This is a genomic window from Arsenicicoccus sp. UBA6765 (assembly GCF_002453335.1).
In the GTDB taxonomy this organism is placed as follows: domain Bacteria; phylum Actinomycetota; class Actinomycetes; order Actinomycetales; family Dermatophilaceae; genus Arsenicicoccus; species Arsenicicoccus bolidensis.
Genome location: NZ_DKGR01000057.1, coordinates 1 through 55,524, shown reverse-complemented (window position 1 = coordinate 55,524; position 55,524 = coordinate 1). Strand labels below are relative to the sequence as shown.

General features: G+C 72.4%; 51 protein-coding genes, 1 tRNA gene and 1 pseudogene (1 of these 53 only partly in view). 16 read left to right on the top strand and 37 right to left on the bottom strand.

Annotated elements, in window-relative coordinates; all coding sequences use genetic code 11:
- Both B4K29_RS15255 and gltX read right to left on the bottom strand, forming a co-directional pair.
- A protein-coding gene (locus tag B4K29_RS15255; protein WP_286968032.1) for an HAD family hydrolase crosses the window boundary here: on the bottom strand, positions 1–446 show its 5' portion. It extends 241 nt beyond the left edge of the window; 446 of the gene's 687 nt are visible here — the first part of the coding sequence; its start codon is at positions 444–446; its stop codon lies off the left edge, out of view.
- 32 nt (positions 447–478) lie between these two features.
- On the bottom strand, positions 479–1,954 hold the full coding sequence (gltX, locus tag B4K29_RS15250; protein ID WP_286968030.1) for a glutamate--tRNA ligase: 1,476 nt from the start codon (positions 1,952–1,954) through the stop codon (positions 479–481).
- Between the two features lie 49 nt (positions 1,955–2,003).
- Between gltX and B4K29_RS15245 the strand changes: the two genes are divergently transcribed.
- Entirely contained in the window at positions 2,004–2,450 is a 447-nt protein-coding gene (locus tag B4K29_RS15245) for a fluoride efflux transporter FluC (protein WP_239264996.1), read from the top strand.
- Positions 2,447–2,821: a fluoride efflux transporter CrcB gene (crcB, locus tag B4K29_RS15240; protein WP_239264998.1), complete on the top strand. Its 375-nt coding sequence runs from the start codon at positions 2,447–2,449 to the stop codon at positions 2,819–2,821. The genes B4K29_RS15245 and crcB overlap by 4 nt, the downstream gene beginning before the upstream one ends.
- Positions 2,822–3,028: 207 nt before the next feature.
- Here the strand turns inward: crcB and B4K29_RS15235 are convergent, their stop codons facing one another.
- Positions 3,029–3,808, bottom strand: a complete 780-nt coding sequence (locus tag B4K29_RS15235; protein ID WP_286968027.1) for a fumarylacetoacetate hydrolase family protein — start codon at positions 3,806–3,808, stop codon at positions 3,029–3,031.
- Between the two features lie 59 nt (positions 3,809–3,867).
- Positions 3,868–4,383: a DUF1992 domain-containing protein gene (locus B4K29_RS15230; protein WP_286968025.1), complete on the bottom strand. Its 516-nt coding sequence runs from the start codon at positions 4,381–4,383 to the stop codon at positions 3,868–3,870.
- Between the two features lie 44 nt (positions 4,384–4,427).
- On the opposite strand from B4K29_RS15230, the gene B4K29_RS15225 reads away from it, so the two are divergent.
- Entirely contained in the window at positions 4,428–5,309 is an 882-nt protein-coding gene (locus B4K29_RS15225; protein WP_313666725.1) for a 3-methyladenine DNA glycosylase, read from the top strand.
- Between the two features lie 9 nt (positions 5,310–5,318).
- Here the strand turns inward: B4K29_RS15225 and B4K29_RS15220 are convergent, their stop codons facing one another.
- From B4K29_RS15220 to selA, 13 genes are all read right to left on the bottom strand, one after another.
- Positions 5,319–5,711: a TA system VapC family ribonuclease toxin gene (locus tag B4K29_RS15220; protein ID WP_286968023.1), complete on the bottom strand. Its 393-nt coding sequence runs from the start codon at positions 5,709–5,711 to the stop codon at positions 5,319–5,321.
- A complete protein-coding gene (locus B4K29_RS15215) occupies positions 5,708–5,938 on the bottom strand; it encodes a hypothetical protein (RefSeq protein WP_239265007.1) in 231 nt (76 codons plus the stop codon). The genes B4K29_RS15220 and B4K29_RS15215 overlap by 4 nt, the downstream gene beginning before the upstream one ends.
- Before the next feature lie 38 nt (positions 5,939–5,976).
- Positions 5,977–7,563 (bottom strand): citramalate synthase, encoded by a 1,587-nt coding sequence (cimA, locus tag B4K29_RS15210; RefSeq protein WP_019287815.1) that lies wholly within the window; start codon positions 7,561–7,563, stop codon positions 5,977–5,979.
- Positions 7,564–7,636: 73 nt separating this feature from the next.
- Positions 7,637–8,326 carry a gamma-glutamyl-gamma-aminobutyrate hydrolase family protein gene (locus B4K29_RS15205; protein WP_239265009.1) on the bottom strand — a complete coding sequence of 230 codons (690 nt, stop codon included), beginning with the start codon at positions 8,324–8,326 and terminating at the stop codon, positions 7,637–7,639.
- A 10-nt stretch (positions 8,327–8,336) separates the two neighbouring features.
- Positions 8,337–9,104, bottom strand: a complete 768-nt coding sequence (locus tag B4K29_RS15200; RefSeq protein ID WP_019287817.1) for a 3-oxoacyl-ACP reductase — start codon at positions 9,102–9,104, stop codon at positions 8,337–8,339.
- A gap of 85 nt (positions 9,105–9,189) precedes the next feature.
- Positions 9,190–10,554, bottom strand: coding sequence for an aldehyde dehydrogenase family protein (locus tag B4K29_RS15195; RefSeq protein WP_239265013.1), 1,365 nt, complete (start codon positions 10,552–10,554; stop codon positions 9,190–9,192).
- 1 nt (position 10,555) lies between these two features.
- Entirely contained in the window at positions 10,556–11,920 is a 1,365-nt protein-coding gene (locus B4K29_RS15190) for a glutamine synthetase family protein (protein ID WP_239265015.1), read from the bottom strand.
- Entirely contained in the window at positions 11,917–12,738 is an 822-nt protein-coding gene (locus B4K29_RS15185) for a FadR/GntR family transcriptional regulator (protein WP_286968018.1), read from the bottom strand. The genes B4K29_RS15190 and B4K29_RS15185 overlap by 4 nt, the downstream gene beginning before the upstream one ends.
- Positions 12,735–14,267 carry an amino acid permease gene (locus tag B4K29_RS15180; RefSeq protein WP_239265019.1) on the bottom strand — a complete coding sequence of 511 codons (1,533 nt, stop codon included), beginning with the start codon at positions 14,265–14,267 and terminating at the stop codon, positions 12,735–12,737. The genes B4K29_RS15185 and B4K29_RS15180 overlap by 4 nt, the downstream gene beginning before the upstream one ends.
- Positions 14,268–14,524: 257 nt before the next feature.
- Positions 14,525–15,628: a branched-chain amino acid aminotransferase gene (locus B4K29_RS15175; RefSeq protein ID WP_286956414.1), complete on the bottom strand. Its 1,104-nt coding sequence runs from the start codon at positions 15,626–15,628 to the stop codon at positions 14,525–14,527.
- 126 nt (positions 15,629–15,754) lie between these two features.
- Positions 15,755–16,837, bottom strand: coding sequence for a 3-isopropylmalate dehydrogenase (locus B4K29_RS15170; protein ID WP_286968016.1), 1,083 nt, complete (start codon positions 16,835–16,837; stop codon positions 15,755–15,757).
- A gap of 88 nt (positions 16,838–16,925) precedes the next feature.
- The gene (gene selB, locus B4K29_RS15165) at positions 16,926–18,830 is read right to left on the bottom strand and encodes a selenocysteine-specific translation elongation factor (RefSeq protein ID WP_286968014.1); all 1,905 of its coding nucleotides are present in this window, start codon (positions 18,828–18,830) and stop codon (positions 16,926–16,928) included.
- Positions 18,827–20,152, bottom strand: a complete 1,326-nt coding sequence (gene selA, locus B4K29_RS15160; protein ID WP_286968012.1) for an L-seryl-tRNA(Sec) selenium transferase — start codon at positions 20,150–20,152, stop codon at positions 18,827–18,829. The genes selB and selA overlap by 4 nt, the downstream gene beginning before the upstream one ends.
- A 225-nt stretch (positions 20,153–20,377) precedes the next feature.
- Here selA and B4K29_RS15155 point away from each other — a divergent pair, with 225 nt between their 5' ends.
- Both B4K29_RS15155 and B4K29_RS15150 read left to right on the top strand, forming a co-directional pair.
- On the top strand, positions 20,378–21,310 hold the full coding sequence (locus B4K29_RS15155) for a hypothetical protein (protein WP_286968010.1): 933 nt from the start codon (positions 20,378–20,380) through the stop codon (positions 21,308–21,310).
- A 78-nt stretch (positions 21,311–21,388) separates the two neighbouring features.
- Entirely contained in the window at positions 21,389–22,111 is a 723-nt protein-coding gene (locus B4K29_RS15150) for a hypothetical protein (protein ID WP_286968008.1), read from the top strand.
- A 22-nt stretch (positions 22,112–22,133) separates the two neighbouring features.
- Here the strand turns inward: B4K29_RS15150 and B4K29_RS15145 are convergent.
- A tRNA-Sec gene (locus tag B4K29_RS15145) sits at positions 22,134–22,229 on the bottom strand.
- A gap of 61 nt (positions 22,230–22,290) precedes the next feature.
- Here B4K29_RS15145 and B4K29_RS15140 point away from each other — a divergent pair.
- Genes B4K29_RS15140 through B4K29_RS15130 form a run of 3 tightly spaced genes read left to right on the top strand, consistent with a single transcriptional unit; the run spans position 22,291 to position 24,006 of the window.
- On the top strand, positions 22,291–22,578 hold the full coding sequence (locus B4K29_RS15140; RefSeq protein ID WP_019287829.1) for a DUF7218 family protein: 288 nt from the start codon (positions 22,291–22,293) through the stop codon (positions 22,576–22,578).
- 34 nt (positions 22,579–22,612) lie between these two features.
- Positions 22,613–23,602 (top strand): selenide, water dikinase SelD, encoded by a 990-nt coding sequence (gene selD, locus B4K29_RS15135; protein ID WP_286968006.1) that lies wholly within the window; start codon positions 22,613–22,615, stop codon positions 23,600–23,602.
- Positions 23,599–24,006 carry a rhodanese-like domain-containing protein gene (locus B4K29_RS15130; protein ID WP_286968005.1) on the top strand — a complete coding sequence of 136 codons (408 nt, stop codon included), beginning with the start codon at positions 23,599–23,601 and terminating at the stop codon, positions 24,004–24,006. Before selD ends, B4K29_RS15130 begins: the two co-directional genes overlap by 4 nt.
- A gap of 78 nt (positions 24,007–24,084) precedes the next feature.
- Here B4K29_RS15130 and B4K29_RS15125 read toward each other — a convergent pair whose 3' ends face one another.
- The 4 genes from B4K29_RS15125 to fdh are packed head-to-tail and all read right to left on the bottom strand — an operon-like array spanning position 24,085 to position 30,845.
- Positions 24,085–25,359: an L-lactate MFS transporter gene (locus B4K29_RS15125; protein ID WP_286959663.1), complete on the bottom strand. Its 1,275-nt coding sequence runs from the start codon at positions 25,357–25,359 to the stop codon at positions 24,085–24,087.
- Between the two features lie 46 nt (positions 25,360–25,405).
- A complete protein-coding gene (gene nrfD / locus B4K29_RS15120; protein WP_029212211.1) occupies positions 25,406–26,494 on the bottom strand; it encodes an NrfD/PsrC family molybdoenzyme membrane anchor subunit in 1,089 nt (362 codons plus the stop codon).
- Complete coding sequence (locus tag B4K29_RS15115) at positions 26,491–27,444, bottom strand: 4Fe-4S dicluster domain-containing protein (protein WP_019287835.1); 954 nt, start codon at positions 27,442–27,444, stop codon at positions 26,491–26,493. The genes nrfD and B4K29_RS15115 overlap by 4 nt, the downstream gene beginning before the upstream one ends.
- Complete coding sequence (fdh, locus tag B4K29_RS15110; RefSeq protein WP_286968002.1) at positions 27,444–30,845, bottom strand: formate dehydrogenase; 3,402 nt, start codon at positions 30,843–30,845, stop codon at positions 27,444–27,446. Before fdh ends, B4K29_RS15115 begins: the two co-directional genes overlap by 1 nt.
- A gap of 87 nt (positions 30,846–30,932) precedes the next feature.
- Here fdh and thpR point away from each other — a divergent pair, with 87 nt between their 5' ends.
- Together thpR and B4K29_RS15100 are read left to right on the top strand one after the other, a co-directional pair.
- Positions 30,933–31,502 carry an RNA 2',3'-cyclic phosphodiesterase gene (gene thpR / locus B4K29_RS15105; protein WP_286968000.1) on the top strand — a complete coding sequence of 190 codons (570 nt, stop codon included), beginning with the start codon at positions 30,933–30,935 and terminating at the stop codon, positions 31,500–31,502.
- A 107-nt stretch (positions 31,503–31,609) separates the two neighbouring features.
- Positions 31,610–32,359, top strand: a complete 750-nt coding sequence (locus B4K29_RS15100; protein ID WP_286967998.1) for an aminoglycoside adenylyltransferase domain-containing protein — start codon at positions 31,610–31,612, stop codon at positions 32,357–32,359.
- 378 nt (positions 32,360–32,737) lie between these two features.
- Here B4K29_RS15100 and ilvC read toward each other — a convergent pair whose 3' ends face one another.
- From ilvC to B4K29_RS15085, 3 genes are read right to left on the bottom strand one after another with little or no spacing between them, the layout of a single operon-like run.
- Complete coding sequence (gene ilvC / locus B4K29_RS15095; RefSeq protein WP_286967996.1) at positions 32,738–33,847, bottom strand: ketol-acid reductoisomerase; 1,110 nt, start codon at positions 33,845–33,847, stop codon at positions 32,738–32,740.
- Positions 33,848–33,862: 15 nt separating this feature from the next.
- The gene (gene ilvN, locus B4K29_RS15090) at positions 33,863–34,372 is read right to left on the bottom strand and encodes an acetolactate synthase small subunit (protein WP_019287842.1); all 510 of its coding nucleotides are present in this window, start codon (positions 34,370–34,372) and stop codon (positions 33,863–33,865) included.
- On the bottom strand, positions 34,369–36,216 hold the full coding sequence (locus B4K29_RS15085; RefSeq protein WP_376786847.1) for an acetolactate synthase large subunit: 1,848 nt from the start codon (positions 36,214–36,216) through the stop codon (positions 34,369–34,371). Before B4K29_RS15085 ends, ilvN begins: the two co-directional genes overlap by 4 nt.
- 326 nt (positions 36,217–36,542) lie before the next feature.
- On the opposite strand from B4K29_RS15085, the gene B4K29_RS15080 reads away from it, so the two are divergent.
- Complete coding sequence (locus tag B4K29_RS15080; RefSeq protein ID WP_286967994.1) at positions 36,543–37,781, top strand: PQQ-dependent sugar dehydrogenase; 1,239 nt, start codon at positions 36,543–36,545, stop codon at positions 37,779–37,781.
- A gap of 86 nt (positions 37,782–37,867) precedes the next feature.
- Here B4K29_RS15080 and B4K29_RS15075 read toward each other — a convergent pair whose 3' ends face one another.
- From B4K29_RS15075 to B4K29_RS15055, 5 genes are all read right to left on the bottom strand, one after another.
- Positions 37,868–38,701 carry a sugar nucleotide-binding protein gene (locus B4K29_RS15075; protein ID WP_029212220.1) on the bottom strand — a complete coding sequence of 278 codons (834 nt, stop codon included), beginning with the start codon at positions 38,699–38,701 and terminating at the stop codon, positions 37,868–37,870.
- A gap of 5 nt (positions 38,702–38,706) precedes the next feature.
- Positions 38,707–39,222: a SixA phosphatase family protein gene (locus B4K29_RS15070; RefSeq protein WP_029212221.1), complete on the bottom strand. Its 516-nt coding sequence runs from the start codon at positions 39,220–39,222 to the stop codon at positions 38,707–38,709.
- A gap of 10 nt (positions 39,223–39,232) precedes the next feature.
- Positions 39,233–41,599, bottom strand: coding sequence for a glycoside hydrolase family 65 protein (locus B4K29_RS15065; RefSeq protein WP_029212222.1), 2,367 nt, complete (start codon positions 41,597–41,599; stop codon positions 39,233–39,235).
- Positions 41,600–41,751: 152 nt separating this feature from the next.
- Positions 41,752–44,172, bottom strand: a complete 2,421-nt coding sequence (locus B4K29_RS15060; protein WP_286967990.1) for a YhgE/Pip domain-containing protein — start codon at positions 44,170–44,172, stop codon at positions 41,752–41,754.
- A gap of 17 nt (positions 44,173–44,189) precedes the next feature.
- Positions 44,190–44,810 carry an ABC transporter ATP-binding protein gene (locus tag B4K29_RS15055; RefSeq protein ID WP_286958911.1) on the bottom strand — a complete coding sequence of 207 codons (621 nt, stop codon included), beginning with the start codon at positions 44,808–44,810 and terminating at the stop codon, positions 44,190–44,192.
- A gap of 132 nt (positions 44,811–44,942) precedes the next feature.
- On the opposite strand from B4K29_RS15055, the gene B4K29_RS15050 reads away from it, so the two are divergent.
- A complete protein-coding gene (locus B4K29_RS15050) occupies positions 44,943–45,596 on the top strand; it encodes a TetR/AcrR family transcriptional regulator (RefSeq protein ID WP_154593469.1) in 654 nt (217 codons plus the stop codon).
- Between the two features lie 22 nt (positions 45,597–45,618).
- On the opposite strand, the gene B4K29_RS15045 is transcribed toward B4K29_RS15050, so the two are convergent.
- The 4 genes from B4K29_RS15045 to B4K29_RS15030 are packed head-to-tail and all read right to left on the bottom strand — an operon-like array spanning position 45,619 to position 48,289.
- Complete coding sequence (locus tag B4K29_RS15045; protein WP_286967988.1) at positions 45,619–45,921, bottom strand: GNAT family N-acetyltransferase; 303 nt, start codon at positions 45,919–45,921, stop codon at positions 45,619–45,621.
- A 12-nt stretch (positions 45,922–45,933) separates the two neighbouring features.
- Positions 45,934–46,863 (bottom strand): 2-hydroxyacid dehydrogenase, encoded by a 930-nt coding sequence (locus B4K29_RS15040; RefSeq protein ID WP_286967986.1) that lies wholly within the window; start codon positions 46,861–46,863, stop codon positions 45,934–45,936.
- Positions 46,864–46,897: 34 nt separating this feature from the next.
- Positions 46,898–47,191 carry a MoaD/ThiS family protein gene (locus B4K29_RS15035; protein WP_019287854.1) on the bottom strand — a complete coding sequence of 98 codons (294 nt, stop codon included), beginning with the start codon at positions 47,189–47,191 and terminating at the stop codon, positions 46,898–46,900.
- Positions 47,192–47,194: 3 nt separating this feature from the next.
- Complete coding sequence (locus B4K29_RS15030) at positions 47,195–48,289, bottom strand: WD40/YVTN/BNR-like repeat-containing protein (protein ID WP_286967985.1); 1,095 nt, start codon at positions 48,287–48,289, stop codon at positions 47,195–47,197.
- 129 nt (positions 48,290–48,418) lie between these two features.
- Between B4K29_RS15030 and B4K29_RS15025 the strand changes: the two genes are divergently transcribed.
- The 4 genes and pseudogenes from B4K29_RS15025 (at position 48,419) to B4K29_RS15010 (ending at position 51,812) form a co-directional block, all read left to right on the top strand.
- The gene (locus B4K29_RS15025; RefSeq protein ID WP_019287856.1) at positions 48,419–49,030 is read left to right on the top strand and encodes a DUF937 domain-containing protein; all 612 of its coding nucleotides are present in this window, start codon (positions 48,419–48,421) and stop codon (positions 49,028–49,030) included.
- Positions 49,031–49,043: 13 nt separating this feature from the next.
- Complete coding sequence (locus B4K29_RS15020) at positions 49,044–50,276, top strand: amidohydrolase (RefSeq protein WP_376786848.1); 1,233 nt, start codon at positions 49,044–49,046, stop codon at positions 50,274–50,276.
- Between the two features lie 5 nt (positions 50,277–50,281).
- Positions 50,282–51,049, top strand: a pseudogene (locus tag B4K29_RS15015) (MFS transporter); the annotation flags it as partial.
- A 208-nt stretch (positions 51,050–51,257) separates the two neighbouring features.
- Positions 51,258–51,812: an MFS transporter gene (locus tag B4K29_RS15010; RefSeq protein WP_286967983.1), complete on the top strand. Its 555-nt coding sequence runs from the start codon at positions 51,258–51,260 to the stop codon at positions 51,810–51,812.
- Between the two features lie 153 nt (positions 51,813–51,965).
- On the opposite strand, the gene gatB is transcribed toward B4K29_RS15010, so the two are convergent.
- From gatB to gatC, 3 genes are read right to left on the bottom strand one after another with little or no spacing between them, the layout of a single operon-like run.
- The gene (gene gatB, locus B4K29_RS15005; protein WP_286967981.1) at positions 51,966–53,474 is read right to left on the bottom strand and encodes an Asp-tRNA(Asn)/Glu-tRNA(Gln) amidotransferase subunit GatB; all 1,509 of its coding nucleotides are present in this window, start codon (positions 53,472–53,474) and stop codon (positions 51,966–51,968) included.
- 3 nt (positions 53,475–53,477) lie between these two features.
- Positions 53,478–55,019: an Asp-tRNA(Asn)/Glu-tRNA(Gln) amidotransferase subunit GatA gene (gene gatA, locus B4K29_RS15000; RefSeq protein ID WP_286967980.1), complete on the bottom strand. Its 1,542-nt coding sequence runs from the start codon at positions 55,017–55,019 to the stop codon at positions 53,478–53,480.
- A 5-nt stretch (positions 55,020–55,024) separates the two neighbouring features.
- The gene (gene gatC / locus B4K29_RS14995) at positions 55,025–55,321 is read right to left on the bottom strand and encodes an Asp-tRNA(Asn)/Glu-tRNA(Gln) amidotransferase subunit GatC (RefSeq protein ID WP_029212234.1); all 297 of its coding nucleotides are present in this window, start codon (positions 55,319–55,321) and stop codon (positions 55,025–55,027) included.
- Positions 55,322–55,524 lie beyond the last annotated feature (203 nt).

Below are 55,524 nucleotides of genomic sequence, written 5' to 3'. Positions count from 1 at the left end.
TCCGTCGTCGCGATGGCGGTGAAGGCGTCGCTCAGCCCGACGACGTCGAGCTTGAGGGTGGTGAACTCGGTCGAGGAGTTGGTCAGCGCGCCGACCAGCAGCCCGTCGGCACGCGCCCGCTCCAGCAGGCGCGCCACGTCGTCGAACGCCCGGGTCCCGGTGCGGAAGGCGTCCGGCCACCCCTGCTCGAACCCCGCGAAGGACCCTGCCTCCCAGGCAAGTCCACCGTGCGTCGCCACCTCCTGGAGCCGCGACTCCCGCATCGCGGCAAAGGTCAGCTCGCCGCGCGTGTAGCCGCCGAAGAAGCCGCCCGGGTCGGCGTGGTAGCGGACGCCGAGCTCGTCGGCCCGCTCCCCCGCCTCGGGCCACACCTGCGTGATGCAGCGGGCGGCGGCCCGGCGCATGGCCGAGCGGGTGTCGAGCAGGGTGTCGTCGATGTCGAGCATCAGCGCGGTGATCCGCGTCGGCGCACCGGCGGTCACAGCGTGGCGCGCAGCCGGCGCAGGCGCGTCAGCGTCGACTCACGACCGAGGATCTCCATCGACTCGAACAACGGCGGCGAGACCCGTCGACCGGTCACCGCGACCCGGGCGGGCGCGAACGCGAACTTGGGCTTGATGCCGAGCCCGTCGACGATCGCGGCGCGCAGGGCCGCCTGGATCGGCTCGGCGGTGAAGTCCTCCAGCCCCTCCAGCGCGGCGATCGAGGCGTCGAGCACCTGCGGGGCGTCGTCCTTGAGCGCGGCCACCGAGTCGGGGTCGAAGGTCAGCTCCTCGTCGGTGACGAAGAGGAAGCCGAGCATGGGGCCGGCCTCCTTGAGCAGCTGCATGCGCTCCTGCACCAGCGGGGTGGCCTGGGTGACCAGGTCCATCTGCGCAGGGGTCGGCTCGCCCGGCAGCTCGCCCGTCCGCACGAGGTGCGCGACGATCCGGCCGGCGAGGTCCTCCGGGGACAGCGCACGGATGTAGTGGCCGTTGAGCCAGTTGAGCTTGTCCATGTCGAAGATCGGGCCGACCGTGTTGACCTTGGTCCACTCGAAGCGCTCCACGAACTCGTCGAACGAGCTGACCTCCTGGCCGTCCGCCACCGGCGGGTAGCCCACGAGCTGCAGGAAGTTCAGCAGCGCCTCGGGGAGGTAGCCCTCCTCGCGGAACCAGGTCAGGCGGGCGGCGGGGTTCTTGCGCTTGGAGATCTTGGACTTGTCGGGGTTGCGCAGCAGCGGCATGTGCGCGAACTGCGGCACCTCCCACCCGAGCCAGCGATGGAGCAGGACGTGCTTGGGGGTCGAGGAGATCCACTCCTCGCCGCGCACGACCGTGGTGATGCCCATGAGGTGGTCGTCGACCACGACGGCCAGGTGATAGGTCGGGAAGCCGTCGGCCTTGAGGATGACCTGGTCGTCCGGGGTGGGCGCGTTGACCCAGCCGCGGATGACGTCCTCGAAGCGGGTCTCGACGTCCTCGGGGATCAGCATGCGCACGACGGGCCGGTCGGTGAATCCCGGCAGCGCCGCGCGCTCCTCGCGGGTCTTGCCGTGGCACAGCCGGTCGTAGCCGGTGGGCAGCTTGGCCTTCTGCTGCAGCTCGCGCATCTCGGCCAGGCGCTCGGTCGAGCACCAGCAGTAGTACGCGTGGCCGTCCGCGACGAGCTGCTCGACATACGGCCTGTAGGTGTCCAGCCGCTCGCTCTGCCGGTAGGGCGCGTAGGGGCCGCCGACATCGGGGCCCTCGTCGTAGGTCAGCCCCAGCCAGGTCAGCGTGTCGAAGATCTGCTGCTCGCTGCCCTCGACGTAGCGGGCCTGGTCGGTGTCCTCGATGCGCAGGACGAACCGGCCGCCGGTCTTGCGGGCCCAGGCCAGGTCGAACAGCGCCATGTAGGCGGTCCCGACGTGCGGGTCGCCGGTGGGCGACGGGGCGACACGGGTGCGAGCGGGGGTGAGAGCAGCGTCAGTCATGGTGGGGTCAGCCTATCGGGAGCCGCCGGGTGCGCGATGATGGGCGGCGATGACCCCCTCGCCCTCCCGCCCCGTCCCTCAGCCGCGCCTGCGACCCCATGACGTCGCGCTCGTGGCCGTCGGCGGAGCGGTGGGGACGGCGTTGCGGGCGGGGCTGGTGCTGGCCGCCCCACCGCAGGGGGTGGACGACGTGGACGTGGCGGTGCTCGCGATCAACGTGGCCGGGGCGTTCGCCCTGGGCCTCCTCCTCGAGCGGCTGGCCCTGCGCGGTCCGGACCGTGGCCGGCAGCGGGCCGGTCGCCTGCTCGTCGGGACCGGCGTGCTCGGGGGCTTCACGACCTACTCGACGCTCGCCCTGGACACCGCCCACCTGCTGCAGGAGGGACGAGCCGGTATGGCGCTCGCCTACGCCCTCGGCACGGTGCTGCTGGGCGCGGGTGCGGCTCTCGCGGGGATCCGTTGCGGGGCAAGGGCGCACGGGCGGCGAGGGGCATGACGGCGCTGGTCCTCGTTGCGGTGGCGATCGCGGGCGGTGTCGGCGCCGCGCTGCGGTTCGTGGTCGACGGGGTGGTCCGCGAGCGGGTGGGTGCGGCATACCCGCTCGGCACCCTGCTGATCAACGTCACGGGCTCGCTGCTGCTCGGCCTGGTCAGCGGGCTCGTCGCTCGGCACGCGCTAGGGGCCGAGTGGGGTCTGGTGCTGGGGACAGGCCTGTGCGGCGGCTACACGACCTTCTCGACGGCGAGCGTGGAGACGGTGCGGCTGGTGTCCGACGGACGGCTCGGCGCGGGGGCCGGCCACGCGCTCGGGATGCTGGTGGGCTCGGTCCTCGCGGCGTTCGCCGGCCTCTGGCTCGCCACCCTCTGACCACCCCACCCCATCCCACACCGCAACGTCCCCTCGCGCTCGCGCGCCCTCGGTATCCGCGCCATTGGTCACCAATGGCGCTGTGGATCGTTCAAAAGGGCCGCCCTCACGTCATTGGTGACCGATGACGTGCGGGCGGGGCGGGGCCGGCGGGGCGGGGCCTGCAGGGCGGGGCGGGGCCGGGTGCTGCGGAGTGGCGCGTCGGGGTCAGCGGGCGCGGACGAAGGGGTTGGACAGGGTGCCGATGCCCTCCACCTCGACCTCGACGCGCTGGCCCTCCTGCACCTGCCCGACACCGGCGGGCGTGCCGGTGAGGATCACGTCGCCCGGCAGGAGCGTGAACGACTGGGAGACGTAGGAGATCAGCGTGGCGACGTCGAAGATCAGGTCCTTGGTGGAGCCGTCCTGCACCGTCTCGCCGTCCAGGCGGGTCTGCACGCGCAGGTTGCTCGGGTCGAGGTCCGTCTCGATCCACGGGCCGAGCGGCTTGGAGCCGTCGAAACCCTTGGCGCGCGACCACTGCCCGTCGGACCTCTGGAGGTCGCGGGCGGTGACGTCGTTGGCGCAGGTGTAGCCGAACACGGTCGCCAGGGCGAGCTCCGGCTCGACGGCGCGGACCATCTTGCCGATGACCACCGCGAGCTCGCCCTCGTAGTGGATGTTGCTGCTGGTGGCGAGCATCGGCACGGGGTCGCCGGGGCCGGACACCGCGGTGTTGGGCACCATGAACATCAGTGGCTCCGTGGGGAGCTCGTTGCCCATCTCCTTGGCGTGGTCGGCGTAGTTGCGGCCGATCCCGATCACCTTGCTGCGGGGGATGACGGGCGAGAGCAGGCGCACGTCGTCCAGCGGGTAGCGCTGGCCCGTGAAGGCGATCTGCTGGTAGATGGGGTCGCCGCCGATCTGGGCGACGACCAGGTCGTCACCCTCCTGCTCGACGACGCCGTAGGCCGGGTCTTCTCCAAGGGTGAATCTCGCGATACGCACCCGCCAAACCTACCCCCGGCGAAGGCATCGACCGGCCTTCGTCCCCCAGGCTGATACACCTACCGCCGGCAGGTACGCAGGAGGCGGCGCCACCAGACGCCGGCCCGACGCTCCGCCTCGGCCTGCTCCCGCTCCCGCCGCTCGGCCTCGGACCGCAGCCGTGCCTGGGCCTCCACGTAGCGGCGGTGCTCCCGCCATACGGCCACGACCTCCTCGACGTCCAGGACCTTGGCGATGGGCGGCATCTGGTTGCCGATCGCCGGTCGCAGCCGGTCGAGCTTGACCCGCCGGTTGTAGTCCTCCACGATCGCCCGCACCGACTCCTCCCGCGCGACGTCGCGCACGGTCTCGTCCATCTCGTGAGCCTCCTTGCGCAGCGCCATGGTCGGGTTCATGGCACCCGTCATGTCGAGCTGCTCGCGCTCGATCAGTCCGTTGATCCACCAGTCCTCGCGATAGGGGCGGTCGAGGCTGGGCAGGGGCTTGCCCGCGCCGGGGAGGTTGTCGAACTCCCCACGCTCCTGGGCCTCCCGGATGCGCTTCTCGGCCATGGTCTCGACGTGCTGCGGGTCCATCCCCTCATTGTCCCACCGACGCGTCCGGCGCCTAGGATCTGCGGGTGATCCTGCTGACCCGGGCCCAGTGGGAGCCGCTCGCGGCCGCCCACCGGGAGCGGGCCGAGGCGGCCACCGCGGCACACCTCGCCCGCCGCGCCCGGGGCGAGAAGCACCCCGTCGAGGACTTCCTGTTCGAGTACTACGGTTTCCGGCCAGGCCATCTCGCGCGCTGGCACCCGGGTCCCGGTGTGGCGCTGCAGGACTCGCCCGAGCACGCCGGCTGGTCGGGATACCTCACCACCGAGGGACTCACCCGGCTCGACGTGCGCTCGTATGTCGAGAAGCGCGGCGCCACCGTGAGATTCGTCCGCGACCTGCTGGCGCGGACGCACGGGCGAGAGGCGAGGTTCGGCTGCTTCGGCCTGCACGAGTGGGCCATGGTCTATCGCCTGCCGGAGGACGAGGTGCGGCACCGGTCGCTGCCCCTGCGGCTCGGGCGCGACGGCACCGACGCGGTCGTCGAGAGCCACGAGATCCGGTGCTCGCACTTCGACGCCTACCGCTTCTTCACCCCAGAGGCGGTGGGGCGCAACGAGATCTGTCCCACGCGCGAGACGATCCAGGACCACGAGCAGCCCGGCTGCCTGCACGGCGGGGCGATGGACCTCTATCGCTGGGCGTTCAAGCTCGCGCCCGGCATCCCCGGCGGCCTGGTGCTGGACTGCTTCGAGATCGCCCGCGAGGCAAGGCTGCTCGACATGATGAGCTCGCCCTACGACACCGAGCCCCTGGGGCTCCCCAACATCGCGATCGAGACCGCCGAGGGCAAGGCCGAGCACGTGCGACGGCAGCGCGCCGTCAGCGAGGCCGCAGCGCCCGTCCGCGAGCGGCTCATGGCCGCGTGCGACGCCCTCCTGCCCAGGAGTGATCGGGTGATCGGGTGAGCGGGGCGGTCACGGGATCAGGACGACCTGCTGGGGCCGCAGGGCGCTGAGCGGCTGGTCGAGCGTGGCCAGCAGGCCGCCGTGCCGGGCAGCCAGCCCGGCGAGATAGACGTCGGTCACCTGTCGATGGCCCCGCACCCCAGCCAGATCCACCTCTGCGTAGGAGAGGTCGTCCGGCCACCATGCGCAGGAGGGATGGGCCTGGACGCCGCCCAGGATGGACCTCGCCGTGCCGGCGGTCTCCCCCAGCCGCAGGAGGAAGCGGACCAGTGACCCCTGGACCACCGGGCAGAGCGCGAACGCCTCCACGTCCGAGATCCAGCGAGCCGCTCGGTCGTGGTGCTCGTGCTCGGCGAGGACGAGGGCGATGAGGACGTTCGCGTCCAACAGGTAGGTGCTCACGCCTCGTCCAGCGCCTCGTCCACCTCACGAGACGTGACGGGACGACCGACCGAGAGCACCGGCAGTCCCGTCCGCTCGTCGGTCGCGATGGCGACCGGGCGGTCGAGCTGGGCCAGCCCTCGGGCGGCGAGGTCGGCGATGACGCTCGACAGGGACGCGCCGCGCTGAGCCGCCAGCTCGCGGGCCTGGCGGTGGACCGCAGGAGGCAGGTCGACGGTGGTACGCATACCTGCATCATAGAGCGCATCACCCCTGATGCACACCGTCAGCGGACGGGGATCCCCGCGCTGTGCAGGCCATAGGTCAGCCCGTCGAGCAGTGCCATCCAGGACGCCTCGACGATGTTGGCGGCCACGCCCACGGTCGTCCACGACTGGTTGTCGTCGGCCATCTCGATGAGCACGCGCGTCACGGCGTCGGACCCGTGCGCCGAGTCGAGGATGCGGACCTTGTAGTCCACGAGCTCCACGCCGTCGATCTCGGGATAGACACCCGCGAGGGCGGTGCGCAGGCCCTCGTCGAGGGCGTTGACCGGACCGTTGCCCTCGCCGGTGGCGACGAGGCGGCGCCCGCCGGCACGCAGCTTGACCGTGGCCTCCGACACGGCTCCCCCGTCTCCGCGGGCCTCGGCGATGACCCGCCAGGACTCCACGTCGCAGTAGGAGATCGGCTCGCCGGTGACCTCGCGGCGCAGCAGCAGCTCGAAGGACGCGTCGGCGGCGTCGAAGGTCCAGCCGCGCAGCTCGAGGTCCTTGACCAGGGCCACGATCCGCGACTGCACCTCCCCCTGCCCGGACAGGTCCAGGCCGAGCTCGCGGGCGCGCAGCTCGATGGACGCGCGACCGGCCATGTCGGACACCAGGGTCCGCATCCGGTTGCCCACCGAGGAGGGGTCGGCGTGCTGGTAGAGGTCGGGGTCGACCTTGAGGGCCGAGGCGTGCAGCCCGGCCTTGTGCGCGAACGCCGAGGACCCGACGTAGGGCTGACGACCGTAGGGCGTGATGTTGGTGATCTCGCTGATGGAGTGGGAGATCCGCGAGGCCGCGGCCAGCTGGGCGTCGGCCACCACCGGCCGGTCGAGCTTGAGCTGCAGGTTGCTGATGATCGTCAGCAGGTCGGCGTTGCCGGTGCGCTCGCCGTACCCGTTGACGGTGCCCTGCACCTGCACCACGCCCGCGTCGACCGCGGCGAGGGAGTTGGCCACGGCGCACCCGGTGTCGTTGTGGCAGTGGATGCCGAGGGGGGCGCCGGTGGACCGCGTGACGTCGTCGACGACGTCCGCGATCCGCGCGGGGAGCATGCCGCCGTTGGTGTCGCACAGGGCGACGACCTCGGCCCCCGACTCGACCGCCGCCCGGACGGCCTCGAGTGCGTAGTCACGGTCGAGCTCGTAGCCGTCGAAGAAGTGCTCGGCGTCCAGGAACACCCGCCGGCCCTCCCCCACCAGGAAGGTCACCGTGTCGCGGATCATCGCGAGGTTCTCCGGCAGCGTGGTGCGCAGCGCCTGCTCGACGTGCCGGGTGTGCGCCTTGGCGACCAGGGTGATGGCCGGCGCCCCGGAGTCCAGCAGCGCCCGGACCTGGGGGTCGCTGTGGGCTTGCCCACCCGCCTTGCGCGTCGCGCCGAAGGCCGTGAGCACGGCGTTGGACAGCCGCAGGTCCCGTGCCCCGGCGAAGAACTCGGTGTCGCGGGGGTTGGCGCCCGGCCAGCCGCCCTCGATGAACCCCACCCCCAGCTCGTCCAGGTGACGCGCGATCGCGATCTTGTCCTGGACGGTCAGGTGCAGACCCTCCTGCTGCGCGCCGTCGCGCAGGGTGGTGTCGTAGACCTGCAGTGCGGGCCGGTCTCCCATGGCTCGTCCTCTCGGGCGGGGGCGGTCGTCCGCCCCATGATGACGGCGTATGCCGCTGCGCCGTCTCGTCGTCTCACCGGGTCGCGGCCACGAGGGCCTCGAACAGCGACGGGTCGGTGCCGGCCTCCGGGTGCCACTGCACGGCGAGGCAGAAGTCGGCGTCCGGGTCCTCCATCGCCTCGAGCGTGCCGTCCGCGGTCCAGGCGCTCGCGTCGTAGCCGGGATGGGTCAGCACGGCCTGGTGGTGATAGGTCGGCACGTCCACCTGCTCCCCCACGATCGCCGCCACCCGTGACCCGGACCGCACCGACACCGCGTGGGTCCCGAACACCCCTGGTGCTGGGGAGTGCTCGTCGTGGCCGACCCGGTCGGGCAGGTGCTGCTCCAGCGTCCCGCCGGTCTCGACGGCCATGACCTGCATGCCCCGGCAGATGCCGAGCAGCGGCATCCCCCGACGCCGTGCCTCGGCCACGAGGAGCAGCTCGGTCTCGTCCCGGTCCGGCCTGGCCTGCTGCACCGAGGGGTGCGGTGGAGCGCCATACCGGCTGGACTCGACGTCGACCCCGCCGCTGATGATCAGGGCGTCCACGCGGTCCAGCCAGCCCGAGACCACGGCGGGCGTCACGTCGAGCCGCGGCACGAGCAGGACGGGCAGGGCGCCCGCCCGCTCGACGGCCAGGGTGTAGTCGCGCGGCAGCACCGCCGAGGGCTGGTCGACCCACGGCGTCCGCGACACCTCCTCGACGTAGGTCGTGAGGGCCACGACCGGGGGGTCAGAGCGGCGTGACATAGGCGCCCGAGATGCCGCCGTCGACGAGGAACTGCGCCGCCGTGATGAACGACGACTCGTCGCTGGCCAGGAACACGACGGCGTTCGCGAGCTCCTCCGGCTCGGCGAACCGCCCCATCGGCACGTGGACGAGGCGGCGGGCGGCCCGCTCGGGGTCCGCGGCGAACAGCTCCTGCAGCAGCGGGGTGTTGACCGGGCCGGGGCACAGGGCGTTGACGCGCACCCCCTCGCGGGCGAACTGCACGCCGAGCTCGCGCGACATCGACAGCACCCCGCCCTTGCTGGCGGTGTAGGAGATCTGCGAGGTGGCGGCGCCCATGACGGCCACGAAAGACGCTGTGTTGATGATGGATCCGCGCTTCTGCTCGAGCATGTAGGGCAGGGCCGCCTTGCAGCACAGGTAGACGCTGGTGAGGTTGACCTCCTGCACCTTGCGCCAGGCCTCGAGGTCGGTCGTGAGGATCGAGTCGTCCTCCGGCGGGGAGATCCCGGCGTTGTTGAAGGCCACGTCCACCGAGCCGTAGGTGTCGAACGCGGCCTTGAACAGCGCGTCCACCTGCGCGGCGTCGGTCACGTCGCACGGGGCGAAGAGCCCCTCGACCTCCTCGGCCACGCGCGGGCCGTTGGTCCGGTCGAGGTCGCCGATCACGACCCGGGCCCCCTCCTCGGCGAACCGTCGCACGGTCGCCAGGCCGATGCCGCTGCAGCCACCGGTGACCACGGCGACCTTTCCTTCGAGTCGAGCACCCATGGTGGGCAGTTCCTTTCGTCGTTCCGCAGGATGGCGGGTGGGAGCGAGCAGAGCAGAGCAGGCCGTATGCCGTGGCGGGCCGGCCTCACGCGTCGGCGATGAAGACGTTCTTGACGTCGGTGAACGAGTCCAGCGCGTCCGGGCCGAGCTCGCGGCCGAGACCGGAGCGCTTGAAGCCGCCGAACGGCGTCGAGTAGCGCACGCTGGCATGGGAGTTGACCGACAGGTTGCCGGCCTGGACGGCGCGGGACACGCGCAGCGCCCGGCCCACGTCCCTGGTCCAGATCGAGCCGGACAGGCCGTAGTGCGTGTCGTTGGCCATCCGGATCGCGTCGGCCTCGTCGTCGAAGGGCAGCACCGCCACGACGGGTCCGAAGATCTCGTCCTGCCAGACGGCGTCCTCGGTCGACCGGGGCAGCACCACGGTGGGGGCGTACCAGTGGCCACCGCCGTCGGGCCTCGATCCGCGGAACGCCACGTCGACGTCCGCGCCCTCGACGTAGGCCGCGACGCGGTCGCGGTGCTCGGCGCTGACGAGCGGTCCCATCTGGGTGGCCTCGTCGCCCGGGTCGGCCACGACGACGTCCTTGACCGCCGGCTCGAAGCGCTCCATGAACGCGTCGAGGACGCTGCGCTGCACCAGGATCCGGCTGCGGGCGCAGCAGTCCTGCCCGGCGTTGTCGAAGACGCCCATGGGGGCGCTGGCGGCGGCCTGGTCCAGGTCGGCGTCGGCGAAGACGACGTTGGCGGACTTGCCCCCGAGCTCGAGCGTGATGCGCTTGATCCGGTCGGCGGCGCCGCGCATGATCCGCTGCCCCACGGCGGTGGACCCGGTGAAGCACACCTTGGCGACGTCGTCGTGGGTGACGAACCGCTCCCCCACCACCGAGCCCTTGCCGGGCAGGATCGTGAGCACGTGCTCGGGCAGCCCTGCCTCCAGGGCGAGCTCGCCGATCCGGACGGCCGTGAGCGGCGTCAGCTCGGCGGGCTTGAGGACGACGGCGTTGCCGGCGGCGAGGGCCGGCGCGAACCCCCAGCCCGCGATGGGCATCGGGAAGTTCCACGGCACGATGACCCCGACCACGCCCAGCGGCTCCTTGAAGGTCACGTCCAGACCTCCGGCCACGGGAATCTGCCTGCCGCACAGGCGCTCCGGAGCGGCGGAGTAGTAGTGCAGGACGTCGCGGACGTTGCCGGCCTCCCACCGCGCGTTGCCGATCGTGTGCCCGGCGTTTGCGACCTCGAGCCGCGCGAGCTCCTCGACGTGCTCGTCCACCACGTCGGCGAACCTCCGCAGCAGCCGTCCGCGGTCGGCGGGAGCCAGTGCGGCCCAACGACGTTGGGCGACGACGGCCCGCGCGACGGCCTGGTCGGTCGCCTCCTCGTCGACCAGCTCGACGGTGCGCAGGGGCTCGCCGGTGGCGGGGTTGGTGATCTCGTGGGTCGTCACGTCACAGCCTCTCGAATCCGCGGATGCGTTCCCAGTCCGTCACGGCCGCGCCGAAGGCGGCCAGCTCGACGTCGGCGGCGTGGACGTAGTGGTCGACCACGTCGTCCCCGAGCAGCCGGCGGGCGTGCGGCGACGCGTCGAACCGGTCCCTGGCCTGCTGCAGCGTCGAGGGCACGTGCTCCGCGTCGGAGGTGTAGGCGTTGCCCTCGAGCGCCGGTGGCAGCTCGAGCTGCTCGCGGATGCCGTGCAACCCACCGGCCAGCATGGCGGCCGTGGCGAGGTAGGGGTTGACGTCACCGCCCGGCACGCGGTTCTCGACGCGGATGCCCGCGCCGTGCCCCACCACACGCAGGGCGCAGGTGCGGTTGTCGGTGCCCCAGGCGATCGCGGTCGGCGCGAAGGACCCCTCGGCGAACCGCTTGTAGGAGTTGATGTTCGGTGCGTAGAGCACCGTCAGGTCGGCCATCGTGGCGAGGACTCCGGCCATGAAGTGCTCGAACACCTCGCTGCGCCCGCCGTCGCGTGACTCGTCGGCGAAGACGTTGCGTCCGTCCTCGTCCTGCAGGGACATGTGGATGTGGCAGGAGCTGCCCTCGCGCTCGTCATACTTGGCCATGAAGGTGAGCGACTGGCCGTGCCGGCCGGCGATCTCCTTGGCCGCGGTCTTGTAGACGGTGTGCGTGTCGCAGGTCCGGTGGACCTCCTCGTAGCGGAACACGATCTCGTGCTGCCCGAGGTTGCACTCCCCCTTGGCGCTCTCGACGATCGCCCCGCTGGCGTACATCGCGTTGCGGATGTCCCGCAGCAGCGGCTCGACCTTGGCTCCCCCGAGGATGGAGTAGTCCACGTTGTAGCGGTTGGCCGGCGTCAGCCCCTGGTAGCGCGCGTCCCAGGCCTGCTCGTAGGTGTCCTCGAAGACGATGAACTCCAGCTCGGTCCCGGCGAAGGACCGGTAGCCCAGCTCGGCGGCAGCGTCCTGCTGCCCGCGCAGCACCGTGCGGGGTGCCTGACGGACCAGCCCGGTGCCGTCAAGCCAGGACAGGTCGCACAGGATCGTCGCCGACCCCGGGCAGCCCGGGGTGCGTCGCAGGCTGGCGAGGTCGAGGTCGAACCTCATGTCCCCGTAGCCCTTCTCCCACGAGCTGATGGCATAGCCGTCGACGGTGTTCATCTCGACGTCCAGGGCGAGCAGGTAGTTGCACCCCTCGGTCCCGTCCTCGAGGACGTGGTCGAGGAAGAACTGCGGGTGCAGGCGCTTGCCCAGCAGCCTGCCCTGCATGTCGGGGAAGGCGACGACGATGGTGTCGACCGTGCCGTCCTCGCACTCCTGCCGCAGCTGCTCCAGGGTCAGGGTCGGTGCTCTCACGGGGTACCTCCGGGGTGCGTGGTCGGGTGGGCGAGCAGGCCGCGCAGGAGCGCCGCCGTCTTGTCGCAGTGCTCCTCGGCGAGCTCTCGGGCGTCCTCGGGCTCGCCGGACAGGATCGCGTCCACGACGGCCTCGTGGTCGGCGTTGGAGTGCTCGATGTTGCGTGGCAGGACCGGTATGGCGGCCAGGAGCTGGTGCAGCGCGGACTGCGACCGGCTGACCGCCTCCACGAGCGACGGGCTGCCCGAGAGGCCGGCGATCGCGAGGTGCAGCCGCGAGTCGGCCTGCCGGTGCTCGGCGGCGTCCCGGCGGCTGGCGTCGGACACGTCGCGCAGGCACTCCTTGAGCCAGCCGCGGTCGGTGGCGGGCAGGGCGCGGGACGCCGCGAGGTAGGCCGTGCCGGGCTCGACCACGCGGCGGAACCCGAGGACGTCCTCGAGCTCGGCCTCGGTCGTCGCGGCGGCGTCGCCCGTCTCCGCCTCGCGGGCGGCCCAGTCGTAGGTCACGAAGCTCCCGCCGGCGCGGCCGCGCCTCGTCTCGACCATCCCGAGGTCCCGCAGCGTGGCGATGGCCTCCCGCAGCGTCACCCGGGACACGCCGAGCCGGGTGGCGAGCTCCCGCTCGGGCGGCAGCTGGGAGCCGGTCGGCAGGACACCGAGGCGGACGGCGGTGGCGAGCTGCTCGAGGGTGGCCTCGTAGGCCTGGCCCTCGCGGACCGGACGCAGGACGACCTCGGGGACGAGGTCCTGGGCCGACATGCGCGCGGGCCGGGTCGCGGTCTGGGCCGGGTCGCGGACCTGGTCGGGCGTCGGGCTCATCGGAACAGGTCCGCGGGCTCGACGGTGTCGTGGTGGCCGGGGTCCTCGACCATGAAGTGCTTGCGCCCGCCGAAGATCCAGGTCGCCCCGGCGAAGACGAGGACGACCGCGACGGCGACCGGCGCGTAGTTGAAGGTCTCGATCGTGACGGGCGCAGCCGGCGGCAGCATGAAGAGGACGACGATGAACCCCACCCACACCACGGCGATCCAGCCGATGGGGGCGCTCCAGCGGCCGAGGTTCCACCGGCCGGGGACGAAGTCCGGGTTGATGCGGCGCAGCAGGACGGGCGTGACGTAGGCGATGTAGAGGCCGATCACGGCGATGGACGTGACCGCGAGGTAGGCCGTCTGCGACACGAGCGAGGGGCTGGCGAGGACGATCGCGAGCACGGTCACCAGCCAGATCGAGTTGGTCGGCGTGCCGGTCCGCGGGTTGACCTTGGACCACCAGCGAGAGCCGGGCAGGGCGTTGTCGCGGCTGAAGGCGAAGGACATGCGCGAGGAGGAGGTCACGCACGCCATACCGCAGAAGAACTGCGCGACGGCGCAGATCAGCACGAGGGTCAGGCCGAGGCCCTGGCCGGTCGCATCGATGAAGATCTGGGCGGGTGGCAGGCCGATGTCGCTGGCCAGGGCCCCGTCGTAGTCCTGGATCGCCGAGGTCACCGCCAGCAGCAGGATCCAGCCCGCCACGAGCGACACGAGCACGGAGTTGACGATCCCCTTGGGCGCGTTGACCGACGCGTTGCGGGTCTCCTCCGCCACGTGCGCCGACGCGTCGAACCCGGTGAAGGTGTATTGGGCCATCAGCAGACCGATGAGGAAGACGTAGATGGAGCTCGTCCACCCGGTGTTGTTGACGAAGTGCGTCAGCGTCCAGCCGGGCGACTGGTGCCGGTCGGGGACGAGCGCGAGCACCACGACGATGACGGCCGCGCCCGCGAGGTGCCACCACGCCGAGACGGCGGACAGCAGCCGGACCAGGTTGACCCCGAAGGCGTTGAGCAGACCGTGCATCAGCAGGATGACGCAGAAGCACGCGAAGGTGGTCTGCGGGGTGACGTCGACGCCGATCGTCAGGTCCAGGAAGGCCATCCAGGTGGTCGCGGCGCCGAAGTCGACGGCGGCGGTCACGGCGACCTCGCCGAGGAAGTTGAACCAGCCCACGACCCAGGCCCACTCGCGCTTGTGCGAGCGCGCGAGCCGACCGGCCCAGAAGTAGAGGCCGCCGGCCGTCGGGTAGACCGAGCAGACCTCGGCCATGGCCAACGCGACGCACAGGACGAAGACGCCGACCAGCGGCCATCCCAGCGAGATCGCCGCGGGGCCACCGGCATTCATCGCGATGCCGTAGGACGTGATGCAGCCCGACAGGATCGAGATGATCGAGAAGGACACGGCGAAGTTGCTGAACCCGGACATGGTGCGGTTGAGCTCTTGCTTGTAGCCGAGCTCGGCGAGCTGCGCGGCGTCCTCGTGGCTGTAGTCCTGCTCGTCGGCGCGGGACAGGAACCGGCGTGGGCCCATGGGGCACCTCCTGGGTGCGGCCTCGCGCGCGGGCTGCACGAGGACGATCCAGCCAGTGAACCGTACGGGTGAAACCTTCGTCAATGGTCTGGTGTTAAACCTTTGTTACCAGACCGGCCACGCTGTCCCCGCCCCTGTCCTTGGCTCCGTCCTCGACCCTCTCCCCACCACGATCGTGAGGGGCTGCTCCACGAAAGGTGGACCAAACCCTCACGATCTGGGGATGTGGGCGGGTTGGTGGGTGGGACGTGGCGAGGTCAGACGAGCCGGGTCATCCAGCCGTGGGTGTCCTCGGCCCGGCCGTACTGGATGTCGAGGAGCTGGTTGCGGATCGACAGGGCGATCTTGTCGTCGGTGGCCTCGGTGCGGTGGTTGACCGAGCCGCCCTCCCAGCGCAGCTCGCCGACGGGGGTGATGACGGCGGCCGTGCCACAGGCGAAGACCTCGGCCAGCTCGCCGGACGCGGCGGCGTCCTTCCACTCCTGGATCGGGATGCGGCGCTCCTCGGGCGTGAGGCCCAGCTCGCCGGCGATCTGCAGGATGGAGCTGCGGGTGACGCCCTCGAGGATCGAGCCGGTGAGCTCGGGGGTCACGAGGCGCCCGTCCTTGTAGACGAGGAAGAGGTTCATGCCGCCCAGCTCCTCGATGTGCTCGTGCGTCGCCGAGTCGAGGAACACCGCCTGGTCGCACCCGTTCTCGATGCCCTCGAGCTGGCCGGCGAGGCTGGAGGCGTAGTTGCCGCCGCACTTGGCGGCGCCGGTGCCGCCGGCGCCCGCGCGGGCGTAGTCGGTGGAGATCCACAGCGTGACGGGCTCCAGCCCGCCGGAGAAGTACGCGCCGGCCGGGGAGGCGATCACGGCATACGTGACCTCCTTGGCCGGCCGCACGCCGAGGAAGGCCTCGGAGGCGAACATGAACGGCCGCAGGTAGAGCGAGGTCTCGCCGGCGCCGGCCGCGGGGACCCAGGCGTCGTCGGCGGCCACGAGGGCCTTGATCGACTCGAGGAAGTCCTCGGTGGCCAGCTCGGGCAGGGCGAGCCGACGCGCGCTGCGCTGCATCCGGGCGGCGTTGGCCTCCGGGCGGAAGCACCAGACCGATCCGTCGGCGTGACGGAAGGCCTTGAGCCCCTCGAACACCTCCTGCGCGTAGTGCAGGACGGCGGCGGCGGGGTCCAGCTGGAAGGGGCCGTAGGGGCGGATCGCGTCGCCGTGCCACCCGGCGTCGGCGGTCCACGTGGCGACGGCCATGTGGTCGGTGAAGGTCTTGCCGAAGCCGGGGTTGGCGAGGATCTGCTCGCGCTCGGCGTCGGGCACCGGGGTGGTGGTGCGCTCCAGCGGGAAGGACAGGGACGGCGTCGTCATGGGGTGCTCCTTGTCGCACGGGGTTTCGCCTCGAAGGCTACCGCGCCCTCCGGGGCCGGGATCGACCGCGGTTCGACACATCGGCCTGGCGTGCCAACCTGGGCGGACGTGACGACCTGAGGTAGGTCAGAGGCGGGCGGCGATGGCCTCGCCGACCTCCTGGGTGGACCGAGGGGTGGAGCGCTGGGCGGAGCCACGCTCCGTGAGGTCCGCCAGCACCGCGGCCTCGACGCGCTCGGCGGCCGGGACCAGGCCCACGTGCCGCAGCAGCAGCGCGACCGAGAGGATCGCGGCGGTGGGGTCGGCCTTGCCCTGGCCGGCGATGTCGGGCGCCGAGCCGTGCACGGGCTCGAACATCGAGGGGTTGGTGCGGGAGGGGTCGATGTTGCCGCTGGCCGCGAGCCCGATCCCGCCGGACACCGCCGCCGCGAGGTCGGTCAGGATGTCGCCGAAGAGGTTGTCCGTCACGATGACGTCGAAGCGCGCGGGGTCGGTGGTCAGGAAGATCGTGGCCGCGTCGACGTGCAGGTAGTCCACCGACACCTCGGGGAACTCCGGCGCCACCGCCTCGACGGTCCGGCGCCACAGATGACCGGCGTGGACGAGCACGTTGTGCTTGTGGACGAGCGTGAGCTTCTTGCGGGGGCGGGCCTGCGCCCGGGCGAAGGCGTCGCGCACGACCCGCTCCACGCCGAAGGCCGTGTTGACGCTGACCTCGGTGGCGATCTCGTGCGGCGTGCCGACGCGCAGGGCGCCGCCGTTGCCGACGTACGGCCCCTCGGTCCCCTCGCGCACCACGACGAAGTCGAAACCGTCAGGAGCGACGCGGGCCAGGTCGAGCGGGCTCTGCGCCCCGGGATAGAGCGTCGAGGGTCGCAGGTTGACGCAGTGGTCCAGGGCGAAGCGCAGCGGCAGCAGCACGCCTCGCTCGAGCACGCCGGACGGCACGCTGGGGTCACCGATGGCGCCGAGCAGGATCGCGCCGTGGCCGCGCAGCGCGTCCAGGTCGGCGTCGGTGAGCGTCTCGCCGGTCGCGTGCCAGCGCTTCGCCCCCAGGTCGTAGTCGGTCGTGCGCACCTCGACCCCGTCGGCCTCGGTCACGGCCCGCAGCACGCGCAGGCCCTCGGCGACGACCTCGGGGCCGATGCCGTCACCCCCGACGACGGCGAGGTCGAGGCTGGTGGGCGCGGTCGCGGGCTGGCTCGTCATACGCCCGAGGCTAGGGATCCATCTCAACCCGCAAAACGTCGTCTCACGATCTGACGACCGGCGACGGGCGCGGCCACCGTGGCGGTCCTCAGCGCGCGACCTCGCGGTGGGTCGGGTCGACCCGGCGGGTCCACCCGCGCGCGTCCAGGTGCTCCAGCAGAGGTATGACGACCCGCCGCGTCGTGCCGAGGGCCTGTCGCGCGGCGCTGGTGGTGAACGGCTGCTCCAGGGCCGACAGCTCGCGCATCGCGAGGGCGGGACCGCGGGGCAGCAGGACGATGTCGTCGACCAGCCGCACGAGGCGGCCCGCGGCCTCCGCGGCGGCGAGCTCGCGAGCGCCGAGACCCCACAGGTCGAGCTGGCCGCGCTCCGGTGCGGCGAAGGGGTTGGCGGCGAGCTGCTGCTCGAGCGCCTGCAGCCCCGCCTCGGCGGCCCCCAGGCTGGGGCGCACCCCGGGCCGGGAGACCTTGCCCTGCCCGACCTCCAGGCCGGCGTCGCGGGCGACGGGGGTCACCGTGGCCACGTCGGGCATCCCGGCGATGCGGCGAGCCTCCTCGAGGCGGAGCCAGGGATCCATGGGGACGTCCTGGATGCGCCGGTCCACGGCCATGAGCAGCTCGGACCGCCACTGCTGCCAGGCGGACTCCGCGACGAGCCACTCCCCGACGTGGCGCACGCCGGGGAAGTCCGCGAGGAGGTCCTGGGGCCGGACGCCGAGGACGGCGAGGTCGCGCGGGCGCATGGCCCCGCGACGCTCCACCTCGCGGGCGACGTCGACCCTCGTCGGCCCCAGAGGACCCTGGGACCTCTGGGAGCCCTGTGATCCCAGGGAGCTCTGTGAGCCCAGCGATCCCGGGCCGCCCGACGACCCCGCGCCGGCCGACGAGGTCGCCGGGTCCAGCATGTCGGAGGACGCCACCTCGGCGAGCGCGCCCGCGCGCCGGGCCGCGGCGCCCCGGCGCTGCAGCTCGGGCGGGTCGACGTCGAGGACGGTGGCGCCGGCCAGCATGGTCCGTCGCCCCGGGTCGCGCAGGATGAACCGGTCGCCTGCCTGCAGCGGGAGCGGCTCCGGGGTCCGCAGCCGGACGAACTGCTCGCCGAGGGGCCGGACCCGCGCCGTCCAGGAGCCCGAGCCGATGTGGACGGTCAGCTCGCCCGGCAGGTCGGCGGCCACGCAGCCGTGCAGGGCCGCATCGACCTCGCGGGTCCAGTGCCAGGCGTGGGGCGTCACGAGCACCTCGCCGCGGCCCACCTCGTCGGCCGGGGTGGAGCGCAGGTTGACCGCGACCCGGGCCCGCGCAGGGACGGCGTCGTAGTCCTGCCCGAGCGACTGCAGACCGCGCACCCGCACGGGGCGACGGCCGAGCTCGAGGGCGTCACCGACGCACAACGACCCCTCGCCCAGCGTGCCGGTGACCACCGTCCCCGCGCCGGGGATCGTGAACGACCGATCGATCCACAGCCGCACCCGGGCGCCGTGGTCGGGCTCGGGCAACCGCGCCACGAGTCGCCGCAGGGCGGAACGGAGCTCGTCGATGCCCTCGCCGGTCTCGGCGGACACCGCCAGCGCCTCGCACTCCCCCAGGCTGGACCGGGCCACGCGCTCGCGCGCCTGCGCGAGGGCCGGGGCGGGGTCGGCAAGATCGCTGCGGGTCACCACGAGGACCCCGTGGCGCAGCCCGAGGGCATCGACCGCCTCGAGGTGCTCCTCGCTCTGCTCGCGCCAGCCCTCGTCGGCCGCGACGACGACGAGCACGGCGGGAGCCGGTCCGAGGCCGGCGAGCATGTTGCCGATGAAGCGCTCGTGCCCGGGCACGTCGACGAACGCGACGCGCTCCCCCGAGTCGAGCGCCGTCCAGGCGAATCCGAGGTCGATCGTCATGCCCCGGCGTCGCTCCTCGGCCCAGCGGTCGGGCTCCATGCCCGTGAGGCGCCGCACGAGCCGGGACTTGCCGTGGTCGACGTGGCCGGCGGTGGCGACGATGTGCATCATGCGCCGCTCGCCCCCTCGGGCTCGGCCAGCTGCTCCCGCACCGCGAGCACCGCCTCCACCACGTCGTCGAGCCGGGCCTGCGGCAGGCAGCGCACGTCGAGCAGCGTGCGTCTGCCCTCGACCCGCCCGACCACGGCGGGCGAGCCGAGGCGCAGGCGCTCGGCATACGGCTCGGGCAGGGCGACCGCCCACCCGGGCAGGTCCAGCCCGGGCGCCGATCCCCCGCCGACCCTCCCGAGCGAGGGCACGACGGGTGCGCCCAGCCGCTCACCGAGGGCCTCCGCGCGCGCCTGGAGCTCGCTGGACGAGACGTGGACCGCGTCGTGAGTCGGCGTCGTGGGGGCCTCGAGGGTGGCGGCCAGCGCGGCCAGTGTGAGCTTGTCGGCCCGGAACGCTCGCTGCAGCGGGTGGCGACGCACGCGTTCGACGGCGTCGGCCGCCCCGAGGACGATGCCGGCCTGGGGGCCGCCGAGGAGCTTGTCGCCGCTGCACGTCACCAGGGTGGCGCCGGCAGCGAGGGTCGTGGCAGCGTCGGGCTCGCCGGGCAGCACGGGGTCGGGCCGCAGGAGGCCGCTGCCGATGTCCACCACGAGCGGCAGCTCCCGCTCGTGGGACAGCCCGGCGAGCTCGGCCACCGTCGCCTCGCTGGTGAAGCCCTCGACCCGGAAGTTGCTGGGGTGCACCTTGAGGATCGCTGCCGTCCGCTCCGTCACCGCGTCGGTGTAGTCCGCGAGCCGTGTGCGGTTGGTGGTCCCCACCTCCCGCAGGCGCACGCCGGTCGACTCGATCAGGTCGGGCAGCCGGAAGCCGTCGCCGATCTCGACCATCTCGCCCCGGCTGACGAGCACCTCGCGGCCCTGGGCGAGAGAGGTGAGCACGAGGCTCAGGGCGGCGGCGCCGTTGTTGACCACCAGGGCGCCACCTGCGGCGGGCACCGCTCGGGCGAGGGCGTCGAGGGTGCGCCGGCCACGTCGTGCCCGCACCCCGGTCGCGAGGTCGAGCTCGACGTCCGTGCACCCGGCGGAGGCGACGAGCGCCTCCACCGCCGCGGGGGCCAGCTGGGCCCGGCCGAGGTTGGTGTGCAGGACGACCCCGGTCGCGTTGAGGACCTCGGGATGCCGGGAGCGCCGCCGCAGCTCGTCGGCGACCGACGTCACGAGGAGCTCCGGCGGGAGGTCACCGCGTCGCACCTGCTCCTGACCCTCGCGGACCGCCTCGCGGACGCGATCCCGCCCGACGGTGGACTCCAGGTCGGCGAGGAGCGGATCGGCCAGCACCGCATCGGTCCTCGGAACCCGTCGGCGCGGGTCGGTGGTCGACATGGCTCGACCCTATGCCGCCCGCGCCTCCGGGTGGAAGGACGCTGGTGCCCCTCGGCGGAGGTGCTGGTGGCGACCAGCACGGTCCGGGCAGCCCCGGGCAGCTCGGTGCGGGGACGCCGACGACGGCCCGCCCGAACGGGTGATGGTCCGCCATATGGTGACGCTTGACTATTCTCCGCAATCAGAATTGACCGGGTCAGCAGGTCCGACAGCCCGGAGGGACGGATGGTCACGCGCACGTCACCCTCGTCCCAGCGCGGCGCCGCGCCCCGCCCGATCACCGCCGCGCTCCGCCCCCTCTCCTCGCGCGCTGACGCACGGCTCGTCACCCCCGTCGTGGCACTGCTGCTCTGCGCCGCGATGGTCGCCGGCTGCTCGTCGTCCGCCGGTCCGGCCACCTCGACCGGCGACACGCCCGCTACCGCCTCCGTCGTGCCTGCTCAGGCGGCCCGCGCCCCCGTCGGCCGCCAGCCCACCAGGGTGTCCCCGAGCGCCACGATCACGGCCCCCGCCGCCCCTCGTCCGCCGACCCTCCCGCGGCCGACGCCCCTGCACTCGCCGCCCCGGCCGCCCGCGCCGCTGCCGGCCATCCCCGCCATACCGGCCCGTACAGCCGTTGAGGGATGGTCCTGCGACCAGGTCGTCCGCGTCGTCAACGGCACGGCCGCCCGGTGCGCCGACGCCGGCGACCCGTCGCTGCGGGCCCAGAGCGTGGGCGACGGCGAGTCGACCGTCGGCCTGACGGACGAGCAGCAGGTCGTCCACGTGCAGCGGGGCCTGAGCAGCACCGACACCTACCTCGTCGCGATGCACGAGCGCGGCCACCAGGAGCTCCGTCAGCGGTGCGACACCTGGGCCTGCGGCGACGCGCTGGCCCGGGCGACCGGGGGCAGCCGAGGCGCGTGGAGCTCCGGGCCCTACTTCGCCCGCGTCGTCGAGGCCGGAGCCTCCGCCTGGGCTCGCTGCCACGGCGGCGACAACCCGCGCTACGGCTACCGGCTCAGCTGCGAGGATCTCGAGGCCGCCTTCGCGGCCGAGGCGCGAGCCCGGGAGGGCCACCGTCGCGAGCAGGCCGAGTACGACGCCGCCTGGGCCCGCTACCGCGAGGCGTACGAGCAGTACCGACGTGACTACGACACCTACGCGGCACAGCTGTGACCTGAACGCACGTAGACCATTGCATGACATTCCGTCACCAATACTCACTCTTAGTGATTTTTGGGGCATAGTGGCGGCGTGATCAGACGCCCCCGCCCCCGCCGCCTCCTCACCGCCCTCGCCGCCCTGGCGACCGCCGCCGCGGTCGGGCCCGCCTCCCCCGCCACCGTCACCGCCGCCGCAGCGCCCCGCCCGATCTATGCCCCCGGCACGTCCGTGAGCCAGCTGCAGTCCACGCAGGTGATGGTCGCCGACCGCACCAGCGGCACCAAGGGCACCTGGGCCCGCTACTCCTGGAACGGCTCTCGCTGGATCCGCGTCAACGCCAACGCTGCGGCGGTCTTCGGCCGCGGCGGTGTCGTCCCGAGCGCGCAGCGCCGCCAGGGCACCAGCACGACCCCCGCCGGCACCTTCTCGCTGGTGCATGCGTTCGGCGTCGGCAACCCCGGCACCCGCATGCCCTATCGCCGCGTCACGCGCTGCAGCTGGTGGATCCAGCACCCCGGCCAACGCGACTACAACCGCTGGCGCGAGTCCTGCTCGGTGCCCGCCTCCGTGGCGCGCTCGTCCGAGCGGCTGCAGTCCTACGTCGACAGCGGGCTCTACCGCCAGGCCGTCGTGATCCGCTACAACTACACGACGCCCAACCGGTCCGGAGCCCACTCCGGGGCCGGGATCTTCCTGCACTACGCGCGGTCCTACACCGGCGGCTGCGTCGGCATCGACAGCATGTCCGAGCTCACCGCCACCGTGCGGTGGCTGGACCCGGCCCGCAAGCCGGTCATCGTCGTCAAGGCCTGACGGGGCTGACCCGAGAGCAGTCTGGCGGAGGCGGACGGGAATCGAACCCGCCTGCGACGGATACCGCCGCACACCGGTTTTGAAGACCGGGAGGACCACCAGGCACCTGTACGCCTCCGCCGCAGATCGTACCCGCCGACAGCGTGCCGCAGACGCGCCCCCGGAGGTAACGTCGAGGCATGGCACCGAGCAAGGACGATCGCAAGGACGACCCCGGCCCCAGCGTCAAGGACAAGGAGCTCTACGAGTCGCTCCGCGACGAGGGCAACAGCAAGGAGAAGTCGGCGCGCATCGCCAACGCGGCTGCGGCGCAGGGCCGCTCGAAGGTCGGCGAGCGCGGCGGCGAGCATGGCAGCTATGACGACTGGACCAAGGACGAGCTGCTGGACCGCGCCAAGGAGATCGGCATCGAGGGTCGGTCCTCCATGACCAAGGACGAGCTGATCAAGGCGCTCCGCGACCACTGAGCCGGGGGTCGTGGACTCGACCTAAGGTGTCCGTATGACGACCCCCTCCTCCATCCGGCTGACGCAGACCGCCCACGGGGGCGGCTGCGCCTGCAAGATCCCGCCCGGCGAGCTCGAGGAGATCGTCAGCGGTCTCGTGGGCGTGGACAGCCCCGACCTGCTGGTCGGCCTCGACGACGGTGACGACGCGGCGGTCGTCCGCATCGGCCCCGGGCAGGCCGTGGTCGTGACCACGGACTTCTTCACGCCCGTCGTCGACGACGCCTACGACTGGGGACGGATCGCCGCGGCCAACGCCCTGTCCGACGTCTACGCCATGGGCGGACGACCAATCGTCGCGGTCAACCTCGTCGGCTGGCCGCGCGAGGTGCTGCCCGCCGAGCTGCTGCGCGAGGTCCTGCGCGGCGGTCTCGACATCGCGCGCGAGGCGGCCTGCCCCGTCGGTGGTGGGCACTCGATCGACGACCCGGAGCCCAAGTACGGCCTCGCCGTCACCGGCCTGGTCGACCCCGACCGGCTGCTGCGCAACGACCGGGCCCGCGCCGGGCTGCCGATCAGCCTGACCAAGCCCCTCGGTGTCGGCGTCCTCAACAACCGCCACAAGTCCACCGGCGAGGTCTTTCCCCAGGCCATCGCGTCCATGACCGCCCTCAACGCCGACGCGGGACGTGCCGCCGTCGAGAGCGGTGCCGAGGCTGCCACGGACGTCACGGGATTCGGGCTGCTCGGCCACCTGCACAAGATGATGCGGGCCTCGGGGGTGTCGGCCGTGCTGGACGCCGCGGCCGTCCCCTACCTCGAGGGCGCGCGCGAGGCGCTGCGCGACGGCTACGTCAGCGGAGGGACGCGCCGCAACCTCGACTGGGTGCGCCCGCACCTCGAGGCGTCCGTCGACGAGGACGAGCTGCTGCTGCTCGCGGACGCCCAGACCAGCGGCGGTCTGCTGGTCGTGGGCGAGGTGCCGGGCGCCCCGGTGATCGGCGAGGTCGTGGCGGGCGGCGAGCACACCATCAGCGTGCGATGACCGAGCCGCTCGGCGTCGACGCCCGGCTCGCGCGCGCCCGGGAGGGGTGGACGCGGCTGACGCCGCAGGAGGCGTATGCCGCCCAGCGGGCCGGCGCGGTCCTCGTGGACACCCGCACCGCCGAGCAGCGGGCCGAGACCGTCGAGATCCCCGGCGCGCTCGTGATCGACCGGACCGTGCTGGAGTGGCGCCTCGACCCGACGTTCGCGTGGCGGATCCCCGAGGCGACCGGCTGGGACCTCACCTACGTGCTCCTGTGCCGCCAGGGCTACAGCTCGAGCCTCGCCGCCCGGTCGCTGCGAGACCTGGGGCTGCGCAACGCGACCGACGTCGTGGGCGGCGTCGAGGCCTGGGTCGCCGCAGGGCTGCCCACCACGACCGAGCCGGGCGACGTGCGCCGCTGACGGACCGGGAACCGGGATGGGTCAGGCATGCCCTGTCGTCGGGCCATGTGGTGACCGAGCGGCCTCCGGCCGCGGGGCCTACCGGCGGCGGGGCGCCTTGGTGATCAACGGGATCGCCGCGCCCACGAGCGCGATGACGCCGAGCGTGGTGAAGGCCAACGTGTAGTTCTTGTCGTCGCCGATGAGCGCCGTCGCGAGCAGCGGACCGGCCACGCCGCCGATGCTCCAGCCGAGGAGCATGAGGCCGTAGATGCCACCGGCGTTCTTGACACCGAAGAAGCGCCCGGCCGTCGACGGCATCGTGCCGAAGCCACCGCCGTAGCAGGTGTAGATGATCGCCGCGAGCACGGCGAACATCGCTGCGTTGCCGACGTGCGGCAGCGCGATCAGCGCCAGGCCCTGCAGGCCGAGGATGCCGACGAAGGCCGTCATCTTGCCGATCTTGTCGGACAGCGACGCCCACAGGATGCGGCCGGCCCCGTTGAACAGCCCCATGATGCCGACGAGGGCGCCCGCACCTGCCGCGGAGTAGCCCGCGATGTCGGTGGCGCTGCCCGCGGCGACCGAGATCAAGGAGATGCCCGCGGTGACGCTGATGGTGAGGATCAGGGTGAGGAGGTACCACTGCGGCGTGCGCAGCGCCTCCTGCTGGGTGAAGTCGGCACCCGGGCTCGCCTGGACGGTGGCCGGGCCGGTCGAGCCCTTGGCGGGAGCCCCGCCGACCGAGTAGCCCTGCGGCGGGTTGCGGAACACCGAGGCGCCGAGGACGCCGGCGATCAGGTAGGCGATGCCGAGCCACAGGAAGGGTGACGTCGGGTGCGCCGGGTCCTTGGCGATGAGGGAGGTCGCGAGCGGTGCGGTGATGACCGCGCCGAAGCCGAAGCCGCCGACCGCGAGGCCCGTGATCAGCCCGGCCTTGTCGGGAAACCACTTCTGCAGCATGGCGATCGGGACGATGTAGGCCATGCCCAGGCCGAAGCCGGACAGGACGCCGTAGCCGAGGACGAGCAGCCACAGCTGACCCTCGCCGCGGGCGAACGAGCTGAGGATGATGCCGATCGAGTAGATGACGACGCCGGTCAGGGCCACGGTGCGCGGGCCCTTGCGGTCCTGGATGCGCCCACCGATGAAGGAGCCGACGAAGATCATGCCGATCGCGACCTCGAACGGGATCGCGGCCTGGGTCTTGGTCAGCTGCAGGAGCGACGAGTCCGACTGCAGGGCCTTGCCGAAGACGCTCCACGCGTAGACGGCACCGATGGCCATCTGCACGAGGACGCCGCCGAGCAGCAGGAGCCAGCGGTTGGGAGTGGCGGTGGGTGCGGAGGCCGCCTGCCGGGTGGTCGAGCTCATCGTGGGTTCCTGTCGGTCGAGCGGTGTCGTATGCCGTGCAGAGGGGTCACCCCAGGGTGCGCTCGCCGCGGTCGAGGCGGGCGCGCTGCGGGACGACGGTGTACTTGGGGTCCTTGGCCGAGGCGATCCCGGCGCGGAAGATGGCGAACCTGGTGCAGATCGACCCCGCCACCAGGGCGGCCCCGGCGACGACCGCGGCGGGCTTGCTGCGCCGCCCGGCGACGAGGGACACGGCGGCACCACCGAGGGTCAGCGCCTTGCTCGCGGTCCACCAACGGCCCGCCTCCCCCTCGTGCAGCAGCTCGGCGCTGATGCCCATCGAGTGCTCCATGACCTGGGCGGAGCCGAGCTCCCACAGGGCACCGCCGACCGCGAGACGCCCGGCGGGCCAGGCCTGCTCGTGGGGTGCGGCGATCATCGCCATACCGGCAGCGGACGCCGCCGCCGACCCGGCGAAGACCATCGGCAGCTCCTTGTAGGCGCTGTGCCAGGCCGGGGTCGCGGTGTTGCCGAGCAGCACCGCGGTGTAGGCCGCGAGGGGCGGGGAGAAGAAAGCCGCACCCAGGCCGGCCGGACGGCCGGCCCACCCGAGGAGCCGGGCGACAGGCTTGAGCGACTGGGGCAGGGCCTCCTCGACCGGGCGGGCGAGCTCGGCGACGGCGGCGACCCCGGCCAGCGGGCCGTAGCCCGCGAGGATCCACGAACCCACGCTCATCGGCGAGGTCAGCTTGACCACCCGCAGCATGTTGATGAACCGCTCGGGGCGGCCGAGGTCCGCGATCAGGAAGTAGGTCGCCAGCCCGATCGACCCCAGGGCGGTCCACCGGGCCTGGCGTCGCAGACCGGGCAGGTCCGCCAGGTCGGCGCCAGCCGCGAGCAGGGACGACCCGGCGGCCAGTCCGCCGACGAACAGGTAGGCCGGGATCTCGTCCGACCAGGGGGCGGGCTTGACGATGGGACGGCCGTAGTAGGAGGTGAACTCCGCCTCCGGGACCATGGACTCCTCGCCACGCCCGTTGCCGGCGAACCGGCGCACGCCGAACAACCCTGAACCGCGTCGCTTGCGGCCTCCGCCGCGACGGGGCTCGTCGGGCCACAGGCCCTCGCGCGTCTCTTGCTGGGCGGGGTTGGTCATCGACGGCCTCCGAGGAAGGACAGGGCGACCCCGACGAGCAGGGTCAGTCCCCCGACGCCGCCCTTGCGGAAGATGTCGGCGAGGTCCTTGGTCGTCACGACCGGGTCCGGCGGCAGGCCGTAGACCTCGGGCTCGTCGAGGAGCAGGAACATCGCGCCGGTGCCGCCGACGCCGTCGTGCGGGTCGTCGCCGTACATCCGCGCCGAGGTGTAGCCCTGCTCGTGCAGCGTCTCCACCCGCGCCCGGCCCCGCTCGCGCAGCTCCGCGACGTCACCGAACTGGATGGACTCGGTCGGGCAGGCCTGTGCGCACGCGGGCGTCTGGCCGGCCCCGATCCGGTCGTAGCACAGGGTGCACTTCTGAGCCACGCCGGCGTTGGTGACCTCACCCTTGCTGCCGGGGCGACGCTCGATCACGCCGAACGGGCAAGCAGCGACGCAGTAGCCGCAGCCGTTGCAGATCTCGTCCTGCACGACCACGGTCCCGAACTCCGTGCGGAACAACGAGCCCGTCGGGCAGACGTCCAGGCAGCCCGCGTGGGTGCAGTGCTTGCACACGTCCGAGCTCATCAGCCAGCGGAAGTCCGGCTTGCCGTCGGCGGCGGGTGCCGCGTCGAGCGCCGCGGGAAGCGCCTCGTCGTCCGGCCGCAGGCCCGGCATACCGAGGTCGACCGGTTGACGACCCAGCACGGTGTCGTCACCGCGCCCCGGCTGCTCGATGAACTTGACCTGGCGCCAGGTGCTGGCGCCGAGGCTCTTGGAGTTGTCGAAGGACGACCCGAGCAGGTCCAGACCGTCCTCGGGGAGCATGTTCCACTCCTTGCACGCGACCTCACAGGCCTTGCAGCCGATGCAGACCGACGTGTCGGTGAGGAAGCCCTTGCGGTCCGGGGCGTCCTGCCAGCCGGCGTCGGGCGCCGGGTCCAGGGGGCCGAACAGGGAGTTGGGCATCAGCGGTCACCGTCCTTGTCGTCGGGTCCGACCTCGGTGGCACCCTTGACGTCGGCGCCGCTGTCGTCATGCTCCTTGACCTTGGCCTCGCGCTCCTGCTCCACGTGGTCCACGTCCGCCCCGGAGCGCAGCTCGTTGCCGGTCTCCTCGGTGACGCCGGAGCGCCGCCGGTAGGAGTCGACGAGCTCCAAGAGCGCAGGGCCTCGAGGACGCCGGCCGGGACGGATGTCGCAGGCGCCGACCTTGGACTCCTGGATCAGGACGTTGGGGTCGAGCGTGACGCCCATCAGGTCGTTGGTGGAGTCGCCGCTGACGATCGCACCGGTGCCACCCGTCGCCCAGTGGTAGGGCAGGCCGATCTGGTGGAAGGTGCGGCCGTCGATGGCGAGGGGCTTCATGCGCGAGGTCACCAGCACCCGCGCCTCGATGGCCGACCGGGGCGACACGAGCGTCGCCCAGCCCATGTGCTCGAGACCCCGCTCGGCCGCCAGCTCGGGCGACACCTCGCAGAACATCTCGGGCTGGAGCTCGGCGAGGTAGGGCAGCCAGCGGCTCATGCCACCCGCCGTGTGGTGCTCGGTCAGGCGGTAGGTCGTGAAGATGAACGGGTAGACCTCGGGGTGCTCCCGGGCCACCTCGTCCTCGGGCGGACGCCCGCCAGACGGGGCGGTGAGGTTGTCCGGCCGCTCATAGACCTTGCGGGTCGGGCTCGCCTGCTGGCTGTAGAAGGGGTTGCGGACGCGTCCCTCCTGCGGCTCGTAGTGCGAGGGCAGCGGCCCGTCGAGCAGGCCCTTGGGGGCGAACAGCCAGCCCTTGCCGTCCGCCTGCATGATGAACGGGTCGTCGCCGGCGATCGCGGCCGGACCCTTGGCGCCCTCGGGCGGGCGGTAGGCCGGGTCGCGGTCGGCCGGGAAGTCCGGCACGTCGGGGCCGGCCCAGCGGCCCGCCTCCGCGTCCCACCACAGGTGCTTCTTGCGCTCCGACCAGGGCTTGCCCTCGGGGTCGGCCGAGGCACGGTTGTAGAGGATGCGCCGGTTGGCCGGCCAGCACCACCCCCACTCGAGGGCGGTCTGGTCCTGCTCGAACCGCGGCTTGCGCCGGTTGGCCTGGTTGACGCCGTCCTTGAACACGCCGGTGTAGATCCAGCACCCGCCCTCGGTGGAGCCGTCGGCCTTCATCTCGGTGAACAGCGGCAGGGGCTGGCCTGCCTTGTCCCCCGTGAGGTAGCGGCCGTTGATCTCCATCAGCACGGCCTCGCCGTCGACCTCGCCGTGCTCGTTGAGGGGGTAGTCCCAGGTGAGGTCGAGCAGCGGACGGTCGCGCTCGTCGGTGGACGCCGCGAGGCGCGCGCGCATGCGCACGCCGACCTCATGGATGAAGTCCAGCTCGCTCTGCGCATCGCCCGGTGGCAGCACCGCCTGCTCGCGCCACTGGAGCATGCGTTGGGTCTGCGTGAACGTGCCGGCCTTCTCGACGTGCGAGGCGGCCGGGAAGAAGAACACCTCGGTCCCGATCGTCTCGGGGCTGCGCTCCCCCGACTCGATCTCGGGCGAGTCCTGCCAGAAGGTCGCCGACTCGATCAGCCGCAGGTCGCGCACGACGAGCCACTTGAGGTGGGCCAGGCCGTCGCGCTGCAGCCGGCCGTGCGCCGAGGCGACGGCGGGGTTCTGCCCGAGCAGGAAGTAGCCCTCGACCTTGCCGTCGATCATGTCCATGGTCGTGCGGTAGGTCCCGTGGTCGCCCGTCAGGCGTGGCAGGTAGTCGTAGCACCAGTCGTTGGCGGCCGTCGCCTTGTCGCCCCACCACGCCTTGAGCAGGCTCACGGTGTAGCTGTCGGCCTCGGTCCAGAAGCCCTTCTGGTCGTCGGTGGAGATGGTGCCGAGATAGTCCTCGAGCGAGTCGTGGACCCCGGCCTTGGGCATCGGGAGATAGCCCGGCAGCAGGTTGAACAGCGTCGGTATGTCGGTCGAGCCCTGGATCGAGGCGTGGCCGCGCAGCGCCATGACGCCGCCGCCGGGACGGCCGACGTTGCCCAGCAGCAGCTGGATGATGCAGGCGGTGCGGATGTACTGCGCACCCACCGAGTGCTGGGTCCAGCCGACCGCGTAGCAGAACGCCGTCGTGCGCTCGCGACCCGAGTTGCGGGTCATCGCCTGGGCGACGAAGTCGAAGTCCTCCCGGGAGATGCCGCAGGTCTGCTCGACCACCTCGGGGGTGTAGCGGGCGTAGTGCCGCTTGAGCACCTGGAACACGCAGCGCGGGTCCTGCATGGTGTCGTCGCGGCGCACCCGGTTGGCCCCGGGCAGCGTCGGCCCGCCTGAACCGTGCTCGTCACCGGCGGCCCGCTCCTGCTTGGACGCCTGGGACTCCTCGGTGCCGTCGTCGGTCTCGGCATACATCCAGGTGTCGTTGTCATAGCTCGCGGTGTCCGGGTCGTAGCCGGAGAACACGCCGTCGAGCTCGTCGACGTCCTGGAAGTCGTCGCGGAGGATGACCGGCCCGTTGGTGTAGGCGCGGACGTACTCCTCGAAGTGCAGGTCGTTGGACAGGATGTAGTTGATGATCGCGCCGAGGAAGACGATGTCGCTGCCCGCGCGGATGCCGACGTGCCGGTGCGCCAGCGCGGAGGTGCGGCTGAACCGGGGGTCGACGTGGATCACCGTGGCACCGCGACGCTTGGCCTCCACGACGTACTGGAAGGCCACCGGGTGGGCCTCCGCCATGTTGGAGCCCTGGATCACGATGCAGTCGGAGTTGGCGAGGTCCTGCACGAAGTTCGTGGCGCCGCCACGACCGAACGAGGCTCCCAGACTGGGAACCGTGGCGCTGTGTCAAATACGAGCCTGGTTCTCGATCTGGATCGCGCCCATGGCCGTGAACAGCTTCTTGATGAGGTAGTTCTCCTCGTTGTCGAGGGTCGCTCCTCCGAGGGCGGCGATGCCCATGGTGCGCCGCAGCGGGCGCCCGTCGTCGTCGTGGTCCTGCCAGGTGCGACGGCGCGTGTCGAGGATGCGGTCGACGACCATGTCGACGGCCTTGTCGCGCTCGATCGGCTCCCACTCCGTGGCGTACGGGCGACGGTAGAGCATCGTCGTCTGACGGTTCGGGGAGTTGACGAGCTGCTCGCTGGCCGAGCCCTTGGGGCACAGCTTGCCCCGCGAGACCGGCGAGTCGGGGTTGCCCTCGATCTGGACGACCCGGCCGTCCTTGACGAAGACCTTCTGCGCGCACCCGACGGCGCAGTAGGGACACACGCTGTGGGCGACCGAGTCGGCCGTGACGGTGCGCGGCTGCAACGCCGCGGTCCGCGCCGACCGTGCGGCAGATCCGCGGCCGAGCGGGTCACCGCCGGTGATCTGGCGCACCACCGGCCACGACAGGAAGGTCTTCTTGACGTCCATGGGATCTCCTTCGACACGGTCACCCTACGACGGAAACGGGCATCCCGCAGTGATGCCTCGGGGAAGGTCCGCTGGCATGCTGGGGCGATGCCCCGTGGACGCCGGATGTTCCTCGCCGTGACCCCGCCCGAGGAGGTGCTCGTCGACCTCGAGACCTTCCTCGAGCCCCGCGTGGACGCCGACCCCGACCTGCGGTGGGCGCGGCCCGAGCAGTGGCACCTGACGCTGGCGTTCCTGCCGTCCGTCTCCCCGCTGTCGCTGGGGCGGCTCGCGGAGCGGCTGGACGAGCTGAGCCTGCAGACAGAGCCGATCGACCTGCGGCTGACCGGCGGCGGGGCCTTCCCCGGCACCGCCGACGCGCGGGTCCTGTGGCTGGGCGTCGACGACCCCCTCGAAGGCCTGGACCCCCTGGCGCGGCGCTGCCGCTCGTCCGCCAACGCCGCGGGGACGCAGGTCGAGGGCGGCCCCTTCCGCGCCCACCTCACCCTGGCCCGGCTGGGGATGGCGCGTGACGTCCGCCGGTGGCTGCAGGTCCTCGACACGTATGCCGGGCCGACGTGGACCGTGGACACCGTCTCGCTGGTCGAGTCGCACCTCGGGCAGGGTCCCGGCGGACGCCCTCGCTACGTCGAGCACGGGTCCTTTCCCTTCGCCTGACGCAGGACCCCGCTCCCGAGGCTCCCCCGCCGAGTGGTCACTTCCCCACACCTCGTGGGGGCTTCTCGATGGGGTTAAGTCGGCTGGACCGTGATGGAGTGGGCCGTATGACGACCTCCTGGCAGCCTCTGGCCGACCGCGTCCTGTCGGCGCTGCGCGAACAGGTCGGCGACGACCTGCTCGGCGTCTACGTCCACGGCTCCGCGGCGCTCGGCGGGTTCGTCCCGGGGCACAGCGACCTGGACGTGCTGGCGGTCGTGAGCGACGTCGAGAGCGCCGCGACCGACGAGCGCGACTGGACGGCCGTCGGGGCCGCCGTCTCGACCGTCGGTGACGAACGGATGCCGTTGGAGCTCAGCGTGATCCACCGCTCGTTGGCCGAGTCACCGCACGGTCCGTGGGAGTTCGCGGTGCACGTGACGGTCTCCGGTGGGGCGCATCGCGACTCGCGGGTCGTGCTCGACCGTGGCGACGGCGACCCCGACCTGCTCCTCCACCTCGCCGTGGCGCGTGCCGCCGGCATCGCCCTGCACGGCCCGGCCCCCGCCGAGCTGCTCGGCGAGGTCGACCCGGACGAGGTGCTGGCCCAGCTCGTCGACGAGCTGACCTGGGGCGTGGAGAACGCCGACGAGGCCTATGCCGTCCTCAACGCCTGTCGGGCGCTGAGGTTCGCCGAGACCGGCGAGCTGGTCAGCAAGCTCGACGGCGGCGAGTGGCTGCTGGAGCGGCGCCCCGAGCACGAGGTCGTCGTGCGGCGGGCGCTCGACGCGCAGCGGGCCGGCACCCGGCTCGAGGGCACGACCATGGCCGGTCGCGCCCTCGTGCAGGACGTCCTCGACGACCTCCTCTGGGCCTGACCTACCTCAGGTAGTCACGTCCGCCCGCCTTGGCACGCCAGGTCGATGTGACCGAGCCGGGCTGATGTGACCAAGCCGGGCGGATCCTGGCGTCGCAGGCCGGGGTCGCGTCGGTTGCGCGTTGCAGCGACCGTATGACGTCGTGGCGCACGTGGTCGCCTGCAGCAGGGGTCCGACGCCGCAGCACGCCACCCGCACATGACGGCGGGCGGTTCGGCATACGACCGAGGGCGCCCCACCCGCGATGGGTGAAGCGCCCTCGGCAAGGCGGAGAACAGAGGGAGCGGAATTGAGCTGCTCCGGATCCCGCAGATCCGCCTAGGTGCGACACATCCGCCTGGCGTGCGAAGGCGGGCGGATGTGACTACCTGAGGTAGGTCAGCGGGCGGCGGAGCCCTCGACGTAGTCCGAGTCGGTGTCCTTGACCCAGCTCATCAGGCCGCGGAGCTTGCGCCCGGTGGCCTCGATCGGGTGCTGGGCGCCCTGCTCGCGCAGGCGCGTGAACTCCGGTGCGCCGGCGTCCTGGTCGTCGATGAAGCGCTTGGCGAAGGTGCCGTCCTGGATGTCCGCGAGGACGGCCTTCATGTTGTCCTTGACCTCCGGGGAGATGACGCGCGGCCCCGAGACGTAGTCGCCGAACTCCGCCGTGTCCGAGATGGACCAGCGCTGCTTGGCGATGCCGCCCTCGATCATCAGGTCGACGATGAGCTTGAGCTCGTGCAGGCACTCGAAGTACGCGACCTCGGGCTGGTAGCCCGCCTCGGTGAGCGTCTCGAAGCCGTACATGACCAGCTGCGAGGCGCCGCCGCAGAGCACGGCCTGCTCGCCGAACAGGTCGGTCTCGGTCTCCTCGGTGAAGGTCGTCTTGATGCCGCCGGCCCGCAGACCGCCGATCGCCTTGGCGTAGGACTTCGCGAGCTCCCAGGCCTGGCCGGAGGGGTCCTGCTCGACGGCGACGATCACGGGGACGCCGCGGCCGTCGGTGTACTCGCGGCGCACGAGGTGGCCGGGGCCCTTGGGGGCGACCATGAGCACGTCGGAGCCAGCCTCGGGCACGATGTAGTCGAAGCGGATGTTGAAGCCGTGGCCGAAGACCAGCGCCGTGCCCTCGTTGAGGTTGGGCTGGATCTCCTCGGCGTAGACGGTGCGCTGCACCTGGTCGGGCGTGAGGATGACGACGACGTCGGCCTCCTTGACGGCCTCGGCGACGGTGAGGACGCGCAGGCCCTCGGCCTCGGCCTTGGCGCGGCTCTTGGAGCCCTCGGCCAGGCCGACGCGCACGTCGACGCCCGAGTCGCGCAGGTTGAGCGCGTGGGCGTGACCCTGCGAGCCGTAGCCGATGACGGCGACCTTGCGCCCCTGGATCAGGGACAGGTCGGCGTCGTCGTCGTAGAACATCTCAGCAGCCATGGGCTGGTCTCCTTCGTGGGTGGTCGTGCGTCTATCTAACGGGGATGGGCCGTATGCCGAGACCGGGCGTCTCGGCATACGGCCGATGGACGGTCAGCCGCGGTTGCTGCGGTCGGTGATGGAGCGGGAGCCGCGACCGATGGCGACGAGGCCGGACTGCACCAGCTCCTTGACGCCGAAGGGCTCCAGGGTGCGCAGCAGCGCCTCGAGCTTGAGGACGTTGCCGGTGGCCTCGACGACGATCGTGTCGGGCCCGACGTCGACGACCTTGGCGCGGAACATCTCGACGACCTCCATCACCTGGCCGCGGTGGGCCGCGTCGGCCCGGACCTTGACCAGGATGATGTGCCGCTGGACCGACTGGTCGGCCTGGAGCTCGACGACCTTGAGCACCTCGACGAGCTTGTTGAGCTGCTTGGTCACCTGCTCGAGCGGGAGCACGTCGACGTCGACGCGGATCGTCATGCGCGAGATCTCGGGGTGCTCGGTCTCGCCGACGGCGAGCGCCTCGATGTTGTAGCCGCGGCGCGAGAACAGCGCGGCGATGCGGGTGAGGACGCCGGGCTTGTTCTCCACGAGCACGGACAGGGTGTGCTTGCTCACTCGTCATCACTCCAATTCGGGGCCATGCCCTTGGCGATCTGGATCTCGTCGTTGCTCACGCCGGCGGGGACCATGGGCCACACCATCGCGTCGCGGCTCACCACGAAGTCGACCACGACGGGCCGGTCGTTGATCGCCATCGCGGCCTGGATCGTCTCGTCGATCTTGGCGGGGTCGTCGCAGCGCAGCCCGACGCAGCCGTAGGCCTCGGCGAGCTTGACGAAGTCCGGGATCCGGATCTGGTCGTGGGAGGTGTGCAGGTCGGTGTTGGAGTAGCGCTCGTTGTAGAAGAGCGTCTGCCACTGGCGCACCATGCCGAGGCTCGAGTTGTTGATGATCGCGACCTTGATCGGGATGTCGTTGACGACGCAGGTGGCCAGCTCCTGGTTGGTCATCTGGAAGCACCCGTCGCCGTCGATCGCCCACACGACGCGGTCCGGGTCGCCGGCCTTGGCGCCCATGGCCGCGGGCACGGAGTAGCCCATCGTCCCGGCACCACCGGAGTTGAGCCACTGCCGCGGCCGCTCGTAGCGGATGAACTGCGAGCTCCACATCTGGTGCTGGCCGACGCCGGCGCAGTAGATCGCGTCGGGCCCGACGATCTCGCCGAGCCGCTCGATGACGGCCTGCGGGGCGATCGTCGTCTCGTCGTCGTGGACGTAGCCGACGGGGTAGGTCGCCTTCCAGCCCGTGGCGGTGGCGACCCACTCGGCGTAGTCGGCGACGTCGCCCGCGGCCTGGTCGGCCTTGATGGTGTCGATGAGGTCGCGGATGACCTCCTTGGCGTCGCCCACGATCGGCACGTCGGCGACGCGGTTCTTGCCGATCTCGGCGGGGTCGATGTCGGCGTGGATGACCGCCGCGCCCGGCGCGAAGGTCGACAGCTGGCCGGTGACCCGGTCGTCGAAGCGCGCGCCGAGGGTGATCAGCAGGTCGGCCTTCTGCAGGCCGGTGACCGCGGCCACCGAGCCGTGCATGCCGGGCATGCCCAGGTGCAGGGGGTGCGAGTCGGGGAAGGCGCCGCGGGCCATCAGCGTCGTGACGAGGGGGATGCCGGTGAGCTCCACCAGGCGGCGCAGGTCCTCGTGCGCCTCGGCGCGGATCACGCCGCCCCCGACGTAGAAGATCGGCCGGCGCGAGCTGCGCATGAGGCGCGCGGCCTCGCGGATCTGCTTGTGGTGCGGCCGGGTCACCGGGTGGTAGCCCGGCAGCTCGAAGGTCGGCGGCCAGGAGAAGGTGGTGCTCGCCTGGAGCGCGTCCTTGGTGATGTCGACGAGGACCGGACCGGGGCGGCCGGTGCTGGCGATGTGGAAGGCCTCGGCCAGCGCCTGCGGGATCTTGGCCGGGTCGGTCACGAGGTAGTTGTGCTTGGTGATCGGCATCGAGATGCCGCGGATGTCGGCCTCCTGGAAGGCGTCGGTGCCGATCGAGGCGCTGCCGACCTGGCCCGTGATCGCGACCATCGGGACGGAGTCCATGTGGGCGTCCAGCAGCGGGGTCACGAGGTTGGTGGCACCGGGACCGCTGGTGGCCATGCACACGCCGACCTTGCCGGTGGCGGAGGCGTAGCCCTGGGCGGCGTGCCCCGCGCCCTGCTCGTGGCGCACCAGGACGTGGCGCACCGAGCTCGAGTCCATGAGCGGGTCGTAGGCGGGAAGGATCGCTCCGCCGGGAATGCCGAAGACGGTGTCTACCTCGAGCGCCTCCAGGGCGAGGACGAGGCTCTGCGCGCCCGTGACCTGGACCGGCGTCCGGTGCCGCACGCTGGCGGCGACGCTGGAGGGGTTGGGGGCGGGCGAGCCCGGCCGGGCGGGCGTGGCAGCGGTCGACGTGGTGTCGGTCACTGTGTCTCACCACTTTCGGATGACATCGTCGTCGGGTCGGCGGGTGCCGACCCTGTGCGGGCCCGGTCCGGCGATCGTGCGTGCCGGTCGGACGTGCTCATGAAAAAACCCCTGACCCGGGGAGCCGGGACGCAGGGGTGGCGCGCTGTCAGGAGATCGACGGCGCGCTAGGGAAGTACGAGGATTCGGGCCACGGGTCAACAGTCCCCCAGCGAAGGCCCCGCGTCAAAGGGGGCACGCGCCAATCTCGCGATGTGGGCAGCTTGTCCCACGTCACGGACGTCGGCGGGGTGGCCGGGTCCGGGGCGTCCCCGCAGACTGGTCGTATGCCGAAGCCCCGCCGCCTCGCCCTGCCGCTGCTCTCCGGGCTGACCGCCGGACTGCTCGCCGTCACGGCGTGCACCGGCTCGCCGCCGTCACCGTCGTCGACGCCCTCGTCAGCGTCCTCCCTGGCACCGTCGTCGCCAGCGACCTCCAGCGCGTCGACCGCCACGGCCTCGCCGGCGACGCCAGGCTCGGCGACGTCCGGCTCGGCGACGTCCGGCTCGGCGACCTCGGGCGCCACCACGCCCACCGCCACCAGCCCCGTCGAGGTGGCGACCGGGCTCGACGTGCCGTGGGGGCTGGCCTTCCTGCCCGACGGCTCCGCGCTGGTCACGCTCCGGGACGAGGGGCGGGTGCTCCGGGTCCGCGAGGGCGCCCAGCCGGTCGAGGTGGGCCGCGTCGACGGGGTCGAGGCCAACGGCGAGGGCGGCCTGCTCGGGATCGCCGTCTCGCGCGAGTTCGCCACGGACCGAAGGGTCTTCGTCTATCACACCACCGGCGAGGACAACCGGGTGGCCAGGCTCCGCCTGGAGGGCGACCGCCTGGTGCCGGAGCGCGTCATCCTGTCGGGCATCCCCTCGGGCGGGATCCACAACGGCGGCCGGATCAAGGTCGGCCCGGACGGGATGCTCTGGGTGCCGACCGGGGACGCCTCCGAGCGTGACCAGGCTCCGGACCCGTCCTCCCTCGGGGGCAAGATCCTGCGGGTCACCGCCGACGGCGCCCCCGCCCCCGGCAACCCGGACGCCTCGTCCCCGGTGTGGTCGCGCGGCCACCGCAACGTGCAGGGCCTGGCCTGGGACCGCGAGCAGCGGCTGTGGGCCACGGAGTTCGGGCAGAACACCTGGGACGAGCTCAACCTGATCGAGAAGGGCCGGGACTACGGCTGGCCGACGGTGGAGGGCCGTGGACAAGGCACCGCGGGGGGCGGCGACGCGCGCTACACGGACCCGCTGGTGGTCTGGAGCACCGACCAGGCCTCCCCCAGCGGGCTCGCCATCGGCGTCGACGGCGCGGCCTACGTCGCCGCCCTGATGGGCGAGCGGCTGTGGCGAGTCCCCTTGCAGGGCAGCACGACCGGTGAGCCTCAGGCGTTGCTGCAGGGGACCTACGGCCGGCTGCGGACGGTCGAGCGTGGCCCCGACGGGCGGCTGTGGATCATCACCAGCAACACCTTCCGCGGGGACGAGCGGGACGGCGACGACCGCATCGTGATCCTCCCCGCGTCGACCGGGCGCTGACCCCCGCCTCGACGGGACGCTGACCACCTGCGCGCGAGGCGAGCCACGACGGGCCCGTCAGCCGGAGCCCACCGCGACGGGGCCTGTCAGCCGGATCCCTCCGCGGCGAGCGCCTCGTCGACCGGACGGATCCTGGTGCGCAGCAGGGATGTCGCCAGGGTCGAGTCCAGACGCACGCAGGCCGGTCCGGGCGCGTCGCCGCGGGGCTGCGCCGGCAGCGACGCCGGGTCCAGCCCCTCGTGGCGCGCGACCACGAGACCGAGCTCGTGGCGGCTCAGCGCCTGCGGCCCGGCGACGTGCAGCAGGCCCGGCGCCGCGTCGGTCCTGACAGCCAGCTCCACCAGGGCGGCGGACAGGTCGAGGACGTGGACGGGACAACGGATCTCGTCCTCCCGGAGCGCCCCCTGCCCCGCCGCGACGGCGTGCACCAGGGCGTGGTGCTTGCTGCCGGCGCCGACGACCAGAGAGGTGCGGACGACCACCGCGTCGTCGAGCGCGGCGGCCACGGCGGCCTCGCAGGCGGCCTTCGCCGCGGCATACGGCGTGGTGGGGGCGGGCGGGACGGTCTCGTCCGACCAGGCCTCGCGGCTCGGCAGGACGAGGTCGCTGGACAGGGCGACCAGGCGCGCCCCGACCCGGCTGCAGGCGCGGACGACGTGGACCGTGCCGAGGGTCGTCGTGGCCCAGTCCTGCTGGTCGTATGCCGTGTGCACGACCGCGTCGGGGCGGACGGTCTCGAGGCAGCGGCGGACCTCGGCGCCGTCCCTCACGTCGAGCCGGACGCCGCCGGGGCCGTCGCCGCCCGGACCGTCGCCGCCCGGGTTGCGGGAGGCGGCGACCACGTCGTGGCCTGCGGCCCGCGCCACCCGCACGACGTGGCGGCCGACCCACCCCGTGCCGCCGGTCACGAGCAGCCGCACGTCGATCAGTCCTGGCGGACGACCACGTCGACGAGGTCGGCGGTGGCCGCCCCCACGCCGAGCCAGTCCCCCTCGACCTCGAAGCGGCACAGCGTGGTGGTCGGGAACCCGCGGTCGAGGGCCTCGGCCATGTCCCGCGGGCCGTCCTCGGAGGCGATGGTGTTGGCGAGGGCGGGGATGCCCGGGGCGTGCCCGAGCACGAGCACGGTTCGGGCCTCGTCGGGCAGGTGCGTCAACAGGGCGAGCAGCTCGTCGAGGCCGGCGTCGTAGACCTCGTCCGACAGGTCCACCGACGCCGCCTGCGCGCCTCCCTCGGTCGCCGCCTCCCAGGTCTGGCGCGTGCGCGTCGCGCTCGAGACGACCGCGAGGTCCAGCGCACCGACGTGCTCGGCGAGCCAGCGTCCCGCTGCGCTCGAGTCGTCGCGACCCCGGCTCGTGAGGGTGCGGGCGTGGTCGGAGCCCCCGCCGTGGGTGGCCTCGGAGTGACGCATCAGCAGCAGGGTGCGGGAGGTGTCCGTCATACGGCCATGATCACGCATCGGCGACGTCGCGGGGCGACCGGCCGACCGGCTGGCGCGGCGCGGACAGCAGCGGCTCGACCGAGCGCCGGGGCACGACGGCCGGCTCCTCGGGCGTGATCGTGACCTCCTCGCCGTAGAGGACGACGTCGAGGGAGTCGACGCCCGCCACGCTGACCGTGACCTCGTCGCCCGCGTGCACCTCGATGCGGGCGTCGCGCCACAGGAACCTGAAGCGATAGCCACGCAGCCCGTCGGGCAGCCGCGGGGACAGCTGGACGAGCGGGCCGTCCTCGCGCAGGCCGCCGAGACCCGCGGTGAGCGCCAGCCAGGCCCCGGCCAGGGAGGCCAGGTGCAGGCCCTGCTCGGTGTTGCCCTGCAGGTCGTGCAGGTCCACCTGGGCGGCCTCGCGCAGGTAGTCCAGACCCAGCCCGAGGTGGCCCGCCTGGATGCACACCACCGACTGGATCCCCGCCGAGAGGGAGGAGTCGCGGACCGTGCGGGCCTCGTAGTAGTCGAGGTCGCGGGCGATCTGCTCGTCGGTGAAGTCGTCCCCGCACCACCACAGGGCGTGGACGAGGTCGGCCTGCTTGACCACCTGGTGGCGATAGATCTGGACGTAGGGCGCGTGCTCCTGCACGGGATAGCGGTCGCCCCAGGACTCGAAGTCCCACTCGTCGTACTCCGTGAAGCTCTCGCACTGCGGGTGGACCCCGAGGTGCTCGTCGTAGAGGACGTGGACGGCCTCGGCCGCCCGGGACCAGTCCGCGAGCTCGTCGCTGCTGACGCCCAGCTCGCGCGCCCGGTCGGGATGACGTCCGCACGAGGCGACCGCAGCCCGCAGGTTGCGAGCCGCCATGAGGTTGGTGAAGACGTTGTCGTCGACGGCAGCGGTGTACTCGTCCGGGCCGGTGAGCCCGTAGAGGTGCCAGTGCCCCTGACGGTCGGTGTGCCCCAACGAGATCCAGAGCCGGGCCGTCTCGACCAGCACCTCGACGCCGTGGGCCCGCTCGAACTGCAGCTCGCCCCAGACGTGGCGGTAGAGGTCGAAGGCGCGGGCGATGTCGGCGTTGACGTGCATCGCCGCGGTCCCGGCCGGCCAGTAGCCCGAGGCCTCGTGCCCGTCGATCGTGCGCCACGGGAAGGACGCGCCCCGCAGCCCGAGCTGCTCCGCGCGCTCGCGGGCGGCGCCGATCGTCGAGGACCGCCAGCGGAGGAGGTTGTGGGCCGCGCGCGGGGCGATCATCGTCAGCGTCGGCACGACGAATCCCTCGATGTCCCAGAACGTGTGGCCGCTGTAGCCGCCACCGGTCAGCCCCTTGGCGCCGATCGGGGCGTCCTCGATCAGCGCGCTGGACTGGTAGACCTGGAAGAGGGCGTAGCGCAGGGCCTGCTGCAGCTCGTCGTCACCGTCGATCTCCAGGTGCACGTCGTCCCAGAACGCGTCGAGGTGCTCCCGGTTGCCCGCGACCAGCTGCTCCCACCCGAGGTCGTGCCCGACCGCCAGGTGGGCGCGGACGTGGTCACCGAGCACGCCGTCGGGGCGGTCCCCGTCGCGCACGTAGGCCAGCAGCTTGAGCATCGTCAGGCGCTCCCCCGCCTCGAGCTCGACGACCGTGGTGGTGCGGACGTGGTCCTCGTCGACGACGACCCGCGGGTGCACCCGCTCGACCCGGCCGTCCGCGCGCGTGACCGTCACCACGTGGTCGCAGCCGGACCCGACCTGCACTCCGCTGCGGATGGTCTCGTGGACGAGGACACCACCGTCCCCGCACTCGGTGCGGCGCAGGCCGCGATAGGGCTTGCGCAGCGCCGCGGCGACCTGCGGGTCGTCGTTGTCGATGATCGGCTCGGTGTCGTTGGCGGCGAGGTCGGACTGCACGACCAGGCGCACCGGCCCCTCGACCGCCTCGACCTCGTAGCGCACGGCCGCCAGCGAGCGCTCCACCAGCGACGTCAGCCGCCCTGTCGTGACCCGGACGCGCTCGCCCTCGGGTGCGCTCCAGTCCAGCTCGCGCACGAGGGTGCCGCTGCGCATGTCCAGCACCCGGCGGTGCTCGTGGACCGTGCCGGCCGTGATGTCCAGGGGTGCGTCGCCGACGAGCAGCCGGACCCGCATGCCGTCGGGGACGTTGATCAGGGCCTGGCCCTGGTCGGGGTCGCCGTACCCCTTCTCGGGGTAGGACAGGGGGAAGGTCTCGTGGACGCCGCTGACGAAGACCCCGGTCTCGAACGCCGGGTCGCCCTCCTCCAGCGCACCGCGCAGGCCGATGACGCCGTTGGAGACGGTCAGCAGCGCCTCGGTCAGCCCCAGGCGCTGCGGGTCGACGTCCTCCTCGACGAGGCACCACGGATCGATGGCGAACGGGCTGGCCGGCATGGGGGGCTCCTGCTGGGGGCTGAGGGGCGTGGGCTGAGGGGGCGAGCAGTGGGGTGCGGGTCGACCGGAGGTGGGTGGGTCCGGTCCTGGCTACAGCGTGCCGGACCCACCCGGAGTTCCGGGGGCTTGCCCCCGTCTCGCACCCGACCGGGTCAGAGCACCAGGTCCGGCTTGATCCTGGCCGGGGTCCAGATGCGGGCCCGGTGCGCCGCCCAGCCCGCGGCCACCAGGGCGACCCCGAGGTATGCCGCCAGCACGGCGACGTCGAGGGCGACGAAGGCCATGCGGCCGCCATACATCAGGTGACGCAGTCCGTCGATGGCGTAGGTCATGGGCAGGACGTGGTGCAGCGCCTGCAGGGGCCCGGGCAGGGTCTGCCAGGGGAAGGTCCCGCCCGCCGAGACGAGCTGCACGACCAGGAGCACGAGCCCGACGAACTTGCCGACCGCGCCGAACCGGGCGGTGAGCGCGTGCAGGATCGCGGCATACGTGATGGAGACGAAGGCCATGAACCCGATGGCCCACACGGGGTGCTCGACGTGGAAGCCCAGCCCCTCGAGGACCAGCCAGAAGAGCAGGAAGGACTGGCCCGCGGCGAGCAGCGCCGGCGTCATCCAGCCGCTCACCGCGACCCGCCAGGCCGGCTGCTGCGCGGCGAGAGCGCGGTTGGACAGGGCCTTGACCAGCAGGAACAGGACGTAGGCGCCGATCCAGAGGGCGAGGCTCACGAAGAACGGGGCGAGCCCGGCGCCATAGTTCGCGGCCTCGGCGGGGTTGCTCGCCTGGACGGCGAGCGGGTTGCCGACCGTCTGCGCGGCGGCCTCGCGCTGCTGCTGGGTGTAGGCGGGCACCTGCTTGACGCCCGCGGCCAGCTGGTCGTGCAGCGTCTGGGCGCCCTGCTGGGCCTTGGTCGCGCCGTCGCGGAGCTGCCCGGCGCCGGTGGCCAGCTGCTGAGCCCCCTCGACGGCCTTGGTCTCGCCCGTGGCCAGGGTGTGGGCGCCGGTGGCGAGGGTGCCGAGGCCGGAGCTCAGGCGCGTGGCGCCGTCGTCCAGCTTGGTGCTGCCCGCATGGGCCGCGGCGATCCCGTCGTGCAGCTGGGCGGAGCCGGCGGCGAGCGTGTCGGCACCGTCGGCGACCCGGCCGGCGCCGGTGGCCGCCTTGGTGGCTCCGGCCGACAGGGTGGTGGCACCCGTGGCGAGCCTGCCCGTCCCGGCCTGCAGCTCGCCCAGCTTGGCGGCGAGGGTGGCGCTGCCCGACGTGAGCTGGTCGGCACCGGCCGCGACCTGCTGGGACCCCTCGGCGAGGGTCGTGAGCTTGCCGGACGCGCTGGTCACGGTGGCCGAGGCTTCGTCGAGAGCCGAGTCGAGGGCCGCCAGGTCGCGGTCAGCGGTCGTGAGGCGGGTCTGCAGGGCGTCGTGGATGCGCTGCAGGCGCGCCCGGGCCGGATCGTCCTGAGGGAGAGCGTCGATCGCGGAGCCGAGGTCCTGCACCTGCTGGGTCAGTCCGTCGACCTGCTGCTGGACCTCGCCCTGGTGCTCCTTGCGGGCGCGGTCGATCTGCGCGGCCCCGTCCTTGGCGAGCCTGCCCGCCTCGGCGACCTTGGCGTTGCCGTCGGCGACCTGGTGGGCGCCGGCCGCGACCTTGGCCGCACCGGTGTGCAGAGTGTCCGCGCCGGCCTTGAGCTGCCCCGCTCCCGTGGAGGCAGCGGTGGCGCCGGACGCGAGCTGGCTCGCACCCTTGGCCAGCGCGGCGTTGCCGTCGGCGACCTGACGAGCGCCGGACGCCAGCTGGGCGGTCTGGCCGGGCAGGTCAGCGGTCTTGCTGTCCAGCGTCGCCAGCCCGTCGTCCAGCCGCCCGGCCCCGTCGGCGAGCGTGGCCGCCCCGGACCGGGCCGAGTCCGCCCCGGTGGCCAGGCGGTTCGCGCCGTCGCGGAGCTGGACGGCGCCGTCACGCAGCGAGCCGGCACCGGTGGACAACCGTCCTGCGCCGTCACCCAGCTGCCCCGCCCCGGTGGCGAGCTGTCCGGCCCCGTCGACGGCCTGCTGCATCTTGCCGTGGATCGTGCCGAACCCGTCCAGCAGCTGTGCCGCCGCCGTGGAGCTGACCTGAGAGGCGACCGACTTCGTGACCTCGGCGACCACGTTGTTGGAGATCGTGCGGGCCAGGTAACCGTTGGTGTCGTTGGTGTACTGCTCCAGGTGGGCCTGCCGCGGCGAGGTGGAGCCCGCCGACGCCAGGTCGGCCGAGAACCCCGCCGGGATGATCAGCGCGAAGTCGTAGTGCTCCTCGTCGACGCCCTTGACGGCGTCGGCCCGGGAGACGCGGTGCCAGTCGAAGGTCTTGCCGTCGACGAGGGTCTTGGCGACCTGGTCGCCCACCGCCATGCGCTCGCCCGAGGCCAGCGTGGTCCCGGCGTCCTCCACCACGACGGCGGCGGGGATGTCGCGCAGGTTGGCATAGGGGTCACGGTTCGCATAGAGGTACAGGCCAGCATACAGGCTCGGTATGACGAGCATGGCGGCGAGGGCGAGGCGGAGCAGCGGCCCGCTGGTCAGCCGTCGCAGCTCGGCCATGGCGAGACGATGGGCCCTCATGCGGACACCCCCAGCTCGTAGGTGCTCTCGAGGCCGAGGAGACGGACGCTCGAGTGGGTCGCCAGGACCACGACGACCAGACCCTGGTCCGCCAGCACCCGGGCGACGCCGTGCCAGGCGTGCGGGGAGCCGCCCCACCGGTCCGGGCTGGTCAGCACGACGGCGGTGACGTCCTCACGCTGCGCGGTGATCTCGGCCAGCCAGCGGACGTGCTCGGCCGGCTCGAGGGACTCCCACCGCTGCGCCGAGCGTTCCTCGGCGCCACGCTCACGAAGGAAGGCGCGGATGTCGGCTCGCCGGGACGGGAGGCCGGCGAGGGCCAGCTCCTCCCCCACGACGACCTCGATCGGCAGACCGGGCTCGGGCTCGGTCACGCCGGGGACGTCGACGAGGGCGACGCGACGGCGACGGACGTGCGGCTCGGGGTCGCCGTTGCAGGTGATGCTCCCGTCGTCGAGACGGACGCGACCGCCGAGGGCCAGCGCGAGGGTGGTGGCCGCAGGCCCCGGGTCACCGGCGACGACCGTCACCTCTCCCTTGCGGGCGGCCAGCGAGGTCGGCAGGAGCAACGGGCCGTGCGGCCCGTCGACGGCTGCTGCGTGGGCGATGAGCGCCATGACGCACTGCTCCTTGGTGCCCGGGATCGACCGGGCTCGGGTCGTCCTGCGGGGAGGACTGGGGACATCTTCTGATACACCAGCGTATCCGGGTTCATTCCCGTATTCAATTCATAGGTGTATCGTGAGGGCATGACCACTCGCAGTGATGCCCCGCCGCGGTCCGCACGTCGCGAGGCCACCCGTCAGCGGATCCTCGCCGCTGCGTCCCAGGCATTCGCGGAGCGGGGGTTCCACGGCACGAGCGTCGAGGACGTCTGCGACCGTGCGGGATTCACGCGCGGGGCGTTCTACTCCAACTTCGCGTCCCGAGACGAGCTGGTGGTCGAGCTCGTCGCGCAGCGCACCGCCCGGCTGCGTGACCGCGTCCGCGAGCTGTCGGAGGAGGACGACCTCACGCCACGCGAGCTGCTGCACGGGGTGCTGACCCTGTGGTCCGACCAGCCCGGCGAGCGCCAGCAGTGGTTGCTGCTGCAGACCGAGCTCATGCTGCACGCCATCCGCGACCCCGAGGCGGGGGCGGCCTGGCGCGAGGTCGTCGCCCGCGGCCATCAGGAGACGGCGGCCACGCTGGAGGGCTACCTGCGGCGGCACGGCATACGGCTGCCGGTCAGCAGCCTGGAGCTCGCCCGGTTGCTCTTCGCGGCCTTTCAGGGGGGCGCCCTGCAGCACCTGCTGGACCCGGCCCAGGTCGGCCCGGACGACCTCGAGAACCATCTGGTGGCGGTGCTGGAGGCGGCGCTGACCCGGGACGACGACACCGACGGCACGGCATCACCCGCCTGATCCACCCGGCTCGGCGGACCGGTCAGGCCCGCAGGTCGGCGTACTCCGGGTGCTTGTCGAGGTAGGCCGCCACGAAGGAGCAGAGCGGCCGCACGACCAGACCCCGAGCGCGCACGTCCCTGAGCAGCCCCTGGACGAGGGCCGAGCCGACCCCCTGCCCGCCGAAGGCGGGGTCCACCTCCGTGTGCGGCACGACGACCACCCCACTCCCACCGGCCTCGTCACCCTCGACGTAGGCGTCGGCGAAGCCCGCGAGCTCGCCGTCCAGCCGCACCTCGTAGCGGTGCCGGCTGTCCTCGCGGGTCACGGTGATGTGCTCAGCCATGCGGACAGTGTCTCACCGCGCGATCTCCACGACATTGTCGAAGGGCTCGCCCGACGCGATGTGGTGCAGCTGTCGGCGGACGAGATCGCTCGCGCGGCGCCAGAACCCGTGCGCCAGACCGCCGACGTGCGGCGCGATCAGGACCCCGGGGGTGGACCACAGCGGGTGACCGTCGGGCAGCGGCTCCGGGTCGACGACGTCCAGGGCGGCGCGCACGTGCCCCGACCGCGTCGCGGCGACGAGGGCGTCGGTGTCGACGACGCGCCCGCGGGCGACGTTGACCAGGAGCGCCCCCTCGCGCATCGAGGCCAGGAAGTCGGCGTCCACCAGCCGGTCGGTGGCGTCCGTGTGCGGGACGATGAGGATGATCACGTCCTGGCGCGGCACGAGGGCGTCGAGCTCGTCGATGCCGTGCACCCGCTCGACGAGGTCGTCCCCCGCGCGGGCCCGGCTCGCGACCACGGTGATCACGGGCTCGAACGGCTGCAGCCGGCGCACGATGGCCTGCCCGATGTCGCCGTAGCCGACCACGAGGACGCGCTGGTCGGCCAGCCCGGGCTCGAAGTGCTTGTCCTGCCAGTGCTGCCGGCGGTGGCCCTCGAGCATCCAGGGGACGCCACGCTGCGCCGCCAGGGTCAGCGTGAGGGCGAGCTCGGAGGTGCCGGCAGCGTGGACGCCGCGGGCGTTGAGCAGCGTCGCCCCGTCGGGGACGAAGGGGATGGCGTGCTCGTAGCCCGCCGACAGCAGCTGGAAGGCGCGCAGCCGCGGCAGCTCGGCGAGACGCTCGAAGCCGTCGGCGGACAGGGTGTAGGGCGCGACGACGAGCTCCACCTCGTCGGCCCGCGGGCAAGGACCCGTGAGGTCCCACGGGATCATCTCGATGCCGGGCACGGGGCCCACGCGGTCGATCCAGTCCTGGTCGGCAAGGGTCACGAGGGTCATGCCCTCACCGTATGTCGTGCCGCCCCAGGCTCGCTCACCCGCCCGAGACGGCGGACAGGACGATGACGGTGGCCCCGTCACGCAGCGTGGTGCGCGTGCCCGCGTCGCGCTTGACGTCGTGGCCGTCGACGAACGCGTTGACGTGCCGGCGCAGCTCACCCGTCTCGTCGCGGATCTTGCTCTCCACCAGCGGAAGTGGCGCGGGTGAGGAACGCAGCGCGTCCAGGGCGGCGGCGAGGTCGGCCCCGTCGGCGAGCTCGAGCGCCACCTCGGGCGGGGCGCCCACCATGGCCTGCAGCGGTGCCGGGAGGCGGATCAGGACGCGCACGGCTCAGTCCTCCACGGTGGCCGCACGCACGCAGAGCACGTCCGGCAGCTGGGTCGCCACCAGCGCGAATCCCTCACCCTCGTCGGCGGATCCGTAGACGTCGCCGTTGCGCGTCCCGACATACAGGCCCATCGGCGAGCCCTGGTCGGTGCCGGCCGCGTCCCGCAGGACGCAGGTGAAGGTCGGGTCCGGCAGGCCCGCGCTCTGCTCGCGCCAGGTGCGGCCGCCGTCGTCGGTGCGCTGCAGCTGGAGGCGTCGCTCGGGCGGGAAGCGCACCCCGTCGGACTCGACGGGGACGAGCCACGCCCGCCCCGCGTGCCCCGGCTGGGTCAGGACGGCGAAGCCGAAGTTGGTGGGCAGGCCCTCCTCGATCGAGGTCCAGGAGCGACCGTCGTCGTTGGAGCGGTAGACGCCCGGGTGGTTCTGGGCGTAGAGGACCTCGGGGTCGGCCCCGTCGCGGGCGACCTTGTGGACGCACTGGTTGAACTCCGGGTAGGGATCGGGGCCGTAGGAGTCCTTGATGCCGACGTTGGCGGCCGACCAGGTGTCGCCGCCGTCCTCGGTGCGATAGACGCCGCCCGTGCTCATCGCGACGACCATGCGGTCCGCGTCGGTGGGGTGCGGCAGGACGGTGTGGATCGCGCCGCCGCCGAAGCCCTCGCCCCAGTGCGGCCGGTGCGGGTGCTCCCACAGGCCACGGACGAGCTCGAAGGTGCGGCCCGCGTCGCTGCTGCGCCACAGCGCCTGCGGCTCGGTGCCCGCCCACACGACGTCCTCGTCGAGGGGGTCGGCCACGAGCTGCCACACCCGCTTGAGCGCGACGCCCGTGTCCTCGGGGAACCGGATGGCGTCCGGCGACTCCGGCTCGAAGGTCCGGCCGAGGTCGTGGGAGGCCCCGACATACGGCCCCCAGTGCCAGGAGTGGCTGCCGACCAGCAGGGTGGTCCGGCCCGCCCGCTGGTCGAAGGCGACGGACGGGACCTCCTGCATCGGCAGGAGGGGGCCCTGGACGTCCCAGGTGCGTCGGTCGTCGCCCCCCGCGCTGGTGGCGACGAAGAGGCCCTTGCGGGTGCCGATGGCGACGACGGTTCGTGTCATGACGCCATGTTCACACCGTTCACATCGATGCGCAAGAGGCAGCCGGCCCGCCCCGCGCGCAGACCGTGCCTGTCGTGCCTGTCGTAGGTTGGCGGTGAACCGATCGAACCCCAACCTCCAGGAGTCACCATGCCCGCCGTCGACGAGATCCTGCGCACCCTGCCCGTGGCCGACCTCGCCCGTCAGCTCGACGCCCGGCCCGAGGAGGTGCAGCACGCCGCCGCGGCGGTGCTCCCCGCCCTGCTCGGCGGCCTGCAGGCCAACGCGACCGACCCCGCCGGCGCCCGGTCCATCTCCGAGGCCCTCGGCCAGCACGACCCCCAGCTCGTCGACGGCCGCGTCGACCTCGGCGCCGTCGACACCCGCGACGGCGAGGCGATCGCCGCCCACATCTTCGGCGGCAACCAGGAGCGGGTCGCCCAGCAGCTCGGGGGCCTGCAGGGCGTCGGCGGGCCGCTCGTCCAGCGGCTCATCCCGATCCTCGCCCCGATCGTCATGTCCTGGCTCGCCAAGCAGGTCCTCGGCCAGGCGGGGGCGGGCGGCAGCCTCGGCCAGGCGCAGGGCGGCCCCGTGGGCGGCACCGTCCTCGACGACATCCTCGGGTCGGTGCTGGGTTCCGCGGCGGGCCAGACCGGGACCAGCCCCCGCGACGACGTCGACCGCCGCGAGGCGCAGGGCTTCGACACGGGCACGATCATCCGCGACGTGCTGGGTGGCCTGCTCGGCGGCGGACGTCGCTGAGGAGGCGGGCACCATGACGGACGACGACACCACCGGGGCCATCGCTCCGGCCACGGCAGCAGCCCGTGAGGTCCTGTCCGACCTCCCCCGCACCATGCGGTGGCAGGAGGACCTCTACCAGGACCTGCACCGCCACCCCGAGCTGTCCCTGCAGGAGACCCGCACCAACCGGATCATCGCCGACCGGCTGGCCCACTGGGGCTACGACGTCCTCGAGGTCGGGGGCGGCGTCGTGGGGGTGCTGCGCAACGGTGACGGACCGTGCGTGCTGTTCCGCGCCGACACGGACGCCCTGCCCGTCCAGGAGGACACGGGGCTCCCCTACTCCTCCACCGTCGACGGCGTGATGCACGCCTGCGGCCACGACCTGCACATCACCTGGGCGCTCGGTGCCGCGCAGCTCCTCGCCACCCACCAGGGCGCCTGGTCCGGCACCTACGTGGCGCTCTTCCAGCCGGCGGAGGAGACCGCCGAGGGAGCCCGCGCCATGGTCGACGCCGGGCTCGTGGACCGCGTGCCCCGACCGGACGTCGCCCTCGGCCAGCACGTCATACCCGCCCGCGCCGGTCTCGTCAGCTCGGCCTCGGGTCCGCGCCTGTCAGCAGCGGACTCGCTGCGGGTCACCGTCCACGGCACGGGATCGCACGGGTCGATGCCGCACCTCGGGGTCGACCCGGTGGTCGTCGCGGCGGCCATCGTCCTGCGCCTGCAGACGGTGGTGTCGAGGGAGATCGCGCCGGCGGACTTCGGTGTGGTGACCGTGGGTTCGCTGCAGGCCGGCGCCAAGAGCAATGTCATCCCCGATCGCGCCGTGCTGCTCCTCAACGTCCGCAGCTACGACGAGGCGGTGCGGGAGCGCATCCTGACCGCCGTGGAGCGGATCGTCCGCGGCGAGTGCGACGCGGGCGGCTGCCCCCGGCCCCCGACCATCGAGTACTACGACCAGTTCCCGCTCACGACCAACGACGTCGCCGTGACGGACGTGGTGAGCGCGGCCTTCGCGGAGCACTTCGGCCAGGATCGCGTCGCCGAGCTCGCCCCGCTGACCGGCAGCGAGGACTTCAGCATCGTGCCGGACGCGTTCGGGATCCCCTACACCTTCTGGACGATCGGCGGCTTCCCGGCGGACGCTCCTCCGATCCCCAACCACAACCCCCGGTTCGCCCCGGTGCTGCACCCCACCCTGGAGACCGGCACCGAGGCCGCCGTCACGGCGGTCCTCGCCCACCTCTCGACCGGCGGCTGAGCCGCATGCTCAGTCAACAGCCCCTCGACGACGTCGCCCGCCGCGCACCCACCGAGGCTCACGGCAACGACCGGCTGCTCGCGGGTCTGGTCCTCGCCGTCCTGACCTTCTGGTTGTTCGCCGGGTCCGCCGGGTCGGTCGCGCCGGCCATCATGCGCGACATCAACGGCCCGTATGTCGACGCCGCCCGCCGCACCTGGACCGATCCCCTGCTCGGCAACGACGCCATGAACCTCGCCGTCGCCCTCACGGCGCTCTTCTCCGGCATGTTCATCGTCGTGCTCGGCGGGGTGGCCGACCGGGTGGGCCGGTTCCGGGTGCTGCTGATCGGTCTGGTCCTCAGCGTCGTCGGGTCGGCCTGCCTGATCCTCGCCGCCGGCGCGCTCGCCGCACCGCTCATGCTCGTGGGGCGTGCGGTGCAGGGCCTGTCCGCCGCGTGCTCCCTCCCCACGACGCTGGGTCTGGTGCGCGCGTGCTGGGACGGGGCCGCCCGTCAGCGCGCGGTGTCGATGTGGTCGATCGCGTCGTTCGGCGGCTCCGGGCTCGCGTCCCTCGTGGGCGGGTTCACGGTCACCTACGTCGGGTGGCGCTGGATCTACGCCGTCTCGATCGTCGTGGCCGTGGCCGCAGCCCTGCTGCTGCGGGGCCAGGGCGAGTCCAAGGTGGCCTCGAGCACTCCCTTCCACCTGGACGTGCCGGGCATCGCGACCTTCGCGGCGTCGATGCTCTCGCTGATGGTCGTGACGACCTTCGGGGCCAAGATCGGCTGGGCGTCCCCGATCACGCTGGCCCTGGCCGCCGTCGCGATCGTCGGTCTGGTCCTCACCGTGGTGATCGAGGGCCGGGTCCGGCAGCCCTTCTTGGACCTGCGGCTCTTTCGCAACCGCATGTTCTCCGGCGCCACGCTGGCCAACTTCCTGCTCAACACGTCCATCGGCATGCTCATCGTCACCCAGCAGCTCCTTCCAGGTCGCCGGCGGCATGAAACCCCTGGACGCGGGCCTGCTGACGCTCGGCTACGCCGTCACCGTCATCGCGTTCATGCGCGTCGGCGAGCGGCTGCTGCGACGCTACGGCGCCAAGAAGCCGATGCTGTGGGGCACCGGGCTGCTCGTGCTGGCCGGCTGCGCGTTCCTGCCCACCAACCTGCTGCTCTCGCAGTACCGCCTGACGGCGATCCTCGGCTACACGCTGATGGGGCTGGGGCTGGCCTGCTTCGGCACACCCGCGACCGACGCCGCCCTCTCCAACCTGCCGGTCGAGCAGAGCGGGGCCGGGGCCGGGATCTACAAGATGGCGTCGTCCCTGGGCTCGGCCATCGGCACCGCCACCTCGCTCGCACTGTTCACCGCCGGGTCCAGCTCGCCCCCACGGGTGATCGGCTCGGTCCTCGTGCCGCTCGGTCGCCAGGACAACGTCGGCCTGCGCCAGGGCGCGGACGTCGCCCTGCTGTTCAACATCAGCCTGCTGCTGCTGTCGGCCGTGGTCATCTGGGTGGTCGTCCCCTCCCACGACCGCTCCACCCAGACGTCCTAGCCGTATGACGACGCCGGGGCCGCCCTCGCGTGAGGGCGGCCCCGGCGGCATACGGCAGGGTCAGGCAGATCAGCCTGACGTGGTCACATCAGCCGGCCTTGGTCACACCGGCCTGGCGTGCGAAGCCCAGCCGATGTGACTACCTGAGGTAGGTCACTGGCACTTGGCCATGATCAGCTCGCGGACCTTGCCGGCGTCGGCCTGGCCCTTCATGGCCTTCATGACCTGACCGATCAGGGCACCGGCGGCCTGGACCTTGCCGTCCTTGATCTTGGCGACGATGTCGGCGTTGCGGCCGAGCACCTCGTCCACGGCCGCCTCGAGCGCCGAGTCGTCCTGCACCAGCTCGAGACCGCGGGCGTCGGCCACCTCGCGGGGCGAGCCCTCGCCGGCCAGGACGCCGTCCATGACCTGACGGGCCATCGAGTCGTTGAGCCGACCGTCCCGGACCATCCCGTCCAGCTCGGCGACGTGCTCGGGCGTGACGCCCATGTCGGCGAGGTCGCGGACCTGGTCGTTGGCGCGGCGGGACACCTCGCCCATCCACCACTTGCGGGCGGCGGCGGGCGTGGCACCGGCGGCGACGGAGGCCTCGATCAGCTCGACGGCGCCGGCGTTGACGACGTCGCGCATCTCCAGGTCGGAGTAGCCCCACTCCCCCTGCAGCCGCTTGCGGCGCTGCCCGGGAGGCTCGGGCAGGGTGGCCCGCAGCTCCTCGACCCACTCGCGGCTCGGGGCGACGGGCACCAGGTCCGGCTCGGGGAAGTAGCGGTAGTCCTCGGCGTCGGACTTCTCGCGCCCGGACGTCGTGACGCCGGTGTCCTCGTGCCAGTGCCGGGTCTCCTGCAGGATCGACCCGCCGTCCGTGAGGATCGCGCCGTGCCGCGTCATCTCGTAGCGGACGGCCCGCTCGACCGAACGCAGCGAGTTGACGTTCTTGGTCTCGGTGCGGGTGCCGAGCTGGGTCGAGCCCTTGGGCATGAGCGACACGTTGGCGTCGCAGCGCATCGAGCCCTGCTCCATGCGGGCGTCGCTGACGTCGAGCGCACGCATCAGGTCACGGATCGCCGAGACATAGGCCTTGGCGACCTCCGGCATACGCTCCCCGGCCCCCAGGACCGGCCTGGTGACGATCTCGATCAGGGGGATCCCCGCGCGGTTGTAGTCCAGCAGCGAGTAGTCGGCGCCGTGGATGCGACCGGTCGCGCCGCCCATGTGCAGCGACTTGCCGGTGTCCTCCTCCATGTGCGCCCGTTCGATCTCGACCCGCCAGGTCGTGCCGTCCTCGAGCTCCACGTCCAGGTAGCCGTCGAACGCGATGGGCTCGTCGTACTGCGAGGTCTGGAAGTTCTTGGGCATGTCCGGGTAGAAGTAGTTCTTGCGCGCGAAGCGGCACCACTCGGCGATCTGGCAGTTGAGCGCCAGGCCGATGCGGATCGCGGACTCGACGCCCCTGGCGTTGACCACCGGCAGGGCTCCGGGCAGGCCGAGGCAGACCGGGCACACCTGGGTGTTGGGCTCGGCGCCGAACTCCGTGGCGCAGGAGCAGAACATCTTGGTCGCGGTGCTGAGCTCGACGTGGACCTCGAGGCCCATCACGGGGTCGAAGCGCTCGAGCACCTCGTCGTAGTCGAGGACGGGCTCGACGTGCGTGGTGGCCATGGGTCAGCCGTCCTTTCGGGTCTGGTCGGGGGTACCGGCGGCCAGCTCGGGCGCGTTGGCGAGAAGCGGCTCGCCCCAGGCCTTCTCCAGCTCGCGCTCGACGTAGGCCGCCACGCGGTACAGCCGGTCGTCGGCCATGGCCGGCGCGAGGACCTGCAGCCCCACGGGCAGGTCGTCCTCCGGCGCGAGCCCCACGGGCACCGACATGCCGGGGATGCCGGCGAGGTTGGCGGGGATGGTCGCGACGTCGTTGAGGTACATCGCCATCGGGTCGTCGAGCTTGTCCCCCAGGCGGAAGGCCGTGGTGGGCATCGTCGGCGAGATCAGCACGTCGCACTGCTCGAAGGCTGCCTCGAAGTCGCGCGCGATGAGGGTGCGGACCTTCTGCGCCTGGCCGTAGTAGGCCTCGTAGTAGCCGCTGGACAGGGCGTAGGTGCCGAGGATGATGCGGCGCTTGACCTCGTCGCCGAAGCCCGCCTCGCGGGACGCCGCCATGACCTGCTCGGCGCTCGGCGCCTCGACCCCGGTCGGCGTGACGCGCAGGCCGTAGCGCATGGCGTCGAACTTGGCCAGGTTGGAGGACGCCTCGCTCGGGAGGATGACGTAGTAGGCGCCGAGGGCGTAGTCGAAGTGCGGGCAGGAGACCTCGACGATCTCGGCGCCACCGGCGCGGAGCAGCTCGACGGTCTCGTCGAAGCGCTGCTGGACCCCGGCCTGGTAGCCCTCGCCGGTGAGCTCGCGGACGATGCCGATCCGCAGGCCGGACACGTCGCCGCTGCGGGCGGCCTCGACCACCGGGGGCACCGGCTGGTCGATGGACGTCGAGTCGCGGGGGTCGTGCCCGCCCATGAGCTCGTGCAGCAGGGCGGTGTCAAGGACGGTGCGGGCGCAGGGCCCCGCCTGGTCGAGGGACGAGGCGAGGGCGACGAGGCCGTAGCGGGACACCCCACCGTAGGTCGGCTTGGCGCCGACGGTGCCGGTCAGGGACGCGGGCTGGCGGATCGAGCCGCCGGTGTCGGTGCCGGTCGCCAGCGGCGCCTGGAAGGACGCGACGACGGCGCTGGAGCCGCCGCCGGAGCCGCCGGGGGTCCGCTCGAGGTCCCACGGGTTGTGCGAGGGGCCGTAGGCCGAGTGCTCGGTGGACGAGCCCATCGCGAACTCGTCCATGTTGGTCTTGCCGAGGATCGGCATGCGGGCAGCCTTGATCTTGGTGACCACCGTGGCGTCGTAGGGCGGGATCCAGCCCTCGAGCACCTTGGAGCCGCACGTGGTCGGCAGGCCCGTCGTGGTCATGACGTCCTTGACGGCGATCGGCACACCCGCGAGCGGGTGCAGCTGCTCGCCGGCGGCGCGGGCCTCGTCGACCTCGCGCGCGGTGGCGAGGGCGCCGTCGGCGTCGACGTGCAGGTAGGACCGGACGGCCCCGTCGACGGCGGCGATGCGGTCGAGGTGGGCCTGCGTCAGCTCGACGGAGGTGAAGTCACGCGCCGCGAGACCCTCGGCCATCTGGGCAGCGGTGAGTCGGGTGAGGTCGGTGGTCGGCATACGGATCAGTCCTCGCTCAGGATGCGCGGCACCTGGAACCGGTCGAGCTCCTGCGCCGGCGCACCGGACAGGGCCTGCTCGCGGGTCAGGCCGGGGCGGACCTCGTCGGGCCGGGTCACGTTGGTCAGGGGCATCGGGTGCGACATCGGCGGGATGTCGTCGGCGGCAACCTCGCCGACCTGGGCCACCGAGTCGAGGATGACGGCCAGCTCCCCGGCCATCGTGTCGAGCTCGGCGTCCGTCATCTCGATGCGCGCGAGATTGGCCAGGTGCGCGACCTGGTCGCGGGACAGGGAAGACATGCTCGCCAGTCTAGTGGCGCGCGCCCGGGCCCCTTGCCCACGCTCAGCCCTCCGCCGCGCGCCCCGCCACACAAAGAACGTGAGGGTTTGGTCCAACCTTCTTGGATGTTGAGTCCGGGGACATCTGAGACTGGCATGTCTCGGATCATGTGAGACACGTGGTTCGGGGCCTGTGGGGCGCTCGTTGCGCTATCCCTTGGGGA

Excerpts from the sequence above, each read along its gene's own strand:
- B4K29_RS15230 (WP_286968025.1), bottom strand. The coding sequence starts at position 4,383 with ATGGACCCGCAGCACGTCGAGACCATGGCCGAGAAGCGCATCCGGGAG.
- B4K29_RS15025 (WP_019287856.1), top strand. The coding sequence starts at position 48,419 with ATGCCCGCCGTCGACGAGATCCTGCGCACCCTGCCCGTGGCCGACCTC.
- B4K29_RS15030 (WP_286967985.1), bottom strand. The coding sequence starts at position 48,289 with ATGACACGAACCGTCGTCGCCATCGGCACCCGCAAGGGCCTCTTCGTC.
- B4K29_RS15170 (WP_286968016.1), bottom strand. The coding sequence starts at position 16,837 with ATGACGAGCCAGCCCGCGACCGCGCCCACCAGCCTCGACCTCGCCGTC.
- B4K29_RS15200 (WP_019287817.1), bottom strand. The coding sequence starts at position 9,104 with ATGGGTGCTCGACTCGAAGGAAAGGTCGCCGTGGTCACCGGTGGCTGC.
- B4K29_RS15185 (WP_286968018.1), bottom strand. The coding sequence starts at position 12,738 with ATGAGCCCGACGCCCGACCAGGTCCGCGACCCGGCCCAGACCGCGACC.
- B4K29_RS15130 (WP_286968005.1), top strand. The coding sequence starts at position 23,599 with ATGACCGAGCCGCTCGGCGTCGACGCCCGGCTCGCGCGCGCCCGGGAG.
- B4K29_RS15215 (WP_239265007.1), bottom strand. The coding sequence starts at position 5,938 with ATGCGTACCACCGTCGACCTGCCTCCTGCGGTCCACCGCCAGGCCCGC.
- B4K29_RS15100 (WP_286967998.1), top strand. The coding sequence starts at position 31,610 with ATGACGACCTCCTGGCAGCCTCTGGCCGACCGCGTCCTGTCGGCGCTG.
- selB (WP_286968014.1), bottom strand. The coding sequence starts at position 18,830 with ATGATGCACATCGTCGCCACCGCCGGCCACGTCGACCACGGCAAGTCC.
- B4K29_RS15040 (WP_286967986.1), bottom strand. The coding sequence starts at position 46,863 with ATGACCCTCGTGACCCTTGCCGACCAGGACTGGATCGACCGCGTGGGC.
- B4K29_RS15020 (WP_376786848.1), top strand. The coding sequence starts at position 49,044 with ATGACGGACGACGACACCACCGGGGCCATCGCTCCGGCCACGGCAGCA.
- B4K29_RS15155 (WP_286968010.1), top strand. The coding sequence starts at position 20,378 with ATGGTCACGCGCACGTCACCCTCGTCCCAGCGCGGCGCCGCGCCCCGC.
- B4K29_RS15010 (WP_286967983.1), top strand. The coding sequence starts at position 51,258 with ATGAAACCCCTGGACGCGGGCCTGCTGACGCTCGGCTACGCCGTCACC.
- gltX (WP_286968030.1), bottom strand. The coding sequence starts at position 1,954 with ATGACTGACGCTGCTCTCACCCCCGCTCGCACCCGTGTCGCCCCGTCG.
- B4K29_RS15070 (WP_029212221.1), bottom strand. The coding sequence starts at position 39,222 with ATGACGGACACCTCCCGCACCCTGCTGCTGATGCGTCACTCCGAGGCC.
- ilvC (WP_286967996.1), bottom strand. The coding sequence starts at position 33,847 with ATGCCGAGACGCCCGGTCTCGGCATACGGCCCATCCCCGTTAGATAGA.
- gatB (WP_286967981.1), bottom strand. The coding sequence starts at position 53,474 with ATGGCCACCACGCACGTCGAGCCCGTCCTCGACTACGACGAGGTGCTC.
- selD (WP_286968006.1), top strand. The coding sequence starts at position 22,613 with ATGACGACCCCCTCCTCCATCCGGCTGACGCAGACCGCCCACGGGGGC.
- B4K29_RS15175 (WP_286956414.1), bottom strand. The coding sequence starts at position 15,628 with ATGACGACGCCGTCCCTGTCCTTCCCGCTGGAGCGCACCACCACCCCG.
- gatC (WP_029212234.1), bottom strand. The coding sequence starts at position 55,321 with ATGTCTTCCCTGTCCCGCGACCAGGTCGCGCACCTGGCCAATCTCGCG.
- nrfD (WP_029212211.1), bottom strand. The coding sequence starts at position 26,494 with ATGACCAACCCCGCCCAGCAAGAGACGCGCGAGGGCCTGTGGCCCGAC.
- B4K29_RS15065 (WP_029212222.1), bottom strand. The coding sequence starts at position 41,599 with ATGCCGGCCAGCCCGTTCGCCATCGATCCGTGGTGCCTCGTCGAGGAG.
- cimA (WP_019287815.1), bottom strand. The coding sequence starts at position 7,563 with ATGGGAGACCGGCCCGCACTGCAGGTCTACGACACCACCCTGCGCGAC.
- selA (WP_286968012.1), bottom strand. The coding sequence starts at position 20,152 with ATGTCGACCACCGACCCGCGCCGACGGGTTCCGAGGACCGATGCGGTG.
- B4K29_RS15245 (WP_239264996.1), top strand. The coding sequence starts at position 2,004 with ATGACCCCCTCGCCCTCCCGCCCCGTCCCTCAGCCGCGCCTGCGACCC.
- B4K29_RS15180 (WP_239265019.1), bottom strand. The coding sequence starts at position 14,267 with ATGGGCCCACGCCGGTTCCTGTCCCGCGCCGACGAGCAGGACTACAGC.
- gatA (WP_286967980.1), bottom strand. The coding sequence starts at position 55,019 with ATGCCGACCACCGACCTCACCCGACTCACCGCTGCCCAGATGGCCGAG.
- thpR (WP_286968000.1), top strand. The coding sequence starts at position 30,933 with ATGCCCCGTGGACGCCGGATGTTCCTCGCCGTGACCCCGCCCGAGGAG.
- B4K29_RS15045 (WP_286967988.1), bottom strand. The coding sequence starts at position 45,921 with ATGGCTGAGCACATCACCGTGACCCGCGAGGACAGCCGGCACCGCTAC.
- B4K29_RS15050 (WP_154593469.1), top strand. The coding sequence starts at position 44,943 with ATGACCACTCGCAGTGATGCCCCGCCGCGGTCCGCACGTCGCGAGGCC.
- B4K29_RS15080 (WP_286967994.1), top strand. The coding sequence starts at position 36,543 with ATGCCGAAGCCCCGCCGCCTCGCCCTGCCGCTGCTCTCCGGGCTGACC.
- B4K29_RS15055 (WP_286958911.1), bottom strand. The coding sequence starts at position 44,810 with ATGGCGCTCATCGCCCACGCAGCAGCCGTCGACGGGCCGCACGGCCCG.
- B4K29_RS15125 (WP_286959663.1), bottom strand. The coding sequence starts at position 25,359 with ATGAGCTCGACCACCCGGCAGGCGGCCTCCGCACCCACCGCCACTCCC.
- B4K29_RS15140 (WP_019287829.1), top strand. The coding sequence starts at position 22,291 with ATGGCACCGAGCAAGGACGATCGCAAGGACGACCCCGGCCCCAGCGTC.
- crcB (WP_239264998.1), top strand. The coding sequence starts at position 2,447 with ATGACGGCGCTGGTCCTCGTTGCGGTGGCGATCGCGGGCGGTGTCGGC.
- B4K29_RS15115 (WP_019287835.1), bottom strand. The coding sequence starts at position 27,444 with ATGCCCAACTCCCTGTTCGGCCCCCTGGACCCGGCGCCCGACGCCGGC.
- B4K29_RS15060 (WP_286967990.1), bottom strand. The coding sequence starts at position 44,172 with ATGGCCGAGCTGCGACGGCTGACCAGCGGGCCGCTGCTCCGCCTCGCC.